Source organism: Bacteroidota bacterium, assembly GCA_018266835.1.
GTDB lineage: Bacteria > Bacteroidota > Ignavibacteria > Tepidaquicellales > Tepidaquicellaceae > JAFDZO01.
Map to the genome: position 1 here is coordinate 542,118 of JAFDZP010000002.1, position 57,671 is coordinate 599,788.

Below are 57,671 nucleotides of genomic sequence, written 5' to 3' on the forward strand. Positions count from 1 at the left end.
ATTTTTGTTCGAGCTTTATCCATCTCTTGTACAATAATTCAAACTGTTCACCTGTAGAGATCGGCTTTACAGTTTCATCCCATCTGTCACCAGTTGATTCATTATATAAACTAAGCAGTGTGTACTTCCCTGATTTTCTGTTCAACAATCTGTCTAATGGATACTCATTTGTAATTTCAGCTCCGTCAACTTTCTCTATTATCGTTCCTGATTTTATTTTTGTAGAGGCGTTTTGCAGCGGACCTCTTTCAATCACTTCAATTATCTTCATTCCCTTACCTGAATAACTCTGGTCGTAAAACACTCCAAGCTCTGCTGTCTGGTCACCGTTATTATTTCTGGAATTATATCTGCATCCCGTATGTGAAGCGTTTAGCTCTCCCAGCATTTCAGAGCACATCTCTGCAAAGTCACGTCCGTTATTTATATAAGGTAAAAACTTAGCATATTCTTTTTTATAATAATCCCATTTCACACCATGCAGATCAGTCTTGTAAAATTTCTTTACAACCTGTCTCCATATATGCTCAAATATATATTGCCTTTCTGCCTGCTCGTTCAAATTCATTTCAGCATTAAATCCTAATCGCTTTACTTCGCCTGATTCGGGATTTACTTTTGAGATATTCCCGTCACTTATTACGTAAATATTTTTTCCGTCCTTATCCATCATAAGTCCGCCGCCGTTTCCGCCAAGCTTTGCAAGCGTCTTAGTTTCGTTCTCTCTTATTTTTCTCATCCATAGGTCATATCCGCCTTCAAACTTAGTAAGATAAAAAACTCTTTCTCCATCGGGAGAAATGACTGCATCTGAAATTTCAGAGGAGAAATTCGTCAGCCTTACTTTTCTGTCATCGATGTAATCCAGATTATATTTTATAGACTCATCTTTTACTTCTTCTTTGTTATCCTGTTTTTCTTTTTTTTCTTTCTCTTCTTTTTCTTTTAAAAGCTGGTACTCTTCTTTATTTAATTTAAATCTGTCGAAGTCTTCCTGATTAAAAAACATTGCATATATATCGGACTGCGCTCCCCAGTTTGCAGCGCTGCGCAATCCGTTCTCTGTCGATAAGTACATCATCATCTTTCCGCCCATCATAAACTTCTGGTTGAAGTTATCATAACCTGTGTGCGTCAATTGTATTATAGGTTCTTTACCGCTTGCATCTGCCAATCCGATTTGTGTCTGCCATTGGTTTGGGTCAAGATAAGATACTAAAAGCCACTTGCTATCAGGTGACCAGTCAAACCACTGGTCGCCGTCTGAGTAAGAATAATTTCTATCTGCAGGTAAAATATTTCTAATTGCTTTGGTTTCAAGATTTACAATATTAACTGCGGTTCTCTCTTCTAAGTAAGCGACTTCCTTTCCGTCGGGAGAATATCTCGGGAAGAATGATTCCTTTCCGTTTACAACAACCGGTTCTTCTTTCAATAATGTTGAATTGAAAAAATAACTTTCCTCAGGTCTTGCAATCGTCGTCTGATAAATTCCCCAAACACTGTCTCTTTCAGATGCATATAAAATACTTTTGCCGTCGGGAGAAAAGCTAACGCTTCTTTCCTGTCCGGGAGTGTTTGTAATTCTCTTTGTAAGTCCGCTTTCCATTGATGCGACAAAAACTTCGCCTCTTACAATAAATACAAACTCTTTGCCATTTGGCGAGGGGTCCATCTCAGTTGCGCCGTTTGAAAAACTCATCATGCTTTCTGCGTTCGATTTCTCTTCCAGGTTAACTCTTACACTCACTTCACTTGGCTGACCGCCGTCTCTCATTGTATAAAGTTTTCCGTCATAAGCAAAACACAACATCCCGTCCTTGGAGATTGTTAAAAATCTTACAGGGTTATTTTCAAAAAAAGTTATCTGTGTTGTATTGGATGGATTTCTGAAATCCATCTTCCACACATTGAACGTTCCGCTTCTTTCACTTAAAAAATAAACTGTATTTTCGTCGGGAGAGAAAACAGGAGTTCTGTCTTCGCCCGCAAAATCTGTAAGCTTTGTAAATGATTCATTTGTTTTATCATAGCACCATAAGTCCCTTGCAAAAGATGAAGCCTGATGCTTTCTCCATTTATCTTCGTATCCTTTTTTATCATGGAATAAAATCCTGTTGCCGGATTTATCCATTACCGCATCCTCACATGCCGCAGATAAAATCTGCTTCACCGGTCCGCCATCAATACTTACACTGTATAATTCAGGCAATGCTCCTGTAGGAAAACTCATTGAAGTGTTTAAGTCCATTCTTACTCCGCTGAAAATTACATTCTGTCCGTCGGGAGTAAAGCACGAGGGATATTCTCCGTTAGAGTAATATGTTAATCTTTTCGGAACTCCGCCATTTGCAGAAATCAAATATACATCGAAGTTACCACTTCGGTCAGATGCGAATGCAATGTTTCTTCCGTCCGGTGACCACACCGGCATAAAGTCATATGCTTCGTGGATTGTTAACGGTGAAGCACTGCCGCCTGATACAGGAACAGTGTAAATATCACCCTTGTATTCAAAAGCAATTGTCTGACCGTCAGGGGAGATGGCAGGGTAACGCATCCATAATACGGATTGGGAATAGCTATACGAATAGAAAAAAAGTGCAACAAGAATGAGGAGCTTTTTCATTTGGGATTTTTAGGATTTAGAGAGTAAAAATGATAAGTTTTATTACGAAAATAAATGGATTTTGTTGGGATGATAAATCACCGATTGAATGTGATTAGGACATGAGAGTAATTAAACGGCCTTATAAATTTTCCGTAAAGAAAATCACGAGAACAAGCGAGGCGAGACGTATGTCTGAGCGAGCGATAGCGAAGCGAGTTTACGTCGCAGCCCGCTTTTCGGAGTGATTTTTAGGGAAATTTATAGGAGCCTTGATTTTTTTGGTTCTTTTTGTATCAAGACAAAAAGGACAGTAAAGCAAAGCTTTACAATATAGATTATTCATTATCGGTAGCATCTTCAGCTTTTATAGCAGCTAAGTTAGAGTCCAGAAATCTCAGTATCTCGGGTTTGCCTTTTTTATTGAGTGAGGATGTTTCAATCATTACGGGAAGCTCGTCCCAGTATTTCCCAAGCTCTTCTTTGAAGGCTTCTATATTTTTATTTATCTTCGATTCACTTTCTTTATCCGTCTTGGTAAAAGTTAAAACAATCGGTATTCCGTTCTCTCCGCATTTGTTTATAAATTCAATATCTATTTTCTGAGGAGGAATTCGTGAGTCAATGAGTATAAATAAATACCGGAGGTTCTCTCGCTTCATTGCATATTCCCAGAGCGCTTTCTCCCATGCTTCACGCATTTTTATTGAGCGTGATGCATAGCCGTAACCGGGAAGATCAACAAGGTAATAGCTTTTTGAATTTTTTTCTTTGTTGTCTTTATTAATGAGGAAGTGATTTATAGTAACGGTCTTTCCCTGCTTAGCAGATGTCTTCGCAAGTCCGTTTTTATTTGTTATCATGTTAATAAGCGAGGACTTTCCTACATTCGAGCGGCCGATGAAGGCAAACTCAGGAATTGTAGGCGGCGGGCATTGCGCCATCCGCACTGCGCTTTTGATATACTCTGCTGACAGGATTTTCATAGAGTGTAAAATAACTTCTTTATATCAAAAGAAATATGTAATTAACTTCTTACTATTGATTTGACAAAAAAAATACTATATTATAAAGTTCTCGATTTGGGAACTTTATTAAGGTTTAATTTGTGAGAATTATATCCAGAAAGATTTTAAGAGAATTTTGGGAGAAACACAAAGATTGCGAACAGCAGTTAAAGTCGTGGTATAAAGAAGCAGAAGAGTCTGATTGGAAATCACCAAAAAATATTAAAAAAGATTATCCTTCTGCAAGTGTATTAGCAGATAACAGAGTTGTCTTTAATATTAAAGGAAATACTTAAAGACTCATTGTAAAAATTAATTATGATTACGGAATTATTTGGATAAGATTTATTGGTACACATGCAGAATACGATAAAATAAACGCAGAAAAAATTTAAATTATGGACATAAAACCTATTAAAACAAAAAAAGATTATCAGGCTGCTTTAACTAATTTAGAAAAAATATTTGACGCCCAAAAAGGCTCAAAAGAAGGCGATAATCTTGAAATTCTTTCCTTGTTAATTGAAAATTATGAGAAAGAAAAATTTAAAATTGATTCTCCTGATCCCATTGAAGCAATAAAATTCAGAATGGAACAAATGGGGTATAATCAAAATGATTTAACAGGAATGATCGGCTCTAAAAGCAGAGTCAGTGAAGTTTTAAATCGAAAGAGAAAATTAACACTTTCTATGGTAAGAAAACTTCATAAAAAGCTGAATATTCCGTCCGAGATTTTGATAAGAGAATATTAATTCCTACTTCACCAATACCATCTTCTTTGTTTCAGTAAATCCTGCTGTCTGAAGTTTATAAAAATATGTACCGCTTGCAAGATATAGCCCGTTGAAATTATATCTGTATGAACCGCGAACCATATTCTCATTTATTAATGTATACATTTCTCTTCCTATCATATCAAATATTTTCAATGTCGCAAAAGTATTTTCAGGCAAAGTAAACTCTATTGTAGTATTCGGGTTAAAAGGATTCGGATAATTTTGCGCTAATGAGTATTTAACCGGCAATTGAGTTGATATCGGATCTAATCCTGTTGTCTGAGAATATTTTATTAACAAAATATCTGCTGCACTTCCGTTCCCTTCGCTGAAACCCGATACGTAAACACTGTTTGATGAATCAACTAAAATGGAATTTGTACAATTAGTGCCCTGCAAAGGATTGCGATAAATTTGTTTCCATTGCTGAACACCGTATGTATTATACTTTATTGTAACGCAGTCCATATTATCAGGAGCCGAACTCCATCCTGTTACATAAACATTTGAAGCAGCATCAACGGCAATTCCGTAAACTTCATCCCGGTCATTTGCTTCGCCGTTATAAATTGCGCACCATTGCTGCTCACCATTGTTGTTATACTTCATCGTTGTAAAGTCATCCCCGCTTTCACCTGTGATATAGATGTTTCGTTCGGCGTCGATAATTAAACCCCTAACAGATTCCCTCCAGCTTGCTGCTCCATGATAAATCGCAGCCCATTGCTGTTCTCCAGATAAATTATATTTTAAAGTTACAAAGTCATTCTCTGAAAGTCCTGAACTGTTACTTTCACCTGCTACATAAATATTTCCGATTGCATCTGACTTTACAAATACACCTCTGTAAACTGCTTTGGGTGCAAACTGATAACTTCTTTCCCAAAGTAAATTTCCGGTACTATTATATTTCCATGTACCTATATCGGCGTTTTCATCTCTGGCTAATTCACCTGTTAAAATAATGTTTCCCGATTGGTCAAGCGTTATATCCAATGCATATGCTCTTTCTGTGCTGTTAATATTTTCCCAGACAAGAGTTCCTGATGAACTATATTTTCGCAGGGATTGGTGATAATTATTTTGACTGTCAACGCTTTCTCCGCAAATGTATAAATTCCCGTTTGAATCAGTTATTAACAAGCCGCCAAAATCCACCATCCATAACAGTTCACCTGAAGAGCTGTATTTAATAGTCAGCATTCCTGATGCAAGATTCGAATCACTTCTGCCTCCCAGAAAAATATTACCTGCATCGTCAATCGTCATTGCATAAGAATCATCAGTTAAGTGATTCGGTCCGTCGTAAGTTCTTGACCATAGCAGAGTGCCCGATGAATTATATTTCAGCAGGCAAAAATCTATATTTCCGTTTGGACCGTTGCTATAGCCTGAAACATAAATGTTTCCGAAGCGGTCAACTTTTGATTTGTTTGAGGCATCGAAAGAATTTCCGGTACCATTGAATTTTGTTATCCATTGCTGCGAACTTTGAGAGAATGAATAAACTGAGGAAAGTACAAATAGAATTGTAACGAGCAGGGTTTTCATTAGAGACCTCGTTTTAATGTTTTTCTGTTAACTCTGAATTAACAAAAAAGTTTCTTATTTTAAATATATGAATAAGTGCTGATATTATCAATGTCAGATAGGAATTTTTGTCATAATTTGTATCTCTTAAATTTTTTCACCCTATACCTGCTAATAGGGAGAAGCAATTTGAACTGCTAAAAAATATTTTATATATTGCAGAGTGCAATTAGCAATTAACAATTAACAATTAGCAGTTAGCAATTAGCTGAAGTGAAATATATAATCAGTGACATCATAAAAATCATATTTATCGGTGTTAATAAAACCCGACTTTTTTCCGACCAAAACACAAATGATAAAAATCGGAGATTGTTTTTACAATATCGGAGTTTGGAAAACCCGACAATAATCCGTCAAAATTTGAAATTTAAAATCTGAAATTTGAAATTATGAAAATCCGACTTTTTCCCGACTTTTTCACAAATAAAAAAATCGAGTATTGTTTTTTCAACCCAGGTGAATTAAAATCCGACAATAACCCGACATTTTTTGAAATCTGATTGTGAGAATATCAGTGACATCATAAAGATCATATTTATCCGTGTTAAGAAAATCCGACTTTTTTCCGACTTTATTCAAATAGTGAATTGGTGAAATGGTCAAATAGTGATTTTGGTGTTATTTCGAGCTTTTTCTTGTTTTGTGGCAGAATAAAACCCGACCAAAACCCGACTAATTCATAATTCATAATTTTGAATTCATAATTGAAGACCCAACTTTAAAGTATTTTTCCCGTTCATACGTCTATAATAGTATAATGGAAAAGGAAACTCCCGCTGAAATGGAACAGGCATTAATTCAAAGCGATGTTACTCACATTCAGAACGCTGAAATCGGTGAAGCCGTAATAAGCGAGCGGGCTAAACTGTTATCATTTATAAAAAGTAAGGTCCCCGCAGGAGAAGAGGCAGAGGACATTCTGCAGGATGTTTTCTACGAGCTGATTGAAAGCAGGCGGCTGATGAAGCCGATTGAAAAACTCGCTTCATGGCTCTATACCGTTGCGCGCAATAAAATAAATGACTTATACCGCAAAAAGAAAACGGTATCATTGGAAGATGAATTTGAAATAAGCGGAAGCGATGAAGTCCTGATGCTTGCAGATGTACTGCCTGCATTTGAAAATTCAATCGAAGATAAGTTGCTTCAAAGCGCATTGATAGACCTGATGGAAGAAGCGCTTGATGAGCTGCCGGAAAATCAGAGCAGAGCTTTTATAATGCACGAGCTTGAAGGAAAGAGCCTGAATGAAATTGCGGAGGAAATGGATGTTCCGCTTAAGACTGTGATTTCCAGAAAGCGGTATGCAGTGCTTCATCTTCGTGAAAAAATGCAGGAGCTTTACAAGGAGCTATTCCATTAAATTAAAAATTAATAGAGAACTTTATAATATAATAATATGAGAAAAGGATTCTGGTTATTCAGAGGAATTAAATTTGTAATATTTTTATGCCTGTATCTGCTTATTGCAGGATTTATAACAATGAATTTGTGGAACTGGCTGGTGCCGGAATTATTCCACGGTCCCTTAATAACGTTCTGGCAGACGGCAGGCTTGCTGGTGCTTTCTAAAATCTTATTTGGCGGATTCGGTAAAAGAGGTTTCGGACACAGAAGAGAATACAACCGAAAGTGCTCAAACTGGAAAGAAAAAATGGAAGAACGAATGAAAGGAATGAGCGAAGAAGAGCGCGAAAAAGTAAGAGAGAAATTCGGTAAGAAATTCAACTTCACAGTAAATATTTAGCAAAAAGAGAAAACTTTATGAGGATTTCTCCGTAAATAAGAGAAATTCTCGCACGGTATATCCGCTCTGTTCAAGAGCGGAACTTCATAAATTTTATCATTTCAAAAAATTAAACAGCTTACCACTATGACGGGCTTGGAATGCCAGACAGTTTTAGTATTTAAGACCAATATTCAGAATGAATTTCAGAGGTCTTACGTGCAGATAATTATGAATTCCATTTACGGAGTACATGACTGCACAGTTGATTTAGATGATGTTGATAAAGTACTGAGACTTGAAATAGACTGCGACATGATTGAAGATTCAGTAGATGAAAACTTTGTAATCGAAAAGATAAACTCGCTCGGGTTTATGTGCAGAAGCCTCTAGAATTAAGAATTCAGAATTATGAATGCAGAATGCAGAATTTGAAGTACAGCAACAAAATGAATCTATTGTTTATATTCTGAATTCTGAATTATACATTCTAAATTCTTCAGTATTGTAATTTTTGTTTTACTTCAGGCTGAGCATTACGCTTTTCAAGCATCTGTTTATGCGCATCTAAATCAACAGTCTTGTGAACAAGTTTTGTTGATGCGGGATATTCTTCAATTTTATCAGCAGGACGGGCAGGTCTTCTTTGAAATCCGCCTCCGCAGTTAGGGCATACATTTTTTAATAACTCTTTTGCGCATACATCGCAAAAGGTACATTCAAATGAGCAAATCATTGCGTTATCTGCATTGTATGGTAAGGCTTTGTTACAATTTTCACAGCAAGGTCTAAGTTCAAGCATAGTTTTTATTAGTTGTTGTATATAGATAGAGCATTTAGTTTACACAATCAATTCCATTCTGTATAAATCCAGTCCCTCGCCCCAGAAATCTTTTTGCATTTCAGCGAGCTTAAAACCAAACTTCTCATAAAATGCAAAGGCATGCTGTGAAGTCCATGAAGATATAATTTTGACATCTGTATTCTTTTTAATTTCGTTAAGCCGGAACATTGTCATCTGCGTTCCAAGTCCCATTTTCTGATACTTAGGATTAAAGAACTGCCATGATAACCGTGCAACGGATGTATCTTCTGTAATATGATATCCGCCGAAGCCGACAGGGACGCCTTCGAATTCGTATGTGAAATAAGTTCTTTTATGATGGTTGATAAACTGTATGAGTTCAATTTCTTCGGAAGGATCGAATGCCTGAGGGACATTCAACCGGAAAATATGAATGAGCATTTTGAAGTCATCATCTTTGTATGGACGTATCATTTTGCACAGAATTATTCTTTCTTCAATCTTCTGGAAATATCCTGTAATGAGGTCCAGCTTTCAAGAAGTTCGGGGAGAGTTTCAGATGCTGTTACGAAGGTCCATAAGTAAGCAACGATGGAAAAAAGCTCTCCGGCGGAAAATTCATCTAAGTCGATAGAGATATAAATAACAGCGATGAATATAAACAGAAGCACGAATCTCATAAGTCCGAAATTAAGCGCGCCCCAGTTTGAAATTTTTACCTGCGGCTTTGCAAGGTCGTCATAATATTTCTCGACTTCCTTCGGATCTTTTTTGGAAATGATATCAACAACGTCTTCATATTTATCATGATATTCTTTCTGATGAACAGAGACTTTATTTACATAAAGCTTATTAATGAAATACAGAGGGATAATTATAACTCCGCAGGTAACAGAAATACGCCAGTCAAATAAATACATGGCTATAACAGCACCGAAGATGGCGACTAATTGGTCTATTATTTCAGGCATTCTGTATTGTAGAAATGCAATGTACTGATATGACAACTCAGCGCGTGCAGCAGTCTGTGAAACAGTAAGATTTTTCTCTAGAGAATCCTGAGAGACATAGGTAGCAATTTTTGTAAAGATATGAGTGAAGAGCTTAGTATCATAAACACGACGATAAGCACCAACGGAGGAATTAAGCACAAATAGTCCGACCCAGGCGAAAATCGGCCAGAACGTATTTAAAGTGGGGTCGATGTAAGCTTTATCGATTAAGTCATCAATAACAAGTCCCAGTAAATACGGCTCAATTATCCATGCAAGATTTTCAATTACCACTAGAATAACGGCAAATGAAATCTTCGTTCTGTACCTTTTAAATAATTCTCGTAAATGCATCTTACTTAGTTATACTCTGTCTGTCTCTTTTACGTTTCATGAATCCTAAAATGAACAAAATAGTCGAAATGGCAGAGGTAACAGCCATAATGATAACGTATGTATTGCTTCTTTTAATTCCCACGATAAAAAATGCAATAGCTGCAAGGAGTGTAAGAACTACTCCGATATGCGCAGTAACATGATTTTCGTTTTTTGTGGGGAAGGAGAGAATTATAAGTAAAATTCCGATTCCGACACCAATGAAAGCAGTAGGGCTTCTGTGGTCAGGCTCTGCCATCAGATAAGGGATAAGACTTAAGAGCAATAAAATCAGCCCGTTAAGAAGCATTATCAGGTATTCTTTCATATTGATTATTTGATTTATACAATATTCCGATGTTTGAACGATTTTTCAATTCAATAATTTACGTCAAAGTTTATTTTGTATTGACAACGCAAGTAGTTTTCCTTATTTTGTAAGGTATATTAATTAAATTACCTTATTTTATTAGGTTTGACAATTTCTAAACTTCACGAAGATATTAAGCTTGATGCGATTGACTACTCGATATTAAGCGAGCTTCAGAAAAATGCTCATATAAAAAGAAATGAACTTGCCGAAAAAATAGGGTTATCTCTTCCTTCAACAATAGACAGAATATACAAGCTCGAAAACCACGGCTATATAAATTCTTACACAGCTGTTTTAAATCATAAGAAATTACACTTCGATATTACGGGATTTATATTTGTTGTAAGCGAATCATCCAAACATTACACAAGCTTTATTGAACACTGCCAGAACACTAAAGAAATTTTAGAATGCCACTCAATTACAGGTGAAGGTTCGCACGTATTAAAAATCAGAACAGAGAATACAACTACATTGGAAAAACTGTTATCGAAGATTCAGTCATGGCAGGGTGTGAAATCCACCCGTACAAGTATTGTGCTCAGCACGTTAAAGGAAACACTTAACTTAGATATACATTACAAAAACGGAACAAAGACTCACTAAAAAATATTAACTAAATCTATAAATTAAATATAACCCAAATGGCCTCAGCAGAACAACACAAAGAAAAGCTTGCAAAGATAGGCGATGTCTTCAAGCTCATCAAAGACAAAGATATCAAAATGATTGACTTCAGATTTACCGATATGGTTGGCGGTTGGCAGCATTTTTCAGTGCCTACACACAGACTTACAGAAGAAAGTTTTTATGAAGGATTCGGATTCGACGGTTCATCTATCAGAGGATGGAAACAAATCAATGAATCAGATATGCTTGTTATGCCTGATCCTACAACTGCACAAGTTGACCCTTTCATTAAGGTCACAACACTCAGCATGATCTGTGATATCTTCGATCCTATCTCAAAGCAATATTATGATATGGACCCAAGATACGTATGTAAAAAGGCTTTGGAATATTTGCAATCAACAGGTATTGCTGACTCTGTTTTCTTCGGACCTGAAGCAGAATTTTTTATCTTAGATCACGTTGCTTACAATGTAAATGAATATTCAAGCTGGTATAAAATTGACTCAGTAGAAGGTTTCTGGAATACAGGAACTGAACACGAAGCAAACCTTGGACATAAAATCAGAATTAAAGAAGGTTACTTCCCTGTTCCTCCTGCAGATTCTACCAATGATTTAAGAAATGAAATGGTTGTGAACTTAATGAATGCAGGCATCGATGTTGAAACACAGCATCACGAAGTTGCAACTGCAGGTCAGGCTGAAATTGATTTCAAATACTGCCCTATGCTTAAGTGCGCAGACGATTTACAGATGTTCAAATACGTTGTAAAGAATACTGCAAAGGCTGCAGGTAAGACTGCTACATTTATGCCAAAGCCGATCTTCGGTGATAACGGAAGCGGTATGCATACACACATCAGCTTATGGAAAGACGGAAAACCGCTTTTCGCAGGTGATAAATATGCTGGCTTAAGTGAAATGGCATTACATTTCATAGGAGGATTATTGAAACACGCTCCTGCTTTGCTTGCTATTACAAACCCTACAACAAATTCATACAAGAGATTAGTACCGGGTTATGAAGCACCTGTAAATCTTGTTTACTCTATGAGAAACAGAAGCGCTGCAATAAGAATCCCTATGTACTCGGATAATCCGAAAGCAAAGAGAGTTGAATTCAGATGTCCCGATGGTTCTGCAAATCCTTACTTGGCATTCAGCGCATTATTGCTTGCAGGTATTGATGGTATATTGAATAAAATTGATCCGGGTCAGCCGATGGATAAAGATGTTTATCATTTAAGCGCAGTTGAAGCAGCAAAGATAAATCATGCACCTGATTCTTTAAGAAACGCTTTACAGAACTTAGCAAAAGACCATGAGTTCTTAAAAGCAGGAAATGTATTTACTCAGGAATTTGTTGATACATGGATTGATTATAAAATGAATAAAGAGGTAAAAGAAGTTCAGTTGAGACCTCATCCGTTTGAATTCCATTTATACTACGAAGTATAATAAATAAAGTATAATTCGTAAATAAAGACCCGGTGAGATTAATTTTTCTTCGGGTTTTTTGTTAACACAGATTTCTATGATTGCTATGATGACACTGATAAAACAAATTGCCCATATAGCATTATTAAAATCGTAACTCCCACCTTCCCGAAATTAACGGGAACTTATTTCTATCAGCCAAGTATCAATAGAAAAAAAGTTATGAAAACTCCAAAACTATTTTTCATACTCTCCCTTACAATTTTACTGCCGCTTTTTTCCTGCGGGAAGTTCACAGATAAAACAGCCGGCAATAATTCCAATGATGATACAAAACTATCAGTAACAAACCCTCCTGTTAATGATCCTGGTACAGATAAAGTAAAGATGAAAGATTTATCCGTGCAAAAGGAATTTAAAAAGGATAGTGATTTCAGGCAAGTTTCAGATGTTCTCGATGTTGTAAACAGAATGGTAATAAAAACCGGAACCATGAATCTTGAGACAGAAAAATATGACGAGAGCATAAATCAGATCAGTGACTACGTTAAGAAGGCGGGAGGATTTATTACAAACTCAAGCTCACAGGTAAATGCTTCAGGTAAAAAGCAGGGAGCTATAACTATAAGAATTACCTCTGATAAATATGATGCGATGGTTAAGGATATGAGTAACTTTGGAAAAGTCCTGAACTCACAGATAAACGGAAGCGATGTTACCTCTGAATATATTGACTTGCAGGCTAGAATGAATACACAAGGCGAGCTTGAAAAAAGATTACTCACTTTGTTAAATGATAAGACTGCAAAATTAATTGATGTAGTTTCTGTCGAAGAAAAGCTCGCATCGGTAAGAGAAAGTATTGAAAAGATTCAGGGAAGAATGAAGTTCTTAAAAAATCAGACTGACTTTTCCACACTTACTGTTTCAGTTTACGAGCCCTCTTTAATGACAACTTCCAGCGGCGGCGGATTTTTCTACGAGATTGGAAGAGGGTTCAGTAAAGGACTTAAAGGATTTACGGAAATTCTGTCAGGCATGATTACATTCTTCATAGCATTAATGCCGGTAGTGATTTTATTATTAATTTTAGCTTACATAGCAATTTTGATCTACAAAAAATCAAAGGCAAGAAAACTTAAAACTGCTTAAATAATTTTAACACCTCTATTTTCCTTCATAATCCTTCCTGAGTAATTGCAGCCGTTTGAGAGCGGAAAAACTCAGGAGGGCATTTCTTTTATACCGTATTATTTTATACCTTTTTTATTTATGGTATTTATTGTAAATTTCTCTAAGAAAATTTAGGGGCTTGAAAGATTTTAAAGGAAGAGGAACGGATATAAATCCCGGTAACAGATTTATAAATGTGAAATTAGAAGTTCTCGATGAATATCTTGAACATACCAAAGACGAGGATGAAGGAAGACCGGTAACTGAATTCATCAATGACAACTCGAAAAGCATTTTATCAAAAAATGACAGTCCTGATTTAGGATTTGAATACAGCATAAATCCTTACCGCGGTTGCGAGCATGGCTGCATTTATTGTTATGCTAGACCTACTCACGAGTATCTTGGATTTTCCTCAGGTCTGGATTTTGAGACTAAGATAATGGTGAAAAAAGATGCGCCGGAATTACTTGAAAAAGGATTTCAAGGCAAGAGCTATATTCCACAAGTAATAGTTCTTTCAGGAAACACTGACTGTTATCAGCCTGTCGAAAGAAAATTGCAAATCACAAGAAGGCTTCTTGAAGTATTTTTGAAATACAAGAATCCCGTCGGCATCATAACTAAAAACTCGCTCATTGAAAGAGATTTAGATATTCTTACCGAATTACATAATTTAAATTTAGTAGGAGTAACAATTTCAATTCCAACGCTCAATAAAGAAATTGCAAGTGTTATGGAACCCAGAACATCAACACCTTCCAGAAGATTACAGACAGTAGAAAATTTATCCAAAGCAGGAATATTTGTGAATGTAAATATTGCTCCTGTAATACCGGGTTTAACAGATGATACTATTCCGTTTGTTATAAAATCTGCAGCAGATGCAGGCGCGAAAAGTGTTGCCAGAGTAATCCTGCGATTGCCATGGCAGAATAAAGAACTATTCACAAACTGGGTTAATCAGAATTTTCCCGATAGAGCAAGCAAAATTTTGAACAGAGTTAAAAGTTTAAGAGGCGGAGAGCTTTACAATTCCGACTGGGGAACACGAATGCGAGGAGAAGGAGAATGGGCAGAGACGGTTAAACAGATTTTTAAGATCAACTCTCAGAAATATAATCTTAATAAAGAACACGCAGGTTTAAGAACAGATTTATTTGATAGAAATCCTGAACAGGAAAAATTGTTTTAGGAAGCCCACAATTTCCAGGAATCCGGCAATTGGAGAAAGATACTGTATTGAATAAAGTATATAATCATTGCAATGAAAAGGAAAAGTAACATTATAATGCTTGCGAATTTTAACTTCTTTAACAATATATAAGATATTGTCATTGATAACCACATACTCGGTGCAATAAGAAAAGTATTTAAAGCTTGTTTATCTCTGACTTCGCCGTAATAAAAAGTAGAACCAAAATATAATTCATACCATACCAAACAAACTATTGATAGACTTAAAAGCAAAAGTAAAATTAATGATAATTTATATGGAGGTTCTTTTTTTATAAAGATATAAATTATATTAATAAGAAATACAGCAGACATAATTAACAAAAAAACTATTTTGAAATTGTAGATATTTCTAATAGTTTCATTTTGCATGTATTTATAATATGGTTCAAAAACAAATGGAGAATTAAGATCTGCAACATTTACAAATACAGACAATAATAATAAAAAGCAAAACAATGAGTACGGTATTAAATGAAATACGTTGTATTCGCTTTTAAATTCTTTGAACCAATAATAAATCATTATGCAGCTTCTATCACAACTGCAGTACCGTATGCAAGCACTTCTGTTACTCCCTGCATAACTTCATTTGCATCGTATCTCATGCCAATAATTCCGTTTGCACCTATTTCTTCCGCATGTTTAATCATAATATCAAAAGCTTCCTGACGCGCATGTTCGCAAAGTTCTGTATATAAAGTTATGTTACCGCCTGCTAAAGTCTGAAATGCAGCACCGATGTTTGCAAAGAAATTTCTTGAACGCACTGTAATTCCTCTTACTATACCAAGCTGTCTTGTAATTTTACATCCGTGAATTTCAAAAGAAGTTGTAATAAATCTTGTATCCATTTTTTATTGCAATTTAATTGTGAGATACGATTAATATATTAAATATCTACAAAAAAATTTATGTCATTAAAAGTTTCTATTTTTTCGTTCGGCTATAATAAAAGCGGACTGCCTGCCGACCAAAGCGGTAACGGAGGCGGATTTATATTTGATTGCAGGTTCATGCATAACCCCGGAAGGCTTGAAGAATTCAAATTCAAAACAGGAAAAGAGGAAGATGTGATTCAGTTTATAGAAAATCAAACTTTAATGCCTCAGTTTCTTGAAAGCGTTTTCAAAATAATTGATATGGCAGTGGATAATTATATCGAAAGAAATTTTTCCAGTTTATTGATCGGATTTGGCTGCACAGGCGGACAGCATCGTTCCGTATATGCAAGCGAATCATTAGCCAAACACATACACAAAAAATATCCCACTGTATCCTTAGAAATAACTCATAGAGAATTAGGACTTGTAGAGAACTTCTAAAATATTTTAATCTTGAAAATAGAGAAATATAACTCATTAGAAGAACGTCAGCTTGAAAAGAAAACATTTCGTCTTCATCTTATATCTCAATTTTTTAACGGAATTTCATTGGGCATCCTGCTCTTGCAGGAAGTCATTTTAAAAAAATCTCTCGAAGCCAGTAACTTTGAAGTTACTGTTCTTATTTTCATGACCAGCATGGCTTTTCTCTTCTCTATTTACGGAGCAGAGATTATCAACCGTGCATCAAGACCGGGACTGACTGCTTTTCTTATTGGCAGTTCAGGTAAGTTATTTTTGTTTTTAATTCCCATATTTGATTCCCCCTTCATTTTTATTTTTGCAATTGCAGTAATGAGCATAATCGATTCATTATTATTACCAACCTGGAATATTGTTTACAAGCATAATTATACCGCGGAAAAAAGAAGTTCACTTTATTCATATGCTTCAAGTCTCTCCACTGCCGCCCTGTTATTGATGGCAACTATCTTCGGATATTTTCTTGATTTCAATCACGATCTTTATAAGATATTATTCCCCGTCGCGGGAGTCCTTGGTATTCTGATGTATTTTAATTTGATGAAGATGCTGAATTTTTTCTTTAAAGAAGAAAAAGAAAAAGTTGAAAGAAATTTCAGAATGGATTTTTCATTACTGAAAGATATAATCATTTTACCCATAAGAAATTCAATCAGAATTTTAAAAACTAACAGAAGATTTTTAATATTTGAAATAAATTTTTTTGTTTATGGAATGGCATTTATGATTGCAAGTCCTGCAATACCGGTTTTTCTTGTCGATGGTCTGAATCTGGCATATACTCCAATTTCATTTGCAAAGGGGTTAATTTTTCATTCTGCATTAATAATATTCACACCAATATCAGGAAAGTTTTTAGGAGTAAATAACCCTACTAAATTTTCCGGATATATGTTTTTACTCCTCATATTTTTCCCGTTATTTCTGCTTGCAGCTAAATATTTTCCCCTTTGGGGAGTCTACAACTCAACTGTTGAGATTCTTTTCTTCGCTTTCTTTTTATTTGGTACTGCAATGAGCGGAGTGACAATTGCATGGAATCTCAGCTCAATTTATTATGCACCGCACAATGAAGTTTCAAATTATCAGGCAGTGCACGTTACACTTACCGGTGTACGCGGTTTATTCTCGCCCATTCTTGGTTATATAATAATGCAGGTGTTTTCATTGGAAGCTGCGTTGATTTTAGCCTCCCTTCTTTTTGGCACAGCAGGTATTTTAATGCTTATGGAAAGTAAAAGAACATAACGCACATATATGAATCAATTGCTCAAAGTCCTTACTCCTCTTTTCCTGATTATTGTATATATAGTGTTCACTACTTTATATAATAAAGCTATTGAACCGGTGCGGGGTTACCCTATCTGGATGAAGGATACAGCAGGAATGTATTCACAGCAAACTTCAGGTTTGTACTTTATTGGAAGAGTAGAAAAAAAGAAGTTTTTTTTAAGCGCAAATGATAATGGAAGAATAGATAGAATTTCAGTCGATGATTCATATTTTCCACCTAAATTTGATATTCAGGTTTTACATTTTGAAGTTTCTTCAACAGCTAAATATTTTCAAACACTTGCAAAGCTGGATTTTGAAGATATTGTTTATGATAAACTAACGAATAAAATTTTTGTTTCAATAGAGGGAAATAGCGGTATAAATGATATGAACCCGCCTCAAATTACCACATCTAAAAAAACAGAACAAGTCTGTGAACTTTCATTCAACAAAACGATTCTTGATTGTGACACATTAAAAAACATTCGTAAAATTTCTATGCCTGATACTATTTTTAAGTACACCAATGATAATATCGGGTTCGAAGGGATGGGAATTACGGACAATTACTTTTTTATGGGTCTGGAAAACATTACTGATGAAGATGGCCAGTTTTCCGATAGCACTTATTTATATATAGTCGGCAGAAAAACGAATGATGTAAAAGTAATTCCGAGTAAGTTATTTAATGCTAAGACAGTAACATCTCTTTGCGCAGTTGATGATTATAATTTGTATGGTGTTGATCGTGATTCAAAAAAAATTTTTAACATTAAATTCAATAAGGATTTTACTATAAAAGAGGTAAAGTCACAACCATTTGAGCTTACAATGCCCGGACATACAGATATTTCAATGGAAAGAATGGCAGGTGTGGAAGCTATTGCATTAGATGATGAAGGATATATTTATACCGATATGGACCCGTGGTCCGATTTATTCAGATCAAATTTTACTCCAAAGAATTTTTTTACTGCTGAAGACTTATGGTGTATTTCTAAGCTTGTTCCGGTTTTATATAAATATAAAAATCCATTTTAATAAATATGAAAAGTTATCGTAAAGAGCTTTGGTTTGATATAAAAAACCGCAGAGAATTTATTAACATAACGCCAACAATGGAGAAGTGCCTTGCTGATAGCGGAATTAAAGAAGGTCTGTTGCTTTGTAATGCTATGCATATCACTTCAAGTATTTTTATAAATGATGATGAAAGCGGTCTGCATAATGATTTTGAAGTCTGGCTGGAAAAACTCGCTCCGGAAAAACCTTATTCACAATATAAACATAACAGTTACGAAGATAACGCCGATGCGCATTTAAAGAGAACAATAATGGGGCGTGAAGTAGTTATCGCAATAACAAACGGTAAAATGGATTTTGGTCCATGGGAACAGGTTTTCTATGGGGAGTTTGACGGTAAAAGAAAGAAAAGAGTTCTTGTAAAAATTATCGGTGAGTAGTGTAAACCTATAAAAAAGAGGAGCTGTATACAACTCCTCTCATTTGTTCTATTATTTTTAGAAACTACTTTTTTAGTTTAGTCATTCCACTAACATCTGTGTATTCAATGTCTTTAGGCGGATCCATAGAAGCTTCACTAACATCAGCTTTCATTTCCAGACTTGTTGCAGTCATAGTCATAGCAGGTGTGGATATTTTCATCGGTATAGCACCTTTCCATACAGAAATTTTTACGTCTTTACCAGTTTCGTAGATGTCACATTCTTTTCCTAAAATTGTTTCAGTGCCAACTTTCTTTTTATCTTTGAGATAATCCATCATGTTGTTGTAATCAATATCTTTACCTTCCTTAGCTCCCTCTTCTCTGTATTTAGCAATGTCTATCTTCGTTCCCATTTTTTTACCCATCACATCCATTACCATATAGGCATATTTATCATCAAAATAATTATCTGTTTTCATTTTTGCCCCTTGTATATCCATTACTAAGTTCTGCATAAATCTCTTACCTTTTTTGTAAGTAGTGAGATCTCCTTTCACTTTTCCGGTAAGTTCATATTTAATCGTAAAATCAGAAAGAGAGCTGACCTCTGTATTTCCTGATGATTCAGTTTTACTATCGGTTGATGTTTTAGTGTCGGAAGTTTTTGAATCGGTAGTAGTTGATTCTTTTTTTCCACATGAATAAAGACAGAACAAGGATAACACTATTATTACTATGGAAAATCTGTTAAAAGTTTTCATAGAAGTGTTTTAAGTTAAGAAATGATATAGAAAAACGGCAGGTGTAGTACCTGCCGTGGAATAGAAATATTATGCTGTTACGCCTGTTTGCGCATCCATTTTTGAAGTGATTACATTTTTAGGAACTGCACCTACTATCTGGTCAACTACTTTACCGTCTTTAAAGATAAGAAGTGTAGGAATGCTTCTTATTCCGTATTTCATTGCAACGTTAGGATTATTATCAATATCCATTTTGCCGACTTTAAATTTACCGTCGTATTCCTTTGCTACTTCTTCTACTACCGGAGCAATTAATTTGCATGGTCCGCACCATACTGCCCAGAAGTCTATTAATACGGGTTTATCTGAATTTATAACTTCTGAATCGAAGTTTGCATCTGTTATTTCAAGAGCCATTTTATTTATATCCTTTCTATTTAATTGATTATAATTTTAATTTTTATTTTGGCGGGGATTAATTTAGCTTTAAGTTATCTGCTCCAACAATTTGTTTCAAGTTGGAAATTAATTCCGAATGAGGTCTTACCCTGTTATACCGGGCCCTCAATATTTTTGAACTTCCATTATTCTTAATCTGAAAAAAGACATTACAGTTCCCTTCATTTGCATCTACTAATTCATGTATCTTTTCTAATTTGGATGAATCAAAAGTTTTTTCATCTAAAATCAGCATCATATTTTTAGAACAAATTTCATGAAGACTCTCAATTGGATATATTTTTTCAATAGTAAGTTTGATTTTGTCACCGTTTTCCTCAGGCTTACCTTCAACAATTACTAAGGCTTCATTTTGGAATAAATAGCTCTTTGCCTCAAACAAATCGGAAAATGCTACACATTCGCCGTCACCAGTAAAATCTACTAAAGTGAAAACAACAAAACGTTTCCCTTTTTTGGAGAGTTTTACATCCACTCCGCTTACAACACCTGCCATACGGACTTTCTGAACCTTTGTGAAATCTATTTCAGCAACTTCATCTCCGAATCTTAAATCAACATACTGATTTATTTCTTTCTCATATTTTGCTAAAGGATGACCGGTTAAATAGAATCCTAAAGCCAGTTTTTCCTTGTTGAATTTTTCGGCATCGCTGTATTCTTCAAACTCTCTCCATCTGTATCCGTCGGGCTGAGTAAGCTCCGCTCCAAACATAGATTCCTGTCCAATAACATCAGCATCATTTTTATGACGTCCTGCATAAATTGCTGCAGCTTCAGAATTGAGATACAGTTTGTTTCTATTCGGTTCCATAGAATCAAAAGCACCGGCATGAATTAAGCTTTCAATTGTTTTCTTATTTACAAGGCGGAGATCAACCCTTATTAGAAAATCCACAAATGATTTATATTCACCATTCTCTTTTCTCTCATTTACAATATTTATTGCAGCTTTCTCACCAACATTTTTTAAAGCGCTTAAACCGTATCTTATTTCGCCTACGTACTTATCTGTCTTATTATAATTTATAGAGAAATCCATAAAGCTGAGATTTACATCAGGCTGTTTTAAATCCACCTTCATCTTTTTGCATTCATTGGCAAAAAGCTGAAGTTCAACTTCATCATCTTTTCTGCATTCCATCGAAACTGATAAAAACTCCAATGGGAAATGAGCTTTAAGATATGCAGTGTAAAATGCAAGAATTGAATAAGCTACTCCATGAGATTTATTAAACCCATAATCGGCGAAGTCTTCCATCAATTTGAAAAGCTCTTCGGCAATTTTCTTACTCATCTTTTTTTCAAGCGAACCCTTAACAAACTTCGCCTTAACATCTTTCATGATTTCCTTATCTTTCTTACCCATGGCTTTTCTCATATTGTCGGCTTCTGCCATAGAGAAACCTGCGAACTCACGCGCAATCTGCATTACCTGTTCCTGATAAACAATAATTCCGTATGTTTCCTGTAGCGAGTTTTCAAGAATAGGGTGAAGATAAGTAATCGGTTTTTTTCCGTGACGTTTATCAATAAAATCGGGAATAAGTTTCATAGGACCCGGACGATACAAAGCATTCATCGCTGCCAGGTCATTTATATTTTTTGGTTTAAGCTTTGAAAGATACTCTCTCATTTTGCTTTTTGAAAACTGAAAAATACCTATGGTAGATCCAGCTGAAAAAAGTTCATAAGTTTTAGGATCATCAAGCGGAATTTTTGCTGTAGTTAATTCAAGATTGTACTTCTCATTTACCAAAGCAAGAATTTTCCCTATGATTTTTAACTCCTTTAATCCAAGGAAGTCAATTTTAATCATACCAGCATCTTCAAGCAGCTTCATATCATACTGTGTACAGAAAAGATTATCTTCACCTGTAACTTTTGCCAAAGGAACATAATCTGTTATATCGGATGGAGCTATAACAATTCCTGAAGCATGCAGAGAAGAATTTTTATTCAGGTTCTCCAGAGTTCTTGAATAATCGTAAAGTTTTTTTCTCGCAGCTTTTTGTTCTGCTGTTCCTGTTTCAAAATACTTTTTGAAATCAGGGACTTCTTCCATACACTCGGAAAGTTTTTTTACTTTTCCGAAAATAATAGGAATAGATTTGGTAAGTTCGTTAATTTCATTGTAAGGAACATTTAATACACGACCAACATCTTTTAATACACCTCTCGGCGCAAGTCTGTTGAATGTTACTATCTGAGCAACGGAGTTATCTCCATATTTTTCTTTTGCATATTGTATAACTTCATCTCTTCTATCGTCCTGAAAATCAATGTCAATATCGGGCATTGATATTCTTTCGGGATTTAAAAATCTTTCAAAGAATAGTCCATACTCAAGTGGATCAACGTCTGTAATACCGACTGCATAGCAGACCAGACTTCCTGCGCAGCTTCCTCTTCCGGGTCCGACTAATATTCCGCGTTCTCTTGCCGTATTAATAAAATCCTGCACAATTAAAAAGTAACCCGAGAAATCCATATTCTTGATAACATTCAGCTCGTAATTAATACGATCTATATAAGCCTTATCAAAATCAGGTTTACGTTTTTTTATACCTTCGAAAGAAAGCTTTTCCAAATAATCATCAAGTGTCTGTACCTTTTCCTCTTTGGGAATTGGGTAGCGGGGCATGTGGTTCTTGGAAGTATCAAGAACAAGATTACACTTCTCAGTAACCTCTAAAGTAGATGTAATTGCTTCAGGAAAATCGCGGAATATATCCGTCATTTCCTTTGTAGATTTAAAATATATCTGGTCAGTGCCGTATTTAAAATCTCTGGTCAGATCTATTGCGTTTGCATTCTTTGATTGCTTTGCGCTTAAATGGAGATATATATTATGTGCAACTGCGTCTTCTTTTTTTATGTAATGAACATCATTCGTAGCAATTAATTTTAATCCGAACTCTTTAGCAAGTTTTGGCATAGCAGCCATCACTTTTCGTTCGGCATCATTTTTCATCTGATGGTCCTGTATCTCCAGGTAAAAATCTTCTCCGAAAATATCTTTATATATGCCTGTCATCTTGCGGGCTGTTTCCATGTCACCGCGTGTAATATAGCAGGAAATTACACCGCCTGCACATGCAGTTGTACATACAAGTCCTTCCCGGTATTTATTAAGAACTTCTAAATCAATTCTCGGCTTATAATAATATCCTTCAGTATGCCCGATTGAACAAAGCTTTATTAAATTCCTATACCCAACTTCGTCTTTTGCCAGAAGTATAAGGTGAGCGTAATTTATGCTTGAAGAAGTTAATCCGTCAGAGTTTTCCGCAGGTTCATCTTCAGAGTGACTTCTTACAACATTCTTTTTAATCTTATCAAATCTTGTAGCTGCTTGCGCAACATAAACTTCGCAGCCAATAATAGGCTTGATGCCCTTCTTGCGTGCTTTTTTATAAAAATCCATTACTCCGTACATAACGCCATGGTCAGTAAGAGCGACGGCTTTCATATTATTTTCTACTGCGGCATTTACTAATCCGTCAACAGTGGAAATAGCATCTAAAAGTGAGTAGTGAGTGTGATTATGTAGGTGAACAAATTCCTGTGCCATAGTATAAATTATAAATTATTTTGCAGAGTTATAATAGAATATTTTTTGGCTATTCCCTTTCTTTAGAATATTTTCGGTATTGCAAATCTGAATATTTATGATAATCTTGCAAAGTATTAACATCCCTATCTATTCTATTTTAGTATTTTAATACTAATCTTTTCCGGCTCCCATTTTTTTTTCAATATTCTGAAAACTTTTATAGTTTGAATTCAAAGATATTTTAAAGTAACTTAATCAAAATTTAACCTTTAAAAGGATTACTATGAAGAAAATTCAACACCTTTTAATTATCTTTTCTTTAGTTTTTTTGTTTTTTCCGGATGTAAACACTTACTCCCAAACAAAAACTATAACAACTAGTTCCCCCAGAAATTATGCATTAACACTTAAGTTAAGTACCCTTGGCGTGGGGCTTGACGGAACAACAAACATCGCTAACAATCTGAATGTACGGATTGGCGGACAATTTTTTAAATTTTCTGTAGATGGCGGTAAAACCGGAGATGATTATATATACACAGCAAAAACAACTTTGTTATCTTTTTCAGCTCTATTAGATTATTTTCCTGGAGGTTCCATATTTAAAATAAGCGGCGGGCTTCTTGTGAATCTCAATAAAGTTGATATTGATATGACTCCGGGGCAAACATATGTTGTAAACGGAAAAACTTATAATAAAGACAATTTAGGGAAAGTAAATTCATATACAGATTTTACAAAAGTAAATCCTTATCTGGGAATAGGGTTATGTAATCCTTTAAATTATAAAAAGTTCGGCTTCACGATGGATATAGGAACTGTTTATCAGTTTGAACCGCAAGTGACAATGACGGCAACAGGTTTAATTTCACCTACAGCAAGCCAGGCAAATATTGTTCAGGATAATATTAAATGGTTTAAAGTTTACCCTGTTGTAACTTTAGGTTTAACATATAAGTTTAACTAAAAATTTTAAAAGAATTATAATGATTAAAAAAATATCCCTTAATATTTTAGCTTTTGCAATTATAGTATCTTCCGTACTGTATTTTCAAAGCTGTGATATAAAAAGCCCCACGGAAAATGTTCAGGTTTTGTTTAATACCGATGGACCGACTACAGGAGGTTCAATAGCCTTTCTTGATGCGAAAACATCTGCAATGATTACTTCTCCAAACGTTACTGTTTCATTCATTGGAGATAATGCCGGTAAAATTACCGATATGGCTAAGAATGTTACACCACAATTTACTTCAAGCAATGGTATAATTTCTTTTGGACTTGTTGAAGGGACACAGTTACCCTTAAATGTCACCGTACTTATTTCTTCAAACGGTTTTTTAACAACAAGCCTTCCGGTTACAATAAGTTCTCAGGGATTTTCAGCATATAATCTTTACATGGTAAATATTGCTAACCCGCCTGACGGAGTTTCAATCGCCCAGATTAATAACGCAGGAACTTGTATTAATGGGGTTATTTCCTCTGAATCAGTCCTGACTACTACATTAACAAACGGTACAGGCGGAATATGCAAAATACGTGTTCCTGCCGGAACAATTATTACTGATAATTCACCGTCACCAATTAATCTAAATGGTCAGCTTAATGCACTTGTTGCATATTTTGACCCGACAAAAGAAACAGCACTACGCTGCTTCCCGGGTGGACTTAATTTAAGTAATGATACTGTTATGAAAAGCGCAGGATTTGCTTTATTCGAAATTAAAGATGCCGCAGGAAGAATTGCAAAATATTTCCCTGGAACTCAGCCGACAATTACTATAGAAATTCCTGCAAATGCAGTTAATTTACAGGGTGCTCCAATTCAAATTGGCGACGCAATTCCGGTATTCAGCTATGAAACCTCTGCAGGTACCTGGTCACACGAACCTATAGGCATTGTTTCTGCAGGCAGCAATAGCAATAAAGCAATCTCATTCAATACACCACATTTATCTTATTGGAATCTTGATTACTTCCAGGGAGGAAACTGCACTCTTGGAAGAACTATCAGATTCAATCAAACAGGCGGATGTTCTTCAGTACCTTTGGAAGTAAAATTGTACTTTGTTGCAGGGACAACTGAAACGTACTATAAGACTGTTATCAAATCTGCCTCAGATAACACTTTGGCATTTAATTATGCACCGGCTGCAAATATGAAGATAAAGCTTTATTACAACGGAAATCTGATTTATACAAGTGACCCGGTAAGTCTTTGTACAGGCGGAGATTTAACTCTAACATATAATGTACCAACACTACAATCAATTACAGGAACAGTAACCGGTATTTGTACAAACAATTCTAATGTTGTTATACATCCGAGTTTCCCGGTTTATTACAAGCGCTCCGGTACAACAGCATGGTACTATTTAGGTTATATGGTGAATGGAAGCCTTACCCAATATTGCGGTGAGTTCGGTACATATGACTTTATGACATATTACAACAATTCAGCATTATATGCTAATAATATAAGTATAAATACAGTCAATCCTTCTTTTTCATTTTACCTTTCTTGCCAGTAAGGTAAAAAAATTAAATTAATTTTAAAAACCTGTTGGGTAATAATCCGACAGGTTTTTTTATTTATATTAGTTTGCGACTTTTTCTATATTACTTCGTCTAATAAGTATTAAAATATTTTAATTCCGGAACCGGATAATACCAATGTATCGCGATACAGACCTATTTCTTGAGCATTTACGTCCTCATTATAATGATGCAGTAAAATATTGCAGGGCATTAACGTATCGTATTTCTATTGACGATGCTGAAGATTTATTCCAGCAGTCGGTTTTGAAAGGGTTAGAAAACTTCCCGAAGCTCAAAGAAAGGGATAAATTTAAAAGCTGGTTCTTTAAGATAATCACGAACGAGTTTATAAATCAAACTAGGAAATCTTTCTGGAAGAGATACTTACCATTGGATGAAAAAATAAACCATTCAAAACCTCCCGAAATTTTCGAAGAGATTGCAAAAAATGAAACAAATAACATTCTATATAAAGCTTTGGGAATGTTAAACAAAAAAGAAAGGACTTGTATTCTTTTATTTGAACTTGCCGAATTTTCTATTGAAGAAATAAAGAAGATTCAGGGAGAAATGAGCTTATCCGCGGTGAAGTCAAGACTCAGCAGAGCAAGAAGCAAACTGAAAGAACACATAATTAAAATGGAATCGACTCAGGAAATACGTTTCACACAAACAGATATACAAAATTTAGGAGATTTAGAAAATGAAACTCTCAAACTCATTTCAGAATTCAAACATGAATAGCAAAGATAAATACTGGCAGAAGCTAAAAGAAGGAAATCACGATAACACTTTTCCAAAAGTCGAAGTATGGTTGAACAATCTGAATTCTGAAAAATCTCAATCCTTTAACTTAAACGGAATTCAAACCATGAAAAACTTTTTTGCTCTAAATAAATTTAAACTGGTATATTCAGTTCTTATTCTTGCAGTAGTTTTTGCAGCCTGTAATATGCCTGTAACACAAAATAAAACAATCGGTAATGCACTTAACTGGAAAGTATCAAAGACAAGTAAAGAGGCCATTGAAAAAATAAATTCACTGCCTTGGATTGATAAGTCAAAATTATCAGTTCAGGAACAAACTTCAGATGATAAATCATTTTTGACTTACAGTCTCATATTGGACAATAAATCAAGTAATGAAATGCAAAATTATATGAAAGAGCTGCAAAAAATTCCCAGTGTTAATTCAGTTCAATTGTTTCCGCTTAATCAAACAACGAAGCTTCCTTTATATGCTGCCGCACTTCATTCATTTTTCAGAGTTGAATCTGATGCTACAAATAAAAGTGACGCTGAGGTAACAAATGAATTACAAAAACAGCTGAATGCAGCAGGAATTGAAGATATTAAAGTCGGTTACAAAACTATGCCTGACGGACAGCGAATGCTTGACGTTCAGCCGACAGAAAAGGGATTAAACAGAAAAGAAGGTGACCCTGAGAACAAAGATTTTGAATTGAGTGTTAAAGACGGCAATAATGAGCAGTTCATTAAAACACGTCACAAAAGTGACGCTTCTTTAGATCTTAAAGGAAAGACAGATGAAGAAATAAAGAGAATAATTTCGGAAGATATGAAGAAAAACGGTGCCGATGTAAAACCGGAAGATTTAAAAATTGAAAGGGATGAAAAAGGTAATGTTAAAGTAGAAGTCACAAGTAAACAGGATTCAAAAGGACAGAAGATGGAGAATAAAATAGAACTGAAAGTAAAATAAATTATTCTGAACTCATTCTAATTTAAAACCTCTTAGGTATTAAGCCGGAGAGGTTTTTATTTGGTTAAAATTTTCATAAGCTCTTCCATTCCATCCGTAGCTTTCCTTTCAATGTATGTTGTATTTGGCGGTGGGTAATAAATATCGGGTTTGCTAGGGTCAATAACATATTTTTTCGATTCTGCCGGAACAAATTCAATAAGACTTGCCGCAGGGTAAACTACCATTGATGTTCCTACAACAAGAAAAATATCTGCCTTAACACAATATCTGATTGCTTCTTCTATCATAGGTACTGCCTCACCAAACCAGACGATATGAGGTCTAAGCTGAGAACCTTTTTCACATTTATCTCCCAGTACAAGTTCACTTCCTTCAATATCATATATTAAATTAGAATCTAAAGTGCTGCGTGCTTTTTTAATTTCGCCATGTAAATGAACTATATGTGATGATCCGCCTCGTTCATGCAGGTCATCTATATTTTGTGTTATAATTGTAACATCATATTTTTCTTCAAGTGAAGCTAGCGCGATATGAGCAGAATTTGGTTCTGCTTTTAAGATTTGTCTTCTTCTTTGATTATAGAAATCAATTACTAACTCTTTATTATTTCTCCAGCCGGAAGGTGAAGCTACTTCAGTAACATCATATCCTTCCCATAAGCCGCCGGAATCTCTGAAGGTAGAAATTCCTGATTCAGCTGATATTCCTGCGCCTGTAAGAACAACCAATTTCTTCTTCACATCAAAGTACTTTATTCATCAATTTTTAACTAATGTTCTTCTTTTATAACGAAATATCTCTTTTAAATCTTCCATTTTATTATAGTACATCTGTGTATTTAATATAAAATCATATCTTTCATATATATCAAACAATTTACTTTTGAAATCACTTTCTTTTTCTATTCTAAGCTCCGTCGTAAAATCTTCAATGTCGCCGCAAATAAATTTATTAACTTTCCCGGCATCAAATAATATTCTGACTTCATTAAAAAGTTCTACTCCCTTGAAATCGAGTATACCTGCAACAACTATTGCTGCAAGATCATATGGATAATGATAATCTGCATAAGATAAACTCATTATTTGCTTTAAGACTTCACTATACCAATTTATTATTTCATTCCTTCTTGACGGCTGATGCAGAGCAATTTGTGATATTGCCTTTAGTATTACCCTGTTAGTCTCTTCTGAATTTATCTGGCTTAAAAGATATTTTTGTAAAAATTTTGTAGAGCTGTTTCCCAGTGTATATACTGATTCCCAAACCAGTTCTTTTGAATATTTCCCGCACCAGAAATTAAGAAATTCCTTTGAACGTGAAAGAAAGGCAAGTATTATATAAAGACTGCTTTCAGATTTTAACTCAGACAGCAGAAAAATTGCATGAATCGGGAAGCACTTTTTGAACTCCGGAAGGTTTCTTGTTTTATAGAACTCAAAATATTCAATCGAGGATTTGATTATTGACTCTAAATCTTCAATGAGGGGTTTACTGGGTAACTCAAGAATTTCCTGAATTACGCTTTGGTCTATCCTCATTCCGTTTGTGTAAAGGGATAAAAGCTGAGGAAAATTTAAATCAACTTTGTTCATATCTGGGAATAGGTTGTTGAACAAAAAAAAACCGTAAAATTTATTAAACTTTACGGTTTCGACCAAAATTATTTAATAAATTTTATTTTGTATATTCTTTGACTTTTGTTAAAATGTACTGAGCTACTGCTTCAGCTTCCTTTGGTTTCAATCCCTGATTCGGCATTGCCGGATAATCGGGATTCATTTTAACAGGATTGTAAACAAAAGCTGCTACTTTTTTAACATTGCCGTTATATTTCGGTAAGGTCTCTTTATAAGGAGGACCTACTAACTTTGTATCAAACTTATGACAGGCAGAACATTTAGCATTAAATATATCTTCACCGCTTATGCCTGTATCTTTTACTTCTATTTTATTGTGTTTCTTTTCGTACTCTTCAGCTAAAATATGAACTTTATGAAATTGCTCTTTTAAAGCTCCGTTTATTGCTGAAACATCTTTTAATGAAAATAACGAAAAAGTTACAATCATTAAGTAGAACATTGCACCGGAATATTTAATTTCTGAGTTCCTTATAAGAGCGTACAAGAAATTAGCAGTCAATAATATCGATACTAATGCAAGAGCACCTATTATGAACAAAGACGACGAAAATGCGTGAGTGTGATAAGTTAGAAAACTACACAGAAATAAAACAGGTAATATAACAGTAGAATAAAATGCTAAAGAACCTGCAAATTTCTTTACATATGCTCTATAATTATCGCTTCTGTCCTTAATTCCACCCTGCCATCCGAAGAAATAGAATAATATCGCTATTCCGGTAAATGCCAAAGATGCGCAAATAAAGAATAAGAAATTAACGAGAACCGGACCGCTGAACATATAAATTATAGGTGAAGCTGTTTCCCATTGAGTAGGATTAACTATTAAAGTTGAACCTCCAATAAAAAATAATGAAGCTACAAACAAACAGACTAATCCCCAACCACCGAATGTTGTTTTTGTTTGTTTTAGACCCGATTCATATTCAGTTACTTCTTCAGGAATTTTACCTTCGTGTTTATCGCTTTCAATAACTTCTTTTAATGAGTCAACTATTTCTTCAATATCAAAATTAGCTTTATACTTATACACAAGTGTTATACCCAGATAGTAAAGAATTGATGATGCAATCATCATTCCTACAACTGCTGTTTTTGTTTCATACATGAACTGCATGTAAACAAATGTTGCTGAAAGCACAGGAATGACTCCAAGTCCGAGCCCGACACCTTTACTGAATATCAGTTTGTCTAAGATATCACAAGCAAAGCGATAGTAAATTGTTCTGCGGTTATTTCTTCCTTTACGGTTGAAATAAACAGAGAAAATCGTTCCGCCGATTGTTGCTCCCATATAAGGAAAGAACAATGCAAGTGAAATAAATAAAACAAATCTTAATACCTGTAAGTGAGTTTCATTTGCCGGTATTACAATTTCGTTAAGAAAATCCATTAATAAATCCTTTCAAAAACTTTTATAGTATTTTTACTAATTTATCTATTGAAACAGATGTAATTATTACAAGTGTATAAATATTTATTCTAACAAATGTGTTAAGTAAATTTTTCTTTTCAGCAGGTGAAGTAAGAAATTTATAAGACTCGTAAATGAACCATACTGATAAAGCAAAAATTACAAAACTTGTGATATTAAAATTCAGCATTCCTGAAACAGGAATTAAAAGAGCAACACTAACAGTCGGTAAAATCCAAAAGAAAGTAATCTTCTTTAACTGCTCAGAAGAAAATTTACTTTTCAATGTAGGATAACCGCCTTTTTCATAATCTTCACCGTAAATCATAACTAAAATCCAGAAGTGAGGAATCTGCCACATGAACATATATAGTGCAAGCACCCAGATGTTTGGATTTGCTATATCCGCTCCGCTTGCAACCCATCCTGCTACAGGAGGCAAAGCTCCTACTAATGCACCCGGAATAATAGCGAAGGGAGTAACTTTTTTTAACGGAGTATAAATTCCGTTATACCAGAATAATGTTACAAGTCCTACTATTAAACACTCAATATTAGAACCTAAAAGAATTACAACACTTCCTAAAATTATTATTGATAAAGAAACAAGTAATGCCGTTCTTCTCAAAATTAATCCGGCAGGAATAGGACGGGATTTTGTTCTATCCATTAAGATATCTGAATCTGATTCCTGAACCTGATTCAAAGCTGAAGCTCCACATGCTAAAAGAAATATACCAACAACCGGATAAATAATATCGGCACCTAACATGTAGGAACCGGTAATAAATCCCAGTGCAGTTGTAAGAGCAACAAAGAAAGTTATCTTCACTTTGCAAAGGTCACTGATGACTTTTATAGTGGATCTGAATGAAGATGATACCAATTCTTCTCTTACTATTATTGTTTCTTTATGTGTGTTTACTGTTTCGATTGTATTATTCTAAAACTTTTTAAACTATTTTTTAACAGAATCTTTTTTAATTGCATCGGGTGGAGTCTTCATATCTTTCTTAGTTGTGTCAGTTCCTTTTTTTGTTGTATCAACAGGAGTTGATGTAGTCTTTAACGAATCCTTCATACCGCCAGTCTTAAGTGAATCTGTGGTCTTTTTAGTTGTGTCTGGAACAGGTAATTCTTTTACCCACTTCTCAAATTTATCAACAGGAATGACCATCAATACTGCATACATATATGAGTGATTCATTCCGCAGTACTCAGCACAGGCTATATCATATCTTCCTTCATGCTCAGGGTTAAACCAGAGTCTGTTTGTCTTTCCGGGTATAGCATCTTCTTTAACTCTTTGTGATGGAATATAGAAACTGTGATTAACATCGTTTGATTGAATTTCCATCTTGATATTCTTACCTACAGGCACAAAAAGAGTATCGCTTTTTTTCTTTGTTTCAGGATATTCAAAGGTCCATTTCCACATCTGACCTGTTACTTTGATCACATATGCGTCAGCAGGTATATCTCTTAAATTTTTATAGCCGTTGTATCCATAGAAAAACATTACCATTACAAGAATTGTCGGAAGGACAGTCCATGTAATTTCAAGTGTTGTATTTCCGTGAATATTTTCTGCAACAGGATTCTTTTTTCTGCTGTATCTGAAGCAGAAATAAACCATTGATACCGTTACCAGCAGCAGGAGTATAATCGAACAGCCGATAATGAACATCATTGTTTCATCTGTTTGTGCTATTATATTGGGTCTCATATTTAAGGAGTTCTAAAAATTAAATCAAAAAATGTTAAACCTATCATTGTTGCAAAAATTACTATGCATACTGCTATAAAAACTTTAAAGATAGGCGTGTCAAATTTTACGTGCATAAAATAGTTTGCCACAAGACATGTCTTTATTGTAGCAATTACTAAAGCCACAGTCAATGTCAGTGAACCAAGATTAATACCTGCAACTGAAACAGTCACTGCCGTCAAAGCAAGAAGCCCAAAGAATACCAGAACGTAAATTCCGTATCCGTGAGCATGTGCCTCGTGTTCTTCTGCTTTATGTGTATCTATATCCATTATGTAAAAATTAGTTTAAAGTCACTTGATAAATTCAATTAATGAATTAAATAGAATAACGGGAATAAGAAAATCCAGATCACATCAACTAAGTGCCAGTATAATCCAGCATTTTCAAGTTTCTGATAATTATCGTGAGTAATTTTATTTTTCTGAATCATTACCATAATTGTTCCGATGAAAATCATACCTACTATAATGTGAAGTCCGTGAAGTCCTGTCATTACATAATACAATCCGAAGAATACAACTTCACCTTCGCTCATATCTGCAAGAGCCGGTCCTTTAGGATAAATACCTAAATGAATTTTATGTGTCCATTCAAAATATTTATTCACCATAAATGCTGCGCCGCATGCCTGAGTAAACCATAAGAATCCTAAACAAAGTCCTTTATTTTTTCTTTGTAAAGCAACAATGCCAAGAACTACTGCGCATGAGCTCGCAAGAAGAATAATAGTATTAATTGTTCCTATGTATGTATCGAGTTCAGCAGCCGCTACTTTATATGCATCACTGTAGATAAATCTGTACGACGCATAGAGAATAAACATACCGCCGAAAAGAAGAACTTCTGTAAACAGGAACAGCCACATTCCCATTTTTGAACCCATATCATCGCGATGTACATGTTCACCAACATGTGCATGTGCTTCGTGTACATGCTCCTGGTGAACGACAACTTCAGAATTTTGAGACATTGAAAATTATTATTTTTCTAAAATTATAAATATTCTGTTAACTAAACTATTAGTGTTTTAACTGATGCTTTACTTTTGACTCAATCAAACCTTCTCTGTCGTAAGGTCCTTTTGTTACAACAGGAATTTCTTCAAAGTTTTCCATTGGCGGTGGTGATGGAACAGTCCACTCTAATGTAGTCGAATCCCATGGATTAGCCGGGGCAACAGCACCTTGTCTTAATCCTCTTAGTAAATTTGCAAACATCAACAGAATTCCTGAAATCATAATCCATGAACCTACTGTTGAAATTACATGGTAGACCTGGAACTCAGGTAGGTAATCATAATATCTTCTTGGCATTCCTAAATATCCTGCAATGAACATAGGGAAATATAATCCGTTGAAACCGATTACGAAAATTATACATGCAAGCTTTGCAACTTTTTCATTATACATTCTTCCGAACATTTTCGGGAACCAGTAATGAAGTGATGCAAAGAATAATATACCCATACCTCCAAACATAACGTAATGGAAGTGGGCTACAACGAAGTATGTATCTGTTAAATGAATGTCTGTATTTAATGTACCTAAAACTAATCCTGTTAATCCGCCGATTGAGAATACAAAAATAAAGCAAAGAGCATAAAGCATAGGAGCAGTAACTTCGATAGAACCTCTGTATAAAGAAGCTACCCAGTTGAATACTTTAACACCTGTAGGGATAGCAACAAGGAATGTAAGAAGCGAGAAAATTACGTTTGATGTATCGCTTGTTCCTGCTGAGAACATATGATGCCCCCATACTAAATAACCTACTAATGCAATAGCAAGAGTTGACATTGCAATCGGTGTATATCCGAAAATCGGTTTACGTGAGAATGTTGCAATAATATCCGATACAACACCCATCGCAGGTAAAATCATAATATATACAGCAGGGTGGGAATATATCCAGAATAAATGCTGATAAAGTAACGGATCGCCGCCAAGAGCAGGATCAAATACTCCAATACCTAAAGTTCTTTCAAGAATTACTAAAACTAATGTGATACCGATAACAGGAGTTGCAAGAACCTGAATCCATGCTGTTCCGTAAATACCCCAGCAGAATAAAGGCATCTTGAAGAATGTCATGCCCGGGGCACGCATTCTGTGAATTGTTGTAATGAAGTTTAAACCTGTTAATATAGAGGAGAATCCAAGAACAAATGCTGCAAAAACTGTTAACGAAACGTTAGTAGTTGTTCTGATACTGTAAGGTACATAAAATGTCCAGCCTGTATCAGCTGCTCCTGTTCCTGTGAATAATGATATAAGAGCGATAATTCCGCCGGCAATATATAAATACCATGAAAGTAAATTCAGTCTCGGGAAAATAACGTCCTTTGCTCCGATCTGAATCGGCATTATGAAGTTACCGAACACTGCAGGTACGCCCGGAATTATAAACAAGAATACCATTATAACTCCGTGAAGAGTAAATAATGTATTGTATGTCTGGGGCTTCATTATTGTAGCGCCCGGAGTAAGCATTTCTAATCTCATCAAAAAGCCGAAAGTCATTGCCGTCAGAAAGAAACCTATCATGACGAGCAAATACATAAGGCCGATTCTTTTATGGTCGACTGTTAATAGCCATGACCATATGCCTTTGTGTTTACTTTCCTGCTTATAAAAGTCAACCAGTTTTCCCTTTGGTTCTGCGGGAACTGCGATTGAACCATTAGCCATTTGTTTTATCCTCTGTTATTAAATTTGTTTTTTTCTTTTTAAGAAAAAGAATACTCGAAAAAATTATAAGTAATACTAAAACTCCGCCGCCTGCAACCCTTGTAATATTTAGAACATATTTCTTTGCATCAGGATTGTAGCTGAAACAAAACTGAACTATCTTTGCTATCGAAGTTCCTGTTTTGCCTTGTGAAGCTTCCAGTATTGCAAGCTTAAAATCAAACGGATTAAAATCTGTACCGAATAAATATCTTGTTATCTTTCCGTCAGGAGAAACTGCCATAATTGCAGCTCCGTGGACATAATCATTTCCCTCCTTTTTAACATAAAACCCAAGTGCATCACAAAGTTTATCAATGTTTGCACTATCAGCTGTTAAAAACTGCCAGGCGTTTTGTGGGATTTCCCTGTGCAAAGTAGTGTAATAATTTTGTTTTTTCTCTGCAGCCATCACATAATTTTCCTGAGGGTTGAAGCTCACTGAAATTACGTTGAAATCTTTTCCTGCATCTAAATCGACTTTATCAATAACGTCTGCAAGTCCGTTTGAAAGCGGACTGCAAATTCCGGGACAACGGAAATATATTAAAGAAATTATTGTTGGCTTTCCGTTTATATAATCTTTTAAAGGATGCGGCACTCCTTTTTCATCAAACAGAACTATATCCTGCGGAACTGTCTGACCTGTTTTTTCACTTATGCCAACTTCCTTTTTTGTACTGCCGGTGTTGCTTTCATCAGCTTTTACAACTACAACATTTAACAACGAAACTAATAAAAGCAAACATAGAATGTTTACTTTTTTCATATAACCTTTCTTAAACTTTTATTGTGCTAAATACACCTTTAAGGTAAGTATAGAGCTGGTTCCATTCATCATCGGATAAATTCATAATCTCTGTTTTAAATCCTGCAACGTATGGGTCGCTCATTATCAATTTAACCAAATCGTTTTTATTATCATTCCATTTAAGGTTGTCTGCAAGGAAATTCACTGCTTTAACTCTGTCTCTAACTTTACTTTTAAATAATACTGCTCCTGCATCAGTTGTATTTGAAGAAATATTCAAATCAATTTTCATTATCAGGCTGTCTCTTCCTGCATCATCACCAAGGACTTTTTTAATAGCATCTTTTACAGGAATCTGATTAGGCTGCTTAACACCTTTTGATAAGCTGTAAGCATCATCAAGCGCTTTCAAATTTTCCTGTTTTACAGCAGGATAATTCGGATTCAAAGTTCTTAAGAAATTAATAATTGCAATTCTATCTTCCGGCGGAATATTTGCATAGCTGGCCATACCTCTGTTTGTAATGCCTTCCTGTAAAGTAATGTACATGCTTTCAAAGTTAGGTCCGTTTGTCCAGCCTGAAAGCTCATGAAAATTTCTTGGCTTTGGATTTAAATTTGCTCCTGCAGGTCCGTCGCCTTTTCCTTCAGGTCCGTGGCATGGTGAACATGTTGTTTCAAATAATCCTTTTCCTTTTGCAACAAGCTCGGGAGTAGAAACAGATAATTTATACACATCAACCGGAGGTGATGTAATTCCTTTTTTCATTGCAATATCAAGCATGAATGCCTGAGCAGAATCCAACTGTTTAGGTAAAAGATCTTTTGAGTTCATCGCAATGAAATCAATATTCTTAAAGTATGTATATCCCGCAGTTATAATCGCAATCAAAACGAAGATATATATCACTCCGTAAAACGGAAGCGAGTTTTTTAACTTCGATGAATATTCTGTATTATTATCTTGTTCCATATATTAAACTTATTCTTATAGTATAAATTATAATGTGAAATTTAAACCTGCTTCTAATTTCGGATCTCCGACAGGTGTAATGCTTTCTTTATTAGCCTTCATGCTGAATACAATCATAATTAATCCCGGTGCAAACAACAATATTCCGAGCTCCTGCCATCCGAAAACTGGTCCGTGACCGTAAGAAGGCATTATTTCCCAATATAAGTCAAGCATGTGTGCAAGTATCATCCAGACACTCATTACTTTTAAAACTTTCAGGTTTACTTTTATGCTTCTTGGTAATAAAATCAGGAACGGAATTACAAAATGGAAGAATAAAACTGCCATTGAAACATATTGCCAGCCATTATGCCATCTTGATATATAATAAATAGTTTCTTCCGGAATATCTGCGTACCAGATCAAAATATATTGTGAGAAACCAATGTATGCCCAGAAAATATTAAAACCGAAAAGCAAGGTTCCTAAAGAATAGAAATGATCGTTACCAACTCTTGGACTTAAATAACCGTTCTCTTTTAATTTAATAGCTATGAATGTTGCAACTGCAAGACCACAAACCATTGTTCCTGCAAAGTAATAAACTCCATAGATTGTTGAGTACCATGTCGGCTCTAGGCTCATCATAAAATCTATAGCTGCCATTGTTAATGTTATGAAGAACAACGGAGCAAATACTACCGATAATTTTATATTCCTTCTTGTTAAAGAAGGATCTTTGGTTGTATCCTGTTTCTTTGAATTTTTTGTAAAGAAATAATAAAATAAAAACCAGACAACCAGACAAAATGCAGTTCTGATAAGGAAAAAGTTAACATTTAAATATGCTTTTTTTGATTGCAGAATTTCACTTCCTGCTACAATATCGGGATGTGTCCATGAATACAGATCTTTCATGCAGAATAACAATGGGGCAACTAAAATAATAAGCAGCGGTACAATTCCGGACATGAATTCAAAAATTCTTCTGAACGGAACACTCCATGTTGCGCCTACAAGATATTCTAATGCAGTAAGCAATAATCCGCCGAGCCCAACGCTCGCAAGAAACATATACACCCAGAGATAATCATAAGCGCCTCTTTGTTTATCTACTAAGAATGAGATTACTATAATGAGTAATCCTACGGCCGCCATTAAGTAGCCAAGCTTAGAAACTTTATCAGATATTGGTTTATTAATTGTGTCCAATGTTAAAAATTTTATTTAATTTTCTTAATTCACTATTCCTGGTGAATTATATTTCAATTACGGTAAATCTGTATCTTTTGCGTTTTCTGCTCTTTGTAATACTCTAATATAATTTACAATTGCCCATCTGTCATCTCTTGAGATCTGCTTTGCATAGCTCGGCATTACATTCTGTCCGTTAGTCATTACATTATAAATATTTCCGTCTGCCCAGTCACGAACTTTCTTTGAATGAAGTGTCGGAGGGTTCGGGAACTGACCGTTTAATCTGCTATCACCTTGTCCGAAATAACCGTGGCAGGGACTGCAGTATGTGTTAAATTGTTTCTTTCCTCTTTCAATTGAGAACTCACTCATAGGAACAGGATTTGAAAGGAGTTTTACTAATGAATCAGGCATTCCTGTGTATTCATAAGGCATAAATCCTCTAGCAACAGTTCCGTCAACAGGTCTTTGCATTGAGCGGCCGTCTTTAAATAAAGTTGAAGGCTGCTGTGGAGTTACCTTAAACTGATTATGCATCCAGTCATAAGGAAGAATATTAACTAACTTCCCTATTGCTCCGTAACCGCCTAATGCGGTAACGATTGCAACTACTATTAATAAGTAAATAAATTTCTTTTCAAATATCGGAGTTCTTTTAACAAGGTTTTCTTCAGGGAAATAAACAACACCTACATCTTTTCCGCCGACTCCTGCTAAAAACGATTTTACCTTTTCTATATCAAACTGTGCATCATCTGCTTCGATAGCTATTCCGTATTTTTCAGTTGAAGCCCATTTCATAAAATCTGTATCATGCAATGGATTACTGATTTGCGGCAGCTTATTCCAGAGCAGCAACATACCGAAAATAGATAATACCCCTGTCAGCAAAATTGTTAGCTCAAACATAATCGGCACTGAAGCAGTCAGATTAAAGTAAGGCTTGCCGCCTATTATATTTTTATAATCTATTCCTGACATATACCCTATCATACTAACTGCAGTTGTAAGACCTGCAAGACCTGCGACGAAAGCAAATTTTCCAACCATTGTGTCTTTCAGTCTCATAGCAGCGTCCATGCCATGAACGGGATATGGAGTGTATACGTCATACTTGTCATATCCTGCATTTGAAGTTTCCCTCGCTGCATGGATAATTTCATCCGGCGTATTGAATATAGCGGTTACAGAATGTACTTTATTAGACCTTGGTACGTCCTGCGCTAATTCTTCGTCTAATTTTAAAATCTTTTTAAGCATAAACTATTAATGTTCTTCTTCTGAATGATGATGTGTCGGCTGAGCGCCCGGCACAACTGCTTTTAATTCCGCCAAAGATACTGACGGCATAACTTTCACGAATAATAATAACAATGTGAAGAATAATCCAAAACTTCCAATTAAAATACCATAGTCAGTCCAAGTTGCTGTAAAACTACCCCAGCTGGAAGGTAGAAAATCCCTTGTCAGCGAGGTTACAATAATTACAAATCTTTCAAACCACATACCTACGTTAACAAGCAATACTAATACAAATGTTAATGGAATAGAACGTCTGACTTTTTTAAACCAGAATAATTGCGGAAAGCCTACGTTACATGAAATCATTATCCAGTATGCCCAGGCATAAGGACCGAATGCTCTGTTAACAAATACAAAAGATTCAAACTGGTTACCGCTGTACCACGCTATAAAGAATTCCATCGCATAAGCATAACCTACCATTGTACCTGTAGCAAGCAAGATCTTATTCATTTTCTCAATGTGATTGACCGTTATGATATTTTCCATATCATAAAGTTTTCTTATTATAATAAGAACCGTAGCAACCATTCCAAACCCTGAGAAAATAGCTCCCGCAACGAAGTACGGGGGAAAAATTGTTGTATGCCATCCCGGAATAACCGACACTGCGAAGTCAAATGAAACGATTGTATGCACAGATAATACAAGAGGTGTTGAGATACCGGCAAGAATTAAATAAATTCTTTCATAGTTCTGCCAGTTTCTGTTTGAGTTTTTCCAGCCTAAACTAAGCACAGCATATGCAGCCTTCTTAAATCCGCTGGTTGCCCTTGCTCTCATGAGAGCAATATCAGGGATCAAACCTATTCCCCAGAATAAAAACGAAATAGTAAAATATGTCGATACGGCAAATACGTCCCATAAAAGCGGAGATGTGAAATTCACCCATAAAGCATTCTGATTAGGATAAGGAATCAAATATCCTGCAAGCCATGGTCGTCCTGTGTGAAGTAAAGGAAAAATACCTGCCGTCATAACTGCGAAAATTGTCATCGCCTCGGCAAATCTTGCAATTGCAGTTCTCCATTTTTGCCTGAAAAGAAACAGAATTGCCGAAATAAGTGTTCCGGCGTGACCAATACCAATCCAGAATACAAAATTGACAATCCCAAATCCCCATCCTACCGGATTATTGTTTCCCCACATGCCAATACCATAATACAATGTAAATCCTACGCATACTACACCGATTAAAAGCGCAGTATTTGCCATTAGAAATGCAATTAGCCATTTCTTAGAAGGCTTACGCTCCGTAGGGGCAAGCACTGTATTATCGATTTCAGCAAACGAAGATCTAGAATCTACAAGTGGTAATTCTTCTGTGTATGTTGAATTAAAAGCCATTAGAAATTTTCAGTAAATAAATTTTTAATTATATATCTGAATTAATTATTCAAAAAATATTAGTGCTGTTTTTCTTCTTTTTTGTTTTCTTTGCTGTCAACTTTTTCATGCTTCTCTTCTTCCTGTCCTTCAATTACCAATGGTTCAAGTATATTTCTTAATTTTGAAATATAAGTCACATTCGGCCTTACTTTAATATCTTCAAGTACTCCGTATCCTAACGGATGCATTCTTTGTTTGTAGAATTCGGATTTCTTGTCATTCATATCACCGAATGAAATTGCATTTGCAGGACATGCTTCCTGACATGCTGTTTTCACATCGGTACCTCTTACAGTTCTGCCTTCACCTGACGCAATTTGTCTTGCATCCATAATTCTTTGTAAGCAGAATGTACATTTTTCCATAACCCCTCTTGAACGAACAGTTACTTCAGGATTGTACATATAGTTTATGGGTTCAGTCTGGAAGTACCCGTCTCCGACTCTGTCTCTCCAGTTAAAATAGTTAAATCTTCTTACTTTGAAAGGACAGTTATTAGCGCAGTATCTTGTACCTACGCATCTGTTATAAGCCATTCCGTTTATACCGTCAGGACTGTGTGTTGTAGCTGCTACAGGGCAAACGTTTTCGCATGGCGCATTATCGCAGTGCTGACAAAGCATCGGCTGGAAGTTTGCTCTTGGAGCGTCAGGTGTGCCCGCATAGTACCTGTCAATTCTAATCCAGTGCATTTCCCTGTTAACTTTTACCTGATCTTTACCTACTACCGGAATATTATTTTCAACGTTACAAGCAATTGTACAATAGTTACATCCTGTGCATTTGTTCATATCAAGAACCATAGCCCACTTTACACCTGTATAATAAGGATGTAATTTAGTGCTTTCGTTAATACTCGGGAAGCTGTCGAGAGGAATTCCATGAACTTCTTCGTGCTTCTCCAAGAACTTAGGTTTCTTTTTGTATTCTTCGTAAGTGCCTTCTCTTATAATATCTCTCTTATATTGTAAATCATGTGTAACAGGGTCATCAACTGCATGGTGCTCCTGAGTAGAAACTAATTCATATGTGCCGCTGCCCTTTTCAACTTTAACATTATTATAGAGGAATGCTGAAGGACCGTTTGAAGTCATTATTGTATAAGTATCAAATCCGTTTCCGGTTCCGATCTTACCTCCGACTTTTCGTCCGCCGCCAAGCTCAATAGAAATCACTTTATCTGCCATTCCTGCCTGAACAAATACAGGAACTTCCATTGTTAAGCTTCCGTTGGAAACTTTTATTTTATCGTAATCTTTTACGCCTAAATCTTTTGCAGTTGCTATAGAAATTGCTGCATAGTTATCCCATACAATTTTGGAAATAGGATTTGGTAATTCCTGTAACCATCCGTTATTTGCATATTTACCGTCAGCTAATGAGTGATGCTTTTGAAGAAGCAATACGTAATCATTAGTTGAGTTCATTTTAGAATTGCTTACAAATGCATCGGTCATAAAAGCAGGTGCTGCTGCAGGTTTTTCTGAATATGTTACAAATCCATCCTGTAAAGCCGCATACCAGTATCTCTTGAAATCCATAGAAGGTTTAATGGAAGTATAAACTGATTTTTCCCAGTTATCCATTAAATATTCATGATATAGTGTATCTCTGTAAGCTTCTTTTTTGCCTGCAGTCCATACAAGCATAATTGCTTCTTTCTGTCTTGTATTGAATAAAGGACTTACAACAGGCTGCTGAAGTGTTAATACACCTGTTCTTGTTTTGTAATCACCCCATCCTTCGAATGAAGTGTTTATCGGAAGCACGTAATCGCACAAGGAAGAAGTTTCATTGGCGGTTTCGCACATTGCGATTTTTGTTCTTACATTCTTTAAAGCTTCATCGTAATTATATGTCTTCGCAAGATTAAAAATCGGGTTAACATCTAAGTGAATAACTGCATCAATCTGATGGCTTTTCATTCCATTAATTAATGCATCGATATCGTTCTTTGAAGAGAGCGGCATTACTTCAACGCCGGTTGCTTCGTTTGAGTATAATTTATTGTTACCTAAAATTTCATTCAAGAAATTAACTGCAATGTGAGTTGACTCAGGCATTTTATCGCCGGCAATCACAATTGATTCACCCATCTTCTTGCTTAAATCGTTAACTAAGTTATCAACGATTTTCTTATCAAGATTATTTTTCTTTACAAATGCATCTAAATCATTCTTTCCTAATACAGGAGCTACTTTTCCGTCAGTTGCAAACGCAGAAACCTTTCGTTTTCCTGCGAATTCATTTATCAGACATAAAACAAACTCTTCTATTAAGTCAGTTCTTAATCTCATTCTGTAATCTGCATTCATACCTGTAATGGTCATTGCGCCTTCAACAGAATACAATCTGTTAAATTCTTTGTCGCTCATTACATCTCTGTTGCCTGCAAATTTTCTGAGATTTTCAACATGCCCTGCATCCTGGTCTAAGAAATCTGACTCAAGAGCAAGAATTATATTTGCTTCTTCTAATTTTAATACAGGAATGTTTCTTGTGCCGTAGCATTTCTGCCAGGCAGAAGCTCTTGTGGAGTTATCAAATACTTCGTATGAATATATTTTTGCGTTTGGATATGCAACTACGAATTCATCTAAAACTTTCTTGAATGTCGGCGAAGCAATTGAGTTCGATACAACTGCAATTTGTTTAGCACTTTTTAGATCTGCAATGATTTTATCATCTATATCTGACCATTTTACATTTGCGCCTTTAATCATCGGCTCTTTTAATCTGTCAGGATCATATAAGCTCATTATGCTTGCATGACCGATTGCGCAGATTTTGCCCTGATTAATCGGATGCTCAGGATTACCGTCCACTTTTATAGGGCGGCCTTCACGTGTTCTTATTAAAGTACCGCATCCCTGGCTGCATCCTGCACAGGCAGATGCATAGAAATTCGGACGGCCGACAACAATATCTTCGGGTTTCTTATTATAAGGAATTACTTCACCTTTATCTCTGTAATCATTACATCCTGCTGCTGCAAGAGCTGCTGATGCCGAAAATAGAGCAAGGAATTTTCTTCTTGAAAGACCTGACATCTTATTGAGGTCCGGTTTTTCAAGCTGTTCTTTTGTAAACTCAGATTTTTTCGCTTTTATGAATTCAGGGTCTCTGTAAAGCTCCTTAAAGCTTCTCCAATAATTAACTTCACCTTTAGATTCCTCTTTAATATCACCCTGAGGAACTAACTGAATCTCGTCTTCGCTTTTTATCTTATCACTGATATCGAATATTTTTTTATCCATTAGACTTTGTATTTATTGTTCTTTTGACTGCCGAAGGGTTTTCTTTAAAAACTATAGCTTTTGGCTGTGCCTGAGTGCCTTCTATTTTTGATTTGAAGATCTCAAACGGTAGCTTTGTTAAAGAGTAAACTCCTGCCGCAGCCGCTCCTGCGTATATAAAAAACTTTTTTCTTGTAATTTTCTTAGAAAAAGAACCTGTATTTTCTTTCATATTCTTTGAAGTAATATTAATAAAGATTTCCTATCTGTGACAAGTTGAACAGTTGTCAGGACCTTTATTAAGCTGAGTAGCTTTTGTAATCTTATTAATGTTGTTGGGGTTTATAACGCTGACGTTTTCATCAGGAGCTCTGTGACATTGCAAACAGGCACCCATTGTGAGTGATTTTACCTGACCGTTAAGCTCGGTTTCTCTCATATTTCCGTGGCAATTCTGGCAATCAATTCCGTTGTTTACGTGTACTGCATGGTTGAAGTAAACAAAATCCGGAGTTCTGTATATTCTTTTCCATTTAAGAGGAATGTTCTTTTCATAGTATTCTGTTAGCTTAATTATTTCAGGTTTATCTTTTCTTGCAAGTGTGTGGCAGTTCATACAGACATCTACCGATGGAACGCTTGCAAATCTTGATTTCTCTACTCCAACGTGGCAATATTGACAATCGATTTTCATTGTTCCCGCATGAAGCTTATGGGAATATGCAATCGGCTGGTCAGGCGTATATCCGATATTGTTTCTTTCGGCAAATGTTGAGTAGTATGTAAGTGCAAATACTGAAGCTGCTACGAAAACTATTATAGGCAGGCGGACTTTGAGATTATAATCCTGTAAAAATTTTTTCATTAAAAACTTTTTACGCGTTTATTTTTCGAGTTAATAATATACAAATCAAAGCATTGGGGCTTGAGAGAAACTTAGTGCTTCAAAATCTATATTATTTTTGGAATTAAAACTATAAGCAACAAAATTACTAAAAATATTTTTAAGTAGTAAGAGAAAAATGCAATTATACTGATACTTTTATTTATATATTGACAGGTAACGTTATCTATACGTAGTATAAATAACAGGAATGAAACTTCATTGAATTAAAAATACAATTCTGCGAAATTATTTTCAACTTTAATTTTTTTTAATGAAAATTATTCTTGCCCTAATTATTTCTCTCTCATTTTTCTCCTGTTCAGAAAAAAAAGAAACAACCGGCTCAACAAATAAAGATACGATAACAAAAAATACCTCTGTAAATTTATCGGATACCGTTAATATAAAAAGACTTTTTGACGATGCAAAACTCACTGGATGTTTTATTGTTTACGACATGCAAAAAGAAAAATATTATTATCATGATTCTGCAAGATGTAATAAAGAATTTATACCTGCATCAACTTTTAAAATTCCAAACTCTTTATTTTCACTGGAAGCAGGAGCTGTAAAAGACGAGAACGAAAAATTGAAATGGGACGGTAAGGACAGGAATCGCGAAGAATGGAATCAGGATACCGATATGAAAATGGCATTCAAATATTCTACTGTATGGTTTTATCAGGAATGCGCCAGACGTATCGGAGAGAAACGCATGCAGCATTTTCTAGATACACTAAACTATGGCAATAAAAATATGTCCGGCGGGCTTGACCGTTTCTGGTTGGACGGTGCTATAAGAATAACTGCAATGCAGCAGATAGCTCTGCTTAAAAGAATTTATGATAACAAAGTCCCCTTCGCTCAAAGAAATATCGATATTCTAAAAAACATTATGATAATGGAAAAGACAGATAACTATACTTTAAGAGCAAAGACAGGAACTGCGATGAATGATAAAGGTGAAGGTGTTGCATGGTATGTGGGATATGTAGAACGAAGCGGCGGAGTTTATTTCTTTGCGCTTAATATTGATATAAAAGATGATGCGAAGTTTGCAGAAAGAATAGCTTTGACGAAAAGAATTTTGACTCAGATGGGACTAGGTCCTTTTATAATGAAATGAAAAAGCCCGTTATGTTTTTTACAATATTAACGGGCTATAAGAAAACTATTTTAATAAAATTACTGTCCTAATATCCACGCGAAAATCAGCGGGGCTACGATCGTAGCATCTGATTCTACTATAAATTTCGGGGTATGAATATCAAGCTTTCCCCATGTGATTTTTTCATTTGGGACTGCGCCTGAGTATGAGCCGTATGAAGTTGTTGAGTCAGATATCTGACAGAAGTAGCTCCAGAAAGGAACATCATGCATTTCCATATCCTGATAAAGCATAGGCACAACGCAGATAGGAAAATCACCTGCTATACCGCCGCCGATCTGGAAAAATCCGATACCTTTACCGCCTGAATTTTTTGTGTACCAGTCAGCTAAGAACGCCATATACTCAATACCGCTTTTCATAGTAGAAGCTTTAATCTCTCCCTTAATTACATAAGAAGCAAAGATGTTTCCCATTGTGCTGTCTTCCCATCCCGGAACAACTATCGGAAGGTTCTTTTCCATTGCCGCAAGCATCCATGAATTCTTCGGGTCAATTTCATAATATTGTTCAAGCACTCCGCTCTTTAACATTTTATACATGTACTCATGCGGGAAATATCTCTCACCAGAGTCATCAGAGGCTTTCCATAATTTATGAATATGCTTTTGCAAACGTCTGAAAGCTTCTTCTTCGGGAATACAGGTATCTGTTACTCTGTTGTAATGATTTTCAAGTAAATCCCATTCTTCCTGAGGACTTAAATCTCTATAGTTTGGTAAACGTTTATAATGCGAGTGTGCCACAAGGTTCATTATATCTTCTTCCAGATTAGCGCCTGTGCAGCTGATAATAGCAACTTTATCCTGTCTTATCATTTCAGCAAGTGAGATACCAAGTTCTGCTGTGCTCATTGCGCCTGCAAGTGAGATAAGCATTTTTCCGCCGCTATCAAGATGCGCTTCGTAACCTTTTGCCGCATCTATTAACGCAGCTGAGTTAAAGTGGAGGAAGTTTTTTTCGATGAACTGCGAAATAGGACCTCTGGTTTTCATAATTATATATCTTTATTTTATTGTAGAAAGTTGGAAAACGATAAAATAATATTATAAGTCATATAATAAAATGACAAAAGAACTTATTCTGAAATAATTTGTATATTTTTTACGATTTTTCAATTTTTGCAATTGATTAACTTTCAGAAAATTGGTATTTTGTTAATTCGTTCTAAGGACAGGTAGCTCAGTTGGTAGAGCAACGGCCTGAAAAGCCGTGTGTCGCCGGTTCAATTCCGGCCCTGTCCACAAATAAAAGCCCGTTTATAGCGGGCTTTTTTGTTTTTCCCGCAACCCTCATCGGCTACCATTCTACTCAATATTTGAATTTATTAATCAATTCTTTATAGTTACGTTTTTATCAGGCTTGGTAATAATCTATGCACAATTATGAAAAAGCCAATTTTAGTAGTTCTCTCATTTTTGCTTTTCTCCATTTCACTTCAGGCACAAAACCAAAAGTCATACATAAATAATAAAGATTTAATAAAAAAAACTTTTGAAACCAAAGGCGAAGTTTTTTTTAAATTCCTTTGCGCTTCTAAAAGTGATGTCAATAAAATCACTGAAATTATTTCCATCGATAATGTTAAAGACATTGTCATTGGCTATGAAGTCCGTGCTTTTGCAAATGAAAAAGAGTTCAATAAATTTCTTGAGTTTGGAATTGAATTCGAACTTCTGCCTCTTCCATGCGAATCAATCAAGGAACCTTTGAAGATGTCCGACAATGCAAAATCAGTTTCTGCATGGGACTCTTATCCTACCTATGATGCTTACATTACAATGATGAATAACTTCGCAGCAGCATATCCGAACATTTGCAAAATCGTTAACATCGGAACCACTGTACAAGGCAGACAGCTTTTGTTTGCTGTTATTTCTGACAGTGTCAGCTCACGAAAATCAAAGCCGAGATTTATGTATACATCTTCTATTCACGGAGATGAAGTTACAGGTTATATTTTAATGCTTCGTTTTATAGATACACTTCTTAGCAGCTATAGCGCAAACAACCGACTTACCAATCTTGTAAAGAACTGTGAGATATGGATTTGCCCGCTTGCAAATCCCGACGGCACTTACAAAGGAGGCAACAGTACAGTAAACGGAGCAGTCCGTTACAATGCAAACAACATAGACTTAAACAGAAACTATCCTGACCCTGCTGCGGGACCGCACCCTGACGGTAATGCATACCAGCCTGAGACGATTGCGTTTATGAATATTGCAAATACATACAACTTTACCATGGGAGCAAACTTCCACGGCGGCGAAGAAGTTTATAATTACCCATGGGATACATGGGCAAGACTTCATCCCGATGACGACTGGTCAATAAAAGTCGGCAAGCGATACGTTGATACAGTTCATGCAAACAGCTCAGGATACATGACTGCTATATTAGGTTATCCAAATTATCCGGGTCTTGTTGACGGTTATGCCTGGTACAGAATAACAGGAGGAAGACAGGACTGGATGAACTATTATAAAGGATGCCGTGAAGTTACAATTGAAATCTCCACAACAAAACTTTTACCCGCATCGCAGCTTCCTTCAAGATGGAATTACAATTTCAGATCGTTTATTAATCATGTCGGCGAATCATTGTATGGTATCAGAGGAATTATAAGCGACTCTGTGACAAATCTTCCTTTAAAAGGAAAAGTATCAGTGCTCGGCAAAGATATTCCCGATAGTACATGGATATTTTCTGATTCAACATGCGGAGACTATCACAGACTAATTGCTCCGGGTACTTACACTTTAACTTTTTCTGCAGCCAATCATTACTCAAAAACTATTTCAAGTATAAGAGCGCAGTATGATTCTACTACTATATTAGATGTAATCTTAAGACCTAATGCAGTTAACATTACCAATGAAAATAACACAGCATATTCATTTGAACTTAAACAAAATTTTCCGAATCCTTTTAATCCTTCAACAACTATAAAGTATTTTATTCCAACTAAGAATTTTGTAACTCTGAAAGTATATGATTCAAAGGGAACTGAAGTTTCTAGAATTATAAATGAATATAAAGATTCAGGTGAATATGAAATTCAAATGAACAACGGTAATCTCAGCAGCGGCGTTTATTATTATAAATTAACAGCAGGAGATTTTTCAGAGACAAAGAAAATGATTCTATTGAAGTAATTTTTTCAAAATTGATTTCTATTTAAAGAAAGAATTATGAAAGACAAATTACGGTTATCAAACTTTGCTGCGCTTGTTTTCTTAAATTTAATATTAGGCTCAGTCCAAATTTATTCGCAGCCTGTTTTATTTGATTTTGATAATGCCCCTCTTTACACAAGCTTCCCAATTGACCAGACAGCCGGGGGAATTACAGCGCATTTCACGGCAACAGGGCAAGGGTATTCAATTCAAAATGCAAATGCTCTTGGTTTTACTCCAACAGGATTTTCAGGCAGAATACTTTATCCAAATAGTATATATCTTTCCGATATTACTATTCAGTTTGATCAATTAATTTCTGACTTCTCCATTCTTTATTGCTGTCAGGAACTTGGCTGCGATGACGCAGCAACGATGAAAGTAACCGCTTACAAAAACGGCGCGTTAATTGGTTTCAATACCCGCACGGCTACTTATCCCGGAACCTATCCTGTTGATACTTTAAAATGTTCATTCGCTCAGGGATTTAATAGCGTTGTTCTACATTACCAACAGAGACCTCCTACTTGTCAGGATTACGGAGTAATTTACTTAGCAGATAAAATGCAGGTAACATCTTTAGTCGTAAATGTAAATTCTGCTAATAGCAATATTACAAACTTTGGATTGGTACAGAACTATCCTAACCCTTTTAATCCTTCAACCACTATAAAATATTTTATTCCAACTAAAAATTTTGTAACACTTAAAATTTACGATTCAAAAGGAACTGAAGTAATGACCATTGTTAACGAATATAAAGATACAGGTGAATATGAAATTCAATTAAACAATACAAATCTCAGCAGCGGAGTTTATTATTATAAATTAATTGCAGGAGATTTTTCTGAGACTAAGAAAATGATTATTCTGAAATAAAAACTTCTTTCCAAAAATAATTATTCCAAATAAAGCCTGTCACAAACAGGCTTTTTTATTCATAACTCTCCGCTATAATGAATTTTTACTTTGCTTCAATTAAGGTAAATTACTTAAAGAAAATTTATTGATGCAAAAATATGTATGCGCTATCGGCGGCATTAACTTAGACGTTAAAGGTATATCCAACGCCGGAGCAAAAGCAGATTCGAATATAGGCAAAGTTCATTTCACTCCCGGAGGAGTTGCCCGTAACATTTCCGAAAATCTAGCTAAGTTAAAAGTCCCAGTTTATCTTCTCGGCTGCATAGGCGATGATGCAAACGGAAAACTCATTGAAGAAAAAGCAAAGCAGAGTGGAATAAACACTGAACATGTTTTAAAAAGTCCCGATGTAAATACTTCTGTTTATCTTTCAATCTCAGACAGCGAAGGAAATCTTGTTGCTGCAGTTAACGATATGACTGAATCAATTAAGCTGATAAACCTCGAATACCTTAAGGAAAAAACCGATGTTATAAAGAACAGCAAAATTATTTTTGCAGATACAAATCTCTCTGAAAGTTCGCTTCAGTATATAATTACAATTGCCAATGAGTACAAGATTCCACTATACATTGATACTGTTTCAATAGAAAAATCGAACCGTGTTAAAAATTTAACAGGTGAAATAATTTATCTCTCGCCAAACTTAAATGAATTCAATAATCTCTTTGGGGAATTTAATATAGACAGGATTAATTTTAAAATTGATAATCCCGAATACCAGAAATACAATTCCATCATTCTCAAACGAGGAGATAAGGGAATAGTTTACATAGATGTAAAGAACAAAAAAATAAAATTCTTCCCTGCATTTCCTATGGAAGCAGTTGAGCCTAATGGCGCCGGAGATGCATTCAACGCAGGATTTATTTACGGGCTAATAAAAAGCTATGAAGAATACGATTCTATTCAGCTTGGTATCTGCGCAGCATACTACACTTTAAAATCAGTTCATTCAGTTTCAGAAAAATTAACAGAAGAAAATTTAACACAATTATTTAACAGGAAAACACAAAATGAGTTTTAATAAATTTTTAGAAATATCCGAAGAAGTACAATCAGCTTTAAACGAAAATAAACCTATCGTTGCGCTTGAGTCAACAATCATTTCGCACGGAATGCCTTATCCTCAGAACTATGAAACTGCAAAGGAAGTTGAAGACACAGTCAGAAAAAACGGAGCCATACCTGCTACAATTGCAATCCTCGGCGGAAAAATAAAAATCGGACTTGGTGAAGATGACTTGCAAATCCTCTCCAACAGCAAAGATATTTTAAAAGCATCGCGCAGAGATATTCCAGTAATCGTTTCTCAAAAACTTAATGCAGCTACAACTGTTTCCGCAACAATGATTTGCGCTGCTCTTGCCGGACTCAAAATTTTTGCTACCGGCGGCATCGGCGGAGTACATCGCAAAGGCAATGAATCATTTGATATCTCAGCTGACTTAACTGAACTCTCACAGACAAACATTGCAGTTGTATCTGCAGGAGTAAAGTCAATTTTAGATATCGGCTTAACACTTGAATATCTTGAAACACTCGGAGTTCCTGTTATCGGTTACAATACCAATGAGTTCCCTGCATTTTATACACGGCAGTCAGGGTTCAAAGTAAATTATAATTTAAATACTCCCGAGAAAATCGGAAGCATGATTAAAACAAAATGGGAGCTCGGGCTTAACGGCGGAGTAATAGTTGCCAATCCGATACCCGAAGAATTTTCAATGGATAAAAATAAAATCGATAGCGCCATTGAAAAAGCATTAAAGAATGCAGATGAAAAAGGAATTAAAGGCAAAGATGTTACACCGTTTCTCTTGGGAGAAATCAAAAATATTACAGGCGGTTCAAGTCTTGATTCCAACATAAGGCTTGTATTAAATAATGCAAAATTAGCTGCAGAAGTATCGCAATATTTGTAAAAATAAATTGATGTAATATTTGGGTTAATTAGGTTATCTTTGTTGACCTAAAATTTAATCCCCAATGAAAATCTCTAAATTTGTAATTATTGTATTAGTATTACTTTCTTCTTTTGCACTTTATGAAACTCTGGAAGCGTACAGCGGCGGAATCACCGGTCGTACAAAAAAATCAGGCAGCTCACCCGGCTGCACATGCCACGGCACTTTACCAACAACAAGTGTAAGCGTCATTATATCTGGTCCAACTTCTGTTGCTGCCGGCGATACGGCAACATATAGGTTAAAACTTTTCGGCGGTCCTTTAGTCGGCGGCGGATGTAATATTGCTGCACAAACAGGAACGCTTCAATTAAGCTATCTTGAATCTCAATTACAATTATTATCAGGTGAGATAACTCATACTTCGCCCAAACTTTCTGTCGGAGGCGATACAATACGATGGACTTTCAAGTACAAAGCTCCTAATTCACCCAACACAAAGGATTCAATTTTTGCCAATGGTAACTCAGTAAATATGGCAAGCGGCTCCAGCGGAGATGCATGGAACTACGCAAATAATTTTGTTATAAATATTGTTCCTCCAACCTCTATTGTAAAAAATACTGAGACGGTTGAAAACTATAAGCTTTCACAAAATTATCCTAATCCTTTTAACCCAACTACAAAGATTAATTTTTCAGTACCGAAAAGCGGATTTGTAACATTAAAGCTTTATGATAATCTCGGCAGAGAAGTCGCAGATCTTGTGAACGGTAACTTATCACAAGGCAGTTATGAAGTTACAATGGATGCCTCAACTTATGAGCTGACAAGTGGTATGTATTATTACCGGCTTGAAGCCAACGGTTTCAGCGAATCAAAGAAGATGATACTGGCGAAGTAATAGTTTATTTTTTTCTAGGTATTATATAAAGCAGCTTGCCTTTGGTGACTGCTTTTTTTATTTGAAGTAAAGTAACATTATTGTCACATTCTTTAATTCCGGCTCATTTTCAACACTATTCGTTTTAAAAAAAATATAATTTTGATGAGTTTTTGACGGATTCTTTAATTCCGGTTCGTTTTTGCACATCCCTCTCTAATATTCAAAAGTCGCATTATTGTCACATTCTTTTATTCTCACTACCTGATTTTGAACTTCTCCTTTCTATTTATAAAAGTCGCATTATTGTCACATTCTTTCATTCCCTCCTATTTTCAACAATTTCATTTCAATTAATTTTCCATTTTGATGAATTTTTGACGGGTTTTTCTGCAAAATAAAATCTCTCTCTTTTTATTAAATGTCTGTCAATAAATTACAAATAAAAAAATTATAATTCATTAAGAACTTCCCTATTAGTAGGTATAGGGATTTTATAAAAATTTTCCCTTTAAACCCGTTTTAAATTTTCATATTTTGAAGAAAATTCGGGATGTAGATCAGTTGGCTAGATCGCATGCATGGGGTGGTGGTCTATCGGTATTTTCCACTCATAATTGAACTATTTTCCCGTAATTTGGTACCAATTTGGTACTTAGTTCGAGCTTAAACCTAATTTTTTCTAAATAGAAGAAACATTCTAAATTTGAAAAAGTTATGTTTATCACAAAAGCTCGTAACGGTTACTTCTATCTTTACTACAATACAAATGGTAAAAGAAAGAAAGTCTCAACCTTAACCAAAAACAAGTCTCAGGCTTTAAAGTTTTTAAAGGACTTTAACCAAGATATCAAACCTATTATTCCTATCCCAAAGAGCTACTCCCTCTCGGAACTTCGCACTCCAATTCTGAATTATGTTCAAAGTAATTATGCAAAGGACACATTAGCACAGTATATTACCACGTTCAAAAACTTAATAAGAATTTTAGGTGATATAAAATTAGAGCAATTTGGAATAATGGAAATGGAGCATTATAAGAATATACGTTCTAAAGAAGTAAAAAAGACAACATGCAACATTGATATAAAAAATACAAAAGCAATTATAAATCTTGCCATTAAATTGGAGCTAATTACAGAAAATAAAATTTCAAAGGTGAAGAAATTTCATATCGGAGAAAGCAAGATTTTATCAATGAGTGAAACGGAAGTAAAGAAACTATTGGAAGCAATTGATAATCCAATGTTGTTAAACATAGTAAAGGTAGGACTATATTCCGGATGCAGAATTTCTGAGATATTAAATATCCAAAGAGATGATATAAATTTTAACAGCAGAATTTTAACAATTTCAAACAAAGAATCATTTAACACAAAAACTAAACTCAATAGAACAATTCCGCTAAGTGAAGAATTTTCACAGCTATTGAAATCAATTTTAGCAACGAAAAAATCGACAGATAACTATTATCTATTTACTGATAAGAGAAAAAATAAATATACCCGAGGAGCAATAGCTAAATTATTTAAACCATATATTCTCAAAGCAGGATTGAACAACAAATTTCATTTTCACTGTCTCAGACATACTTTCATTACACTACTCATAAAAAAAGGTGTAAGCATAAACTATGTGAAAGAGCTTGCCGGTCATACCGACATTAAAACTACTATGAATTATATACACATAGTTACAGATGATTTAAGGGACGCTGTGAGTAAAATTAATATTACTTTATAAAAACATAATCGGAGTTTTTATCTCTATTCTCATAGTGTTGAGTTCTAAAAATATTTATCAGTTTATTTTAAGATCAAAACAAAAAAATCCTTCCACTTAGTTGGACTTTTAGCAAGCATTTGGAAGAGTTTTTTAACAATCGAAGGTGTGAATTTTTAAGTACACTGGAACAGTCAAAAATTGTTTGTTTAGTTGTTTAAAACCTTAATTGTAACGAAATTTCAACTCTTCCAGTACTTAACGACTTACTAATGGATAGGATAGGATAGGATAGGATGTAGAAGAGAGAGTGTGTTGTATATGTCTTTATGTGTATAGATAAGTATAATGATATAAGCATTACAGTTAAGCTATAACAGGATAAAAGCCCATGATATTTTTATACTCTCTTCTCATCACTCTTTTTAACTCACCTTCATATCGTCGGTCTATAATGAAAGAATCGTGCACACACAGAACTAAAATATCTCTCTCGGCAAAATGAAGTAAAATTTTGTTCGCTATATTAGAGTCAAGGTTCATCAAAAGATGGCATTTCTTTGTGAACATATCTTGCTCAATCACTCGGTTTCGTTTTATGAAATTATCAAAGTAAACTTTCAATACTGAATTTGTTAAGGTTGTATCAGGCAAATACTGCCTCAAATTACTATCAATTAAATCTTTCCGTATTGCTTTGTATGCTTCATTGATGCTTCCAGAATTAATGCAAATGAGAGAAATATGTTTATAAATTTTTCTTTTCTCAGGTGTAATATTAGGCTCTGCTGCATAAGGGTCTTTTGATAATTTCTTCCGTCTTAGGTTATATAACATTCCTATATGTAACCCGCTGTAATCAAGCTCAACTGTCGAATGTCCATCTATGTGGAAATACTTTCTTACAGCTTTAGGCATGTTACATTCCACTCCTCTATAAAATCGTCCTTCTTTGTTAAAGTTAGTATTGAATATTCTTACAAGATATGTTTTGCGTAAAGGAATAGTAAAGTTGCCACCCGCTAAATTAGTCGGAATTCTTTGCGAGTACATCTTAATACTATCGGCATGTTCGTAGTATAACTCAGCCGGTATATTTTTTATTGATATCCTATGCCTTTCACGAACATCGGAATATTTTTCCATGTCTCTTTTCATAGCTCTTGTTAAAGTTGTATCGTTATAACTTGTATCTATTTTATCCCCGGATGAATTTACTGTTCTTAATATAATGAAGTTTGAAGGTCTGAGGTTTATAACTTCACTTTCATCAACAGAATTAATAAAAGAGATTAAAGAAGGTTTGGGCGTGTATCCTGTTGTAACCCGCTTTGTTATATGCGGTTTTATTTCCAAGTAACCTTGTCTTACTAACTCATCAAGCAACGAACGAACAACTGCATAGGTTTGATGATCCGGGTAATAATCACGAGGTCTTTCAGCGTACCATTGTTTGTTTTTCTGTATTATCAAAGGTCTGTTCTGAGCTAGTGCAAACTTCAAATTAACAAGCAGATTAATCAGAAAATCTTTTTTGTTCTGAAGTAGTCTGTTACCTACATCTAATTTTTCAAATAGCTCATCAGCTTTTCTTTTTAATGCTTCATTGTTTGAGTAAAACTCAAAGTTGTGACGTAAATCTTTTTCTATAAGTGCCATTGTAAAAGTAGTCCCGTCGTTAAACGGGACTTTTAATTTTAAAATAATTTTTCCTTTTTTTGTCTCTCTTTATTCATCTTTATCTGCTTCTCAGCATAATCGAACATCAGCTCACGATTACTATCACCTATATCTCCAGTAAAAAGGTAGTCAAGCAGATTCCTTTTTTTCTCATCAAATATTTTGAACATATCTTTACCTTTTTCTACGCCATATATATCAATAAACTCGGAAAGACCCAGCCAATATTGCACAAGAAAAATATGCCCCATTTGATTGTAAACAGGAGTTGTGCGTCGTGTATTTAAATCCATACTAATTTTATTAAAATTTATATCGTTTTTCTTTTAAAAATTTCAGGTAGCCTTTTGGGGCTACCTGAATTAATACTGTTTTTATTTTATCGCTATAAGCTTTTTAATAAGTTCATCGAAATCCTTTTGAGTGGAATCCTTGGTTAGTGTACTTATAAGCTTACCATTGGTTTGTCTTAAACCAACTATAAAAAGATTTTTTTTCATCTTCTTTTTTTAAAAAAAATTTAACTCGTTTTTGTTTAATCTTCAGGTAGCTCATCTAAGCTACCTGAGTTACTCCGTTTTTATTTTATAGCTATAAGCTTTTTAGCAAGTTCCTCGAAATCCTTTTGAGTGGGATTTTTAGGTAAAGTGCCTATAAGCTTAGCGTTGGTTTTTCTCAAACCAGCCGTATAAAGATTTTTTTTCATCTTCTCTCTTTCTAAAATTTAACTCGTTTTTATTTTGAACTTCAACCCTCGGTGATTGAAGTTGTATTACTGTTTTTAAAATCAGAAGTCGCCCGGCTCTGAAGCCAGGTCTCTTCCTCGTTTTTATTGTCTGCAAGAGCTCAATGTGTTCAGAGGAAGTTTTATTTACCTCCTCACTTCCCTTTGGTTTATTTGTTAATTTCAAGCTGCTCATATTGAAGATTGATTTCATTTTTCCTAAATCTGTTGAACCATATACGGTTTTAATCACAGAGTAAGTGTGTTAATTGATAAGATAAAATTACGATACTTGTGTTTAGTAAAAAAGAGTTTTTATAGAAAGTGAACGAAAAATTGGTCGAAAAAAGGAAAGTGATGT

54 protein-coding genes, 1 tRNA gene and 1 pseudogene (1 of these 56 only partly in view) are annotated in these 57,671 nt (G+C 35.0%); 25 read left to right on the forward strand and 31 right to left on the reverse strand.

The annotated features are described in order from the left end of the window. Window positions 1-2,629: the 5' portion of a PD40 domain-containing protein gene (locus JST55_04170; GenBank protein MBS1492678.1), read on the reverse strand. Its footprint begins 569 nt before the window's first position; the window shows 2,629 of its 3,198 coding nt (coding positions 1-2,629); its start codon is at window positions 2,627-2,629; its stop codon lies beyond the left edge, outside the window. Window positions 2,630-2,946: 317 nt separating this feature from the next. Beyond that, window positions 2,947-3,594: a YihA family ribosome biogenesis GTP-binding protein gene (locus tag JST55_04175; GenBank protein MBS1492679.1), complete on the reverse strand. Its 648-nt coding sequence runs from the start codon at window positions 3,592-3,594 to the stop codon at window positions 2,947-2,949. A gap of 122 nt (window positions 3,595-3,716) precedes the next feature. Between JST55_04175 and JST55_04180 the strand changes: the two are divergent. Both JST55_04180 and JST55_04185 read left to right on the forward strand, forming a co-directional pair. Continuing rightward, window positions 3,717-4,010 (forward strand): annotated as a pseudogene (locus JST55_04180) (type II toxin-antitoxin system HigB family toxin). Window positions 4,011-4,013: 3 nt separating this feature from the next. After that, complete coding sequence (locus JST55_04185; protein ID MBS1492680.1) at window positions 4,014-4,370, forward strand: helix-turn-helix domain-containing protein; 357 nt, start codon at window positions 4,014-4,016, stop codon at window positions 4,368-4,370. Between the two features lie 3 nt (window positions 4,371-4,373). On the opposite strand, the gene JST55_04190 is transcribed toward JST55_04185, so the two are convergent. Beyond that, window positions 4,374-5,945 carry an SBBP repeat-containing protein gene (locus tag JST55_04190; GenBank protein MBS1492681.1) on the reverse strand — a complete coding sequence of 524 codons (1,572 nt, stop codon included), beginning with the start codon at window positions 5,943-5,945 and terminating at the stop codon, window positions 4,374-4,376. Between the two features lie 799 nt (window positions 5,946-6,744). On the opposite strand from JST55_04190, the gene JST55_04195 reads away from it, so the two are divergent. The 3 genes from JST55_04195 to JST55_04205 all read left to right on the forward strand — a co-directional run bounded on the left by JST55_04195 (window position 6,745) and on the right by JST55_04205 (window position 8,106). Beyond that, on the forward strand, window positions 6,745-7,350 hold the full coding sequence (locus JST55_04195; GenBank protein ID MBS1492682.1) for a sigma-70 family RNA polymerase sigma factor: 606 nt from the start codon (window positions 6,745-6,747) through the stop codon (window positions 7,348-7,350). Between the two features lie 36 nt (window positions 7,351-7,386). Further along, window positions 7,387-7,734, forward strand: a complete 348-nt coding sequence (locus JST55_04200; protein ID MBS1492683.1) for a hypothetical protein — start codon at window positions 7,387-7,389, stop codon at window positions 7,732-7,734. Between the two features lie 126 nt (window positions 7,735-7,860). After that, entirely contained in the window at window positions 7,861-8,106 is a 246-nt protein-coding gene (locus JST55_04205) for a hypothetical protein (GenBank protein MBS1492684.1), read from the forward strand. 106 nt (window positions 8,107-8,212) lie between these two features. Here the strand turns inward: JST55_04205 and JST55_04210 are convergent, their stop codons facing one another. Genes JST55_04210 through JST55_04225 form a run of 4 tightly spaced genes read right to left on the reverse strand, consistent with a single transcriptional unit; the run spans window position 8,213 to window position 10,213 of the window. After that, on the reverse strand, window positions 8,213-8,515 hold the full coding sequence (locus tag JST55_04210) for a DUF1272 domain-containing protein (protein ID MBS1492685.1): 303 nt from the start codon (window positions 8,513-8,515) through the stop codon (window positions 8,213-8,215). A gap of 39 nt (window positions 8,516-8,554) precedes the next feature. Next, window positions 8,555-8,992, reverse strand: a complete 438-nt coding sequence (locus JST55_04215; protein MBS1492686.1) for a GNAT family N-acetyltransferase — start codon at window positions 8,990-8,992, stop codon at window positions 8,555-8,557. Between the two features lie 11 nt (window positions 8,993-9,003). After that, entirely contained in the window at window positions 9,004-9,864 is an 861-nt protein-coding gene (locus tag JST55_04220; GenBank protein MBS1492687.1) for a hypothetical protein, read from the reverse strand. A gap of 1 nt (window position 9,865) precedes the next feature. Next, window positions 9,866-10,213 (reverse strand): hypothetical protein, encoded by a 348-nt coding sequence (locus tag JST55_04225; protein MBS1492688.1) that lies wholly within the window; start codon window positions 10,211-10,213, stop codon window positions 9,866-9,868. Window positions 10,214-10,387: 174 nt separating this feature from the next. On the opposite strand from JST55_04225, the gene JST55_04230 reads away from it, so the two are divergent. The 4 genes from JST55_04230 to JST55_04245 all read left to right on the forward strand — a co-directional run bounded on the left by JST55_04230 (window position 10,388) and on the right by JST55_04245 (window position 14,695). Beyond that, the gene (locus JST55_04230) at window positions 10,388-10,864 is read left to right on the forward strand and encodes an Lrp/AsnC family transcriptional regulator (GenBank protein MBS1492689.1); all 477 of its coding nucleotides are present in this window, start codon (window positions 10,388-10,390) and stop codon (window positions 10,862-10,864) included. A gap of 38 nt (window positions 10,865-10,902) precedes the next feature. Beyond that, a complete protein-coding gene (gene glnA, locus JST55_04235) occupies window positions 10,903-12,348 on the forward strand; it encodes a type I glutamate--ammonia ligase (GenBank protein ID MBS1492690.1) in 1,446 nt (481 codons plus the stop codon). A 201-nt stretch (window positions 12,349-12,549) separates the two neighbouring features. Next, complete coding sequence (locus JST55_04240) at window positions 12,550-13,479, forward strand: DUF4349 domain-containing protein (GenBank protein ID MBS1492691.1); 930 nt, start codon at window positions 12,550-12,552, stop codon at window positions 13,477-13,479. Between the two features lie 136 nt (window positions 13,480-13,615). After that, window positions 13,616-14,695, forward strand: a complete 1,080-nt coding sequence (locus tag JST55_04245) for a PA0069 family radical SAM protein (protein ID MBS1492692.1) — start codon at window positions 13,616-13,618, stop codon at window positions 14,693-14,695. A 565-nt stretch (window positions 14,696-15,260) separates the two neighbouring features. On the opposite strand, the gene JST55_04250 is transcribed toward JST55_04245, so the two are convergent. Further along, window positions 15,261-15,590 carry a YbjQ family protein gene (locus tag JST55_04250; protein ID MBS1492693.1) on the reverse strand — a complete coding sequence of 110 codons (330 nt, stop codon included), beginning with the start codon at window positions 15,588-15,590 and terminating at the stop codon, window positions 15,261-15,263. A 60-nt stretch (window positions 15,591-15,650) separates the two neighbouring features. On the opposite strand from JST55_04250, the gene JST55_04255 reads away from it, so the two are divergent. Genes JST55_04255 through JST55_04270 form a run of 4 tightly spaced genes read left to right on the forward strand, consistent with a single transcriptional unit; the run spans window position 15,651 to window position 18,841 of the window. Then, on the forward strand, window positions 15,651-16,061 hold the full coding sequence (locus JST55_04255; protein MBS1492694.1) for an ATP-binding protein: 411 nt from the start codon (window positions 15,651-15,653) through the stop codon (window positions 16,059-16,061). A gap of 12 nt (window positions 16,062-16,073) precedes the next feature. After that, entirely contained in the window at window positions 16,074-17,351 is a 1,278-nt protein-coding gene (locus tag JST55_04260; protein ID MBS1492695.1) for an MFS transporter, read from the forward strand. Window positions 17,352-17,360: 9 nt separating this feature from the next. Next, complete coding sequence (locus JST55_04265; protein ID MBS1492696.1) at window positions 17,361-18,419, forward strand: hypothetical protein; 1,059 nt, start codon at window positions 17,361-17,363, stop codon at window positions 18,417-18,419. A 5-nt stretch (window positions 18,420-18,424) separates the two neighbouring features. Next, window positions 18,425-18,841 (forward strand): YjbQ family protein, encoded by a 417-nt coding sequence (locus tag JST55_04270; GenBank protein ID MBS1492697.1) that lies wholly within the window; start codon window positions 18,425-18,427, stop codon window positions 18,839-18,841. A gap of 64 nt (window positions 18,842-18,905) precedes the next feature. Here JST55_04270 and JST55_04275 read toward each other — a convergent pair whose 3' ends face one another. The 3 genes from JST55_04275 to dnaE form a co-directional block, all read right to left on the reverse strand. Continuing rightward, entirely contained in the window at window positions 18,906-19,541 is a 636-nt protein-coding gene (locus tag JST55_04275) for a hypothetical protein (protein MBS1492698.1), read from the reverse strand. 114 nt (window positions 19,542-19,655) lie between these two features. Beyond that, window positions 19,656-19,985: a thioredoxin gene (gene trxA, locus JST55_04280; GenBank protein MBS1492699.1), complete on the reverse strand. Its 330-nt coding sequence runs from the start codon at window positions 19,983-19,985 to the stop codon at window positions 19,656-19,658. Between the two features lie 58 nt (window positions 19,986-20,043). Continuing rightward, window positions 20,044-23,601, reverse strand: coding sequence for a DNA polymerase III subunit alpha (gene dnaE, locus JST55_04285; GenBank protein MBS1492700.1), 3,558 nt, complete (start codon window positions 23,599-23,601; stop codon window positions 20,044-20,046). A 265-nt stretch (window positions 23,602-23,866) separates the two neighbouring features. Here dnaE and JST55_04290 point away from each other — a divergent pair, with 265 nt between their 5' ends. The 4 genes from JST55_04290 (at window position 23,867) to JST55_04305 (ending at window position 27,847) form a co-directional block, all read left to right on the forward strand. After that, complete coding sequence (locus JST55_04290; GenBank protein MBS1492701.1) at window positions 23,867-24,550, forward strand: hypothetical protein; 684 nt, start codon at window positions 23,867-23,869, stop codon at window positions 24,548-24,550. A 19-nt stretch (window positions 24,551-24,569) separates the two neighbouring features. Continuing rightward, window positions 24,570-26,117, forward strand: a complete 1,548-nt coding sequence (locus JST55_04295; GenBank protein MBS1492702.1) for a hypothetical protein — start codon at window positions 24,570-24,572, stop codon at window positions 26,115-26,117. Between the two features lie 142 nt (window positions 26,118-26,259). Continuing rightward, window positions 26,260-26,868, forward strand: coding sequence for an RNA polymerase sigma factor (locus tag JST55_04300; protein ID MBS1492703.1), 609 nt, complete (start codon window positions 26,260-26,262; stop codon window positions 26,866-26,868). Continuing rightward, on the forward strand, window positions 26,828-27,847 hold the full coding sequence (locus JST55_04305; GenBank protein MBS1492704.1) for a hypothetical protein: 1,020 nt from the start codon (window positions 26,828-26,830) through the stop codon (window positions 27,845-27,847). Before JST55_04300 ends, JST55_04305 begins: the two co-directional genes overlap by 41 nt. A gap of 56 nt (window positions 27,848-27,903) precedes the next feature. Here JST55_04305 and JST55_04310 read toward each other — a convergent pair whose 3' ends face one another. From JST55_04310 to JST55_04385, 16 genes are all read right to left on the reverse strand, one after another. Continuing rightward, window positions 27,904-28,593, reverse strand: coding sequence for an NAD-dependent deacylase (locus JST55_04310; GenBank protein ID MBS1492705.1), 690 nt, complete (start codon window positions 28,591-28,593; stop codon window positions 27,904-27,906). Between the two features lie 18 nt (window positions 28,594-28,611). Beyond that, window positions 28,612-29,448, reverse strand: coding sequence for a DUF1186 domain-containing protein (locus JST55_04315; protein ID MBS1492706.1), 837 nt, complete (start codon window positions 29,446-29,448; stop codon window positions 28,612-28,614). Window positions 29,449-29,530: 82 nt separating this feature from the next. After that, complete coding sequence (locus JST55_04320; GenBank protein MBS1492707.1) at window positions 29,531-30,889, reverse strand: cytochrome c; 1,359 nt, start codon at window positions 30,887-30,889, stop codon at window positions 29,531-29,533. A 22-nt stretch (window positions 30,890-30,911) separates the two neighbouring features. Continuing rightward, on the reverse strand, window positions 30,912-31,796 hold the full coding sequence (locus tag JST55_04325) for a protoheme IX farnesyltransferase (GenBank protein ID MBS1492708.1): 885 nt from the start codon (window positions 31,794-31,796) through the stop codon (window positions 30,912-30,914). Window positions 31,797-31,868: 72 nt separating this feature from the next. Continuing rightward, window positions 31,869-32,636 carry a cytochrome c oxidase subunit II gene (gene coxB, locus JST55_04330; GenBank protein ID MBS1492709.1) on the reverse strand — a complete coding sequence of 256 codons (768 nt, stop codon included), beginning with the start codon at window positions 32,634-32,636 and terminating at the stop codon, window positions 31,869-31,871. A gap of 2 nt (window positions 32,637-32,638) precedes the next feature. Further along, window positions 32,639-32,950 carry a cytochrome C oxidase subunit IV family protein gene (locus tag JST55_04335; protein ID MBS1492710.1) on the reverse strand — a complete coding sequence of 104 codons (312 nt, stop codon included), beginning with the start codon at window positions 32,948-32,950 and terminating at the stop codon, window positions 32,639-32,641. A 38-nt stretch (window positions 32,951-32,988) separates the two neighbouring features. Then, window positions 32,989-33,651 (reverse strand): cytochrome c oxidase subunit 3 family protein, encoded by a 663-nt coding sequence (locus JST55_04340; GenBank protein ID MBS1492711.1) that lies wholly within the window; start codon window positions 33,649-33,651, stop codon window positions 32,989-32,991. Between the two features lie 49 nt (window positions 33,652-33,700). Beyond that, entirely contained in the window at window positions 33,701-35,368 is a 1,668-nt protein-coding gene (gene ctaD / locus JST55_04345) for a cytochrome c oxidase subunit I (GenBank protein ID MBS1492712.1), read from the reverse strand. Next, a complete protein-coding gene (locus JST55_04350; GenBank protein MBS1492713.1) occupies window positions 35,361-36,176 on the reverse strand; it encodes an SCO family protein in 816 nt (271 codons plus the stop codon). Before JST55_04350 ends, ctaD begins: the two co-directional genes overlap by 8 nt. Window positions 36,177-36,186: 10 nt before the next feature. Beyond that, the gene (locus tag JST55_04355) at window positions 36,187-37,131 is read right to left on the reverse strand and encodes a cytochrome c (GenBank protein ID MBS1492714.1); all 945 of its coding nucleotides are present in this window, start codon (window positions 37,129-37,131) and stop codon (window positions 36,187-36,189) included. A 27-nt stretch (window positions 37,132-37,158) separates the two neighbouring features. Then, window positions 37,159-38,271, reverse strand: coding sequence for a quinol:cytochrome C oxidoreductase (locus JST55_04360; GenBank protein ID MBS1492715.1), 1,113 nt, complete (start codon window positions 38,269-38,271; stop codon window positions 37,159-37,161). 111 nt (window positions 38,272-38,382) lie between these two features. Next, a complete protein-coding gene (locus tag JST55_04365) occupies window positions 38,383-39,570 on the reverse strand; it encodes a DUF3341 domain-containing protein (protein ID MBS1492716.1) in 1,188 nt (395 codons plus the stop codon). A 6-nt stretch (window positions 39,571-39,576) separates the two neighbouring features. Beyond that, a complete protein-coding gene (nrfD, locus tag JST55_04370; protein MBS1492717.1) occupies window positions 39,577-40,959 on the reverse strand; it encodes a polysulfide reductase NrfD in 1,383 nt (460 codons plus the stop codon). A gap of 59 nt (window positions 40,960-41,018) precedes the next feature. After that, entirely contained in the window at window positions 41,019-44,258 is a 3,240-nt protein-coding gene (locus tag JST55_04375; protein MBS1492718.1) for a TAT-variant-translocated molybdopterin oxidoreductase, read from the reverse strand. Next, window positions 44,251-44,469 carry a hypothetical protein gene (locus tag JST55_04380; protein MBS1492719.1) on the reverse strand — a complete coding sequence of 73 codons (219 nt, stop codon included), beginning with the start codon at window positions 44,467-44,469 and terminating at the stop codon, window positions 44,251-44,253. Before JST55_04380 ends, JST55_04375 begins: the two co-directional genes overlap by 8 nt. Before the next feature lie 30 nt (window positions 44,470-44,499). Further along, window positions 44,500-45,102 (reverse strand): cytochrome c3 family protein, encoded by a 603-nt coding sequence (locus JST55_04385; GenBank protein ID MBS1492720.1) that lies wholly within the window; start codon window positions 45,100-45,102, stop codon window positions 44,500-44,502. 292 nt (window positions 45,103-45,394) lie between these two features. Between JST55_04385 and blaOXA the strand changes: the two genes are divergently transcribed. After that, window positions 45,395-46,249, forward strand: coding sequence for a class D beta-lactamase (blaOXA, locus tag JST55_04390; protein ID MBS1492721.1), 855 nt, complete (start codon window positions 45,395-45,397; stop codon window positions 46,247-46,249). A gap of 59 nt (window positions 46,250-46,308) precedes the next feature. Here blaOXA and JST55_04395 read toward each other — a convergent pair whose 3' ends face one another. Further along, on the reverse strand, window positions 46,309-47,286 hold the full coding sequence (locus JST55_04395; protein ID MBS1492722.1) for a deoxyhypusine synthase family protein: 978 nt from the start codon (window positions 47,284-47,286) through the stop codon (window positions 46,309-46,311). A gap of 176 nt (window positions 47,287-47,462) precedes the next feature. Between JST55_04395 and JST55_04400 the strand changes: the two genes are divergently transcribed. The 7 genes from JST55_04400 to JST55_04430 all read left to right on the forward strand — a co-directional run bounded on the left by JST55_04400 (window position 47,463) and on the right by JST55_04430 (window position 54,927). Further along, window positions 47,463-47,535: transfer RNA gene (locus JST55_04400), tRNA-Phe, on the forward strand. A 141-nt stretch (window positions 47,536-47,676) separates the two neighbouring features. Then, window positions 47,677-49,449 (forward strand): T9SS type A sorting domain-containing protein, encoded by a 1,773-nt coding sequence (locus JST55_04405; protein ID MBS1492723.1) that lies wholly within the window; start codon window positions 47,677-47,679, stop codon window positions 49,447-49,449. Between the two features lie 36 nt (window positions 49,450-49,485). Continuing rightward, window positions 49,486-50,349, forward strand: coding sequence for a T9SS type A sorting domain-containing protein (locus tag JST55_04410; protein ID MBS1492724.1), 864 nt, complete (start codon window positions 49,486-49,488; stop codon window positions 50,347-50,349). 130 nt (window positions 50,350-50,479) lie between these two features. Next, window positions 50,480-51,421: a carbohydrate kinase family protein gene (locus tag JST55_04415; GenBank protein ID MBS1492725.1), complete on the forward strand. Its 942-nt coding sequence runs from the start codon at window positions 50,480-50,482 to the stop codon at window positions 51,419-51,421. Beyond that, window positions 51,411-52,319 carry a pseudouridine-5'-phosphate glycosidase gene (locus tag JST55_04420; GenBank protein MBS1492726.1) on the forward strand — a complete coding sequence of 303 codons (909 nt, stop codon included), beginning with the start codon at window positions 51,411-51,413 and terminating at the stop codon, window positions 52,317-52,319. The genes JST55_04415 and JST55_04420 overlap by 11 nt, the downstream gene beginning before the upstream one ends. 64 nt (window positions 52,320-52,383) lie before the next feature. Beyond that, window positions 52,384-53,205, forward strand: coding sequence for a T9SS type A sorting domain-containing protein (locus tag JST55_04425; GenBank protein ID MBS1492727.1), 822 nt, complete (start codon window positions 52,384-52,386; stop codon window positions 53,203-53,205). Window positions 53,206-53,901: 696 nt separating this feature from the next. Further along, entirely contained in the window at window positions 53,902-54,927 is a 1,026-nt protein-coding gene (locus tag JST55_04430; protein MBS1492728.1) for a site-specific integrase, read from the forward strand. Between the two features lie 345 nt (window positions 54,928-55,272). On the opposite strand, the gene JST55_04435 is transcribed toward JST55_04430, so the two are convergent. The 3 genes from JST55_04435 to JST55_04445 all read right to left on the reverse strand — a co-directional run bounded on the left by JST55_04435 (window position 55,273) and on the right by JST55_04445 (window position 57,563). After that, window positions 55,273-56,565: a hypothetical protein gene (locus JST55_04435; protein ID MBS1492729.1), complete on the reverse strand. Its 1,293-nt coding sequence runs from the start codon at window positions 56,563-56,565 to the stop codon at window positions 55,273-55,275. A 38-nt stretch (window positions 56,566-56,603) separates the two neighbouring features. After that, entirely contained in the window at window positions 56,604-56,879 is a 276-nt protein-coding gene (locus JST55_04440) for a hypothetical protein (protein MBS1492730.1), read from the reverse strand. Between the two features lie 366 nt (window positions 56,880-57,245). Further along, entirely contained in the window at window positions 57,246-57,563 is a 318-nt protein-coding gene (locus tag JST55_04445; GenBank protein MBS1492731.1) for a hypothetical protein, read from the reverse strand. Between the last annotated feature and the right edge of the window lie 108 nt (window positions 57,564-57,671).

Excerpts from the sequence above, each read along its gene's own strand:
- JST55_04175 (MBS1492679.1), bottom strand. The coding sequence starts at position 3,594 with ATGAAAATCCTGTCAGCAGAGTATATCAAAAGCGCAGTGCGGATGGCG.
- JST55_04185 (MBS1492680.1), top strand. The coding sequence starts at position 4,014 with ATGGACATAAAACCTATTAAAACAAAAAAAGATTATCAGGCTGCTTTA.
- JST55_04190 (MBS1492681.1), bottom strand. The coding sequence starts at position 5,945 with ATGAAAACCCTGCTCGTTACAATTCTATTTGTACTTTCCTCAGTTTAT.
- JST55_04195 (MBS1492682.1), top strand. The coding sequence starts at position 6,745 with ATGGAAAAGGAAACTCCCGCTGAAATGGAACAGGCATTAATTCAAAGC.
- JST55_04200 (MBS1492683.1), top strand. The coding sequence starts at position 7,387 with ATGAGAAAAGGATTCTGGTTATTCAGAGGAATTAAATTTGTAATATTT.
- JST55_04205 (MBS1492684.1), top strand. The coding sequence starts at position 7,861 with ATGACGGGCTTGGAATGCCAGACAGTTTTAGTATTTAAGACCAATATT.
- JST55_04210 (MBS1492685.1), bottom strand. The coding sequence starts at position 8,515 with ATGCTTGAACTTAGACCTTGCTGTGAAAATTGTAACAAAGCCTTACCA.
- JST55_04215 (MBS1492686.1), bottom strand. The coding sequence starts at position 8,992 with ATGATACGTCCATACAAAGATGATGACTTCAAAATGCTCATTCATATT.
- JST55_04220 (MBS1492687.1), bottom strand. The coding sequence starts at position 9,864 with ATGCATTTACGAGAATTATTTAAAAGGTACAGAACGAAGATTTCATTT.
- JST55_04225 (MBS1492688.1), bottom strand. The coding sequence starts at position 10,213 with ATGAAAGAATACCTGATAATGCTTCTTAACGGGCTGATTTTATTGCTC.
- glnA (MBS1492690.1), top strand. The coding sequence starts at position 10,903 with ATGGCCTCAGCAGAACAACACAAAGAAAAGCTTGCAAAGATAGGCGAT.
- JST55_04240 (MBS1492691.1), top strand. The coding sequence starts at position 12,550 with ATGAAAACTCCAAAACTATTTTTCATACTCTCCCTTACAATTTTACTG.
- JST55_04250 (MBS1492693.1), bottom strand. The coding sequence starts at position 15,590 with ATGGATACAAGATTTATTACAACTTCTTTTGAAATTCACGGATGTAAA.
- JST55_04255 (MBS1492694.1), top strand. The coding sequence starts at position 15,651 with ATGTCATTAAAAGTTTCTATTTTTTCGTTCGGCTATAATAAAAGCGGA.
- JST55_04265 (MBS1492696.1), top strand. The coding sequence starts at position 17,361 with ATGAATCAATTGCTCAAAGTCCTTACTCCTCTTTTCCTGATTATTGTA.
- JST55_04270 (MBS1492697.1), top strand. The coding sequence starts at position 18,425 with ATGAAAAGTTATCGTAAAGAGCTTTGGTTTGATATAAAAAACCGCAGA.
- trxA (MBS1492699.1), bottom strand. The coding sequence starts at position 19,985 with ATGGCTCTTGAAATAACAGATGCAAACTTCGATTCAGAAGTTATAAAT.
- dnaE (MBS1492700.1), bottom strand. The coding sequence starts at position 23,601 with ATGGCACAGGAATTTGTTCACCTACATAATCACACTCACTACTCACTT.
- JST55_04290 (MBS1492701.1), top strand. The coding sequence starts at position 23,867 with ATGAAGAAAATTCAACACCTTTTAATTATCTTTTCTTTAGTTTTTTTG.
- JST55_04295 (MBS1492702.1), top strand. The coding sequence starts at position 24,570 with ATGATTAAAAAAATATCCCTTAATATTTTAGCTTTTGCAATTATAGTA.
- JST55_04300 (MBS1492703.1), top strand. The coding sequence starts at position 26,260 with ATGTATCGCGATACAGACCTATTTCTTGAGCATTTACGTCCTCATTAT.
- JST55_04305 (MBS1492704.1), top strand. The coding sequence starts at position 26,828 with ATGAAACTCTCAAACTCATTTCAGAATTCAAACATGAATAGCAAAGAT.
- JST55_04315 (MBS1492706.1), bottom strand. The coding sequence starts at position 29,448 with ATGAACAAAGTTGATTTAAATTTTCCTCAGCTTTTATCCCTTTACACA.
- JST55_04320 (MBS1492707.1), bottom strand. The coding sequence starts at position 30,889 with ATGGATTTTCTTAACGAAATTGTAATACCGGCAAATGAAACTCACTTA.
- coxB (MBS1492709.1), bottom strand. The coding sequence starts at position 32,636 with ATGAGACCCAATATAATAGCACAAACAGATGAAACAATGATGTTCATT.
- JST55_04335 (MBS1492710.1), bottom strand. The coding sequence starts at position 32,950 with ATGGATATAGATACACATAAAGCAGAAGAACACGAGGCACATGCTCAC.
- JST55_04340 (MBS1492711.1), bottom strand. The coding sequence starts at position 33,651 with ATGTCTCAAAATTCTGAAGTTGTCGTTCACCAGGAGCATGTACACGAA.
- ctaD (MBS1492712.1), bottom strand. The coding sequence starts at position 35,368 with ATGGCTAATGGTTCAATCGCAGTTCCCGCAGAACCAAAGGGAAAACTG.
- JST55_04350 (MBS1492713.1), bottom strand. The coding sequence starts at position 36,176 with ATGAAAAAAGTAAACATTCTATGTTTGCTTTTATTAGTTTCGTTGTTA.
- JST55_04355 (MBS1492714.1), bottom strand. The coding sequence starts at position 37,131 with ATGGAACAAGATAATAATACAGAATATTCATCGAAGTTAAAAAACTCG.
- JST55_04360 (MBS1492715.1), bottom strand. The coding sequence starts at position 38,271 with ATGGCGGCCGTAGGATTACTCATTATAGTAATCTCATTCTTAGTAGAT.
- JST55_04365 (MBS1492716.1), bottom strand. The coding sequence starts at position 39,570 with ATGCTTAAAAAGATTTTAAAATTAGACGAAGAATTAGCGCAGGACGTA.
- nrfD (MBS1492717.1), bottom strand. The coding sequence starts at position 40,959 with ATGGCTTTTAATTCAACATACACAGAAGAATTACCACTTGTAGATTCT.
- JST55_04375 (MBS1492718.1), bottom strand. The coding sequence starts at position 44,258 with ATGGATAAAAAAATATTCGATATCAGTGATAAGATAAAAAGCGAAGAC.
- JST55_04380 (MBS1492719.1), bottom strand. The coding sequence starts at position 44,469 with ATGAAAGAAAATACAGGTTCTTTTTCTAAGAAAATTACAAGAAAAAAG.
- JST55_04385 (MBS1492720.1), bottom strand. The coding sequence starts at position 45,102 with ATGAAAAAATTTTTACAGGATTATAATCTCAAAGTCCGCCTGCCTATA.
- blaOXA (MBS1492721.1), top strand. The coding sequence starts at position 45,395 with ATGAAAATTATTCTTGCCCTAATTATTTCTCTCTCATTTTTCTCCTGT.
- JST55_04395 (MBS1492722.1), bottom strand. The coding sequence starts at position 47,286 with ATGAAAACCAGAGGTCCTATTTCGCAGTTCATCGAAAAAAACTTCCTC.
- JST55_04405 (MBS1492723.1), top strand. The coding sequence starts at position 47,677 with ATGAAAAAGCCAATTTTAGTAGTTCTCTCATTTTTGCTTTTCTCCATT.
- JST55_04410 (MBS1492724.1), top strand. The coding sequence starts at position 49,486 with ATGAAAGACAAATTACGGTTATCAAACTTTGCTGCGCTTGTTTTCTTA.
- JST55_04415 (MBS1492725.1), top strand. The coding sequence starts at position 50,480 with ATGCAAAAATATGTATGCGCTATCGGCGGCATTAACTTAGACGTTAAA.
- JST55_04420 (MBS1492726.1), top strand. The coding sequence starts at position 51,411 with ATGAGTTTTAATAAATTTTTAGAAATATCCGAAGAAGTACAATCAGCT.
- JST55_04425 (MBS1492727.1), top strand. The coding sequence starts at position 52,384 with ATGAAAATCTCTAAATTTGTAATTATTGTATTAGTATTACTTTCTTCT.
- JST55_04430 (MBS1492728.1), top strand. The coding sequence starts at position 53,902 with ATGTTTATCACAAAAGCTCGTAACGGTTACTTCTATCTTTACTACAAT.
- JST55_04435 (MBS1492729.1), bottom strand. The coding sequence starts at position 56,565 with ATGGCACTTATAGAAAAAGATTTACGTCACAACTTTGAGTTTTACTCA.
- JST55_04440 (MBS1492730.1), bottom strand. The coding sequence starts at position 56,879 with ATGGATTTAAATACACGACGCACAACTCCTGTTTACAATCAAATGGGG.